At 68.9% G+C, this 56,542-nt stretch carries 53 protein-coding genes and 3 tRNA genes (2 of these 56 only partly in view); 30 read left to right on the top strand and 26 right to left on the bottom strand.

Going from position 1 to position 56,542, the window contains the following annotated elements; all coding sequences use genetic code 11:
• A protein-coding gene (locus ACQPYM_RS03855; RefSeq protein ID WP_433014848.1) for a MerR family transcriptional regulator crosses the window boundary here: on the top strand, positions 1–802 show its 3' portion. The gene continues 53 nt to the left of window position 1, outside the view; 802 of the gene's 855 nt are visible here — the last part of the coding sequence; the start codon falls outside the window, past its left edge; it ends in the stop codon at positions 800–802.
• The gene (locus tag ACQPYM_RS03850) at positions 799–3,294 is read left to right on the top strand and encodes a VIT domain-containing protein (RefSeq protein WP_433014845.1); all 2,496 of its coding nucleotides are present in this window, start codon (positions 799–801) and stop codon (positions 3,292–3,294) included. The genes ACQPYM_RS03855 and ACQPYM_RS03850 overlap by 4 nt, the downstream gene beginning before the upstream one ends.
• Positions 3,295–3,330: 36 nt before the next feature.
• On the opposite strand, the gene aceB is transcribed toward ACQPYM_RS03850, so the two are convergent.
• Genes aceB through ACQPYM_RS03835 form a run of 3 tightly spaced genes read right to left on the bottom strand, consistent with a single transcriptional unit; the run spans position 3,331 to position 6,363 of the window.
• Positions 3,331–4,899, bottom strand: a complete 1,569-nt coding sequence (aceB, locus tag ACQPYM_RS03845; RefSeq protein WP_433014842.1) for a malate synthase A — start codon at positions 4,897–4,899, stop codon at positions 3,331–3,333.
• Positions 4,900–4,909: 10 nt separating this feature from the next.
• Entirely contained in the window at positions 4,910–5,776 is an 867-nt protein-coding gene (locus ACQPYM_RS03840) for an LLM class F420-dependent oxidoreductase (protein ID WP_433014839.1), read from the bottom strand.
• Complete coding sequence (locus tag ACQPYM_RS03835; protein WP_433014836.1) at positions 5,773–6,363, bottom strand: TetR/AcrR family transcriptional regulator; 591 nt, start codon at positions 6,361–6,363, stop codon at positions 5,773–5,775. The genes ACQPYM_RS03840 and ACQPYM_RS03835 overlap by 4 nt, the downstream gene beginning before the upstream one ends.
• Positions 6,364–6,487: 124 nt before the next feature.
• Here ACQPYM_RS03835 and ACQPYM_RS03830 point away from each other — a divergent pair, with 124 nt between their 5' ends.
• Together ACQPYM_RS03830 and ACQPYM_RS03825 are read left to right on the top strand one after the other, a co-directional pair.
• The gene (locus ACQPYM_RS03830; protein WP_433014833.1) at positions 6,488–7,537 is read left to right on the top strand and encodes a glycosyltransferase; all 1,050 of its coding nucleotides are present in this window, start codon (positions 6,488–6,490) and stop codon (positions 7,535–7,537) included.
• Positions 7,425–8,702 (top strand): hypothetical protein, encoded by a 1,278-nt coding sequence (locus ACQPYM_RS03825; protein ID WP_433014830.1) that lies wholly within the window; start codon positions 7,425–7,427, stop codon positions 8,700–8,702. Before ACQPYM_RS03830 ends, ACQPYM_RS03825 begins: the two co-directional genes overlap by 113 nt.
• Here ACQPYM_RS03825 and ACQPYM_RS03820 read toward each other — a convergent pair.
• Entirely contained in the window at positions 8,693–9,262 is a 570-nt protein-coding gene (locus ACQPYM_RS03820) for a TIGR03086 family metal-binding protein (protein ID WP_433014827.1), read from the bottom strand. The genes ACQPYM_RS03825 and ACQPYM_RS03820 overlap by 10 nt on opposite strands.
• Positions 9,263–9,520: 258 nt before the next feature.
• On the opposite strand from ACQPYM_RS03820, the gene ACQPYM_RS03815 reads away from it, so the two are divergent.
• Together ACQPYM_RS03815 and ACQPYM_RS03810 are read left to right on the top strand one after the other, a co-directional pair.
• On the top strand, positions 9,521–10,474 hold the full coding sequence (locus ACQPYM_RS03815; RefSeq protein WP_433014824.1) for an aldo/keto reductase: 954 nt from the start codon (positions 9,521–9,523) through the stop codon (positions 10,472–10,474).
• Between the two features lie 73 nt (positions 10,475–10,547).
• Positions 10,548–10,883, top strand: coding sequence for a YciI family protein (locus ACQPYM_RS03810; protein WP_433023179.1), 336 nt, complete (start codon positions 10,548–10,550; stop codon positions 10,881–10,883).
• A gap of 373 nt (positions 10,884–11,256) precedes the next feature.
• Here ACQPYM_RS03810 and ACQPYM_RS03805 read toward each other — a convergent pair whose 3' ends face one another.
• From ACQPYM_RS03805 to ACQPYM_RS03775, 7 genes are all read right to left on the bottom strand, one after another.
• A complete protein-coding gene (locus tag ACQPYM_RS03805; protein ID WP_433014821.1) occupies positions 11,257–11,544 on the bottom strand; it encodes an antibiotic biosynthesis monooxygenase family protein in 288 nt (95 codons plus the stop codon).
• A gap of 79 nt (positions 11,545–11,623) precedes the next feature.
• Positions 11,624–12,469 (bottom strand): methionyl-tRNA formyltransferase, encoded by an 846-nt coding sequence (locus tag ACQPYM_RS03800; RefSeq protein WP_433014818.1) that lies wholly within the window; start codon positions 12,467–12,469, stop codon positions 11,624–11,626.
• Between the two features lie 199 nt (positions 12,470–12,668).
• A complete protein-coding gene (locus ACQPYM_RS03795; protein WP_433014815.1) occupies positions 12,669–13,823 on the bottom strand; it encodes a VWA domain-containing protein in 1,155 nt (384 codons plus the stop codon).
• A 2-nt stretch (positions 13,824–13,825) separates the two neighbouring features.
• Complete coding sequence (locus ACQPYM_RS03790; RefSeq protein WP_433014812.1) at positions 13,826–16,033, bottom strand: DUF5682 family protein; 2,208 nt, start codon at positions 16,031–16,033, stop codon at positions 13,826–13,828.
• Complete coding sequence (locus tag ACQPYM_RS03785; RefSeq protein ID WP_433014809.1) at positions 16,030–17,118, bottom strand: ATP-binding protein; 1,089 nt, start codon at positions 17,116–17,118, stop codon at positions 16,030–16,032. The genes ACQPYM_RS03790 and ACQPYM_RS03785 overlap by 4 nt, the downstream gene beginning before the upstream one ends.
• Positions 17,119–17,384: 266 nt before the next feature.
• Positions 17,385–18,779, bottom strand: coding sequence for a DUF5691 domain-containing protein (locus ACQPYM_RS03780; RefSeq protein ID WP_433014806.1), 1,395 nt, complete (start codon positions 18,777–18,779; stop codon positions 17,385–17,387).
• The gene (locus tag ACQPYM_RS03775) at positions 18,776–20,068 is read right to left on the bottom strand and encodes an SWIM zinc finger family protein (RefSeq protein ID WP_433023177.1); all 1,293 of its coding nucleotides are present in this window, start codon (positions 20,066–20,068) and stop codon (positions 18,776–18,778) included. Before ACQPYM_RS03775 ends, ACQPYM_RS03780 begins: the two co-directional genes overlap by 4 nt.
• A 196-nt stretch (positions 20,069–20,264) precedes the next feature.
• On the opposite strand from ACQPYM_RS03775, the gene ACQPYM_RS03770 reads away from it, so the two are divergent.
• Positions 20,265–21,275 carry a hypothetical protein gene (locus ACQPYM_RS03770; protein WP_433014803.1) on the top strand — a complete coding sequence of 337 codons (1,011 nt, stop codon included), beginning with the start codon at positions 20,265–20,267 and terminating at the stop codon, positions 21,273–21,275.
• A gap of 45 nt (positions 21,276–21,320) precedes the next feature.
• Here the strand turns inward: ACQPYM_RS03770 and ACQPYM_RS03765 are convergent, their stop codons facing one another.
• Both ACQPYM_RS03765 and ACQPYM_RS03760 read right to left on the bottom strand, forming a co-directional pair.
• Positions 21,321–22,829, bottom strand: a complete 1,509-nt coding sequence (locus ACQPYM_RS03765; protein ID WP_433014800.1) for a carboxylesterase/lipase family protein — start codon at positions 22,827–22,829, stop codon at positions 21,321–21,323.
• A 93-nt stretch (positions 22,830–22,922) separates the two neighbouring features.
• Positions 22,923–23,804 carry an alpha/beta fold hydrolase gene (locus ACQPYM_RS03760; RefSeq protein ID WP_433014797.1) on the bottom strand — a complete coding sequence of 294 codons (882 nt, stop codon included), beginning with the start codon at positions 23,802–23,804 and terminating at the stop codon, positions 22,923–22,925.
• Between the two features lie 77 nt (positions 23,805–23,881).
• On the opposite strand from ACQPYM_RS03760, the gene ACQPYM_RS03755 reads away from it, so the two are divergent.
• Together ACQPYM_RS03755 and ACQPYM_RS03750 are read left to right on the top strand one after the other, a co-directional pair.
• Complete coding sequence (locus tag ACQPYM_RS03755) at positions 23,882–25,702, top strand: BTAD domain-containing putative transcriptional regulator (protein ID WP_433014794.1); 1,821 nt, start codon at positions 23,882–23,884, stop codon at positions 25,700–25,702.
• 8 nt (positions 25,703–25,710) lie between these two features.
• The gene (locus tag ACQPYM_RS03750) at positions 25,711–26,814 is read left to right on the top strand and encodes a serine hydrolase domain-containing protein (RefSeq protein ID WP_433014791.1); all 1,104 of its coding nucleotides are present in this window, start codon (positions 25,711–25,713) and stop codon (positions 26,812–26,814) included.
• Positions 26,815–26,850: 36 nt separating this feature from the next.
• On the opposite strand, the gene ACQPYM_RS03745 is transcribed toward ACQPYM_RS03750, so the two are convergent.
• Positions 26,851–27,024: a hypothetical protein gene (locus ACQPYM_RS03745; RefSeq protein ID WP_433014788.1), complete on the bottom strand. Its 174-nt coding sequence runs from the start codon at positions 27,022–27,024 to the stop codon at positions 26,851–26,853.
• 293 nt (positions 27,025–27,317) lie between these two features.
• Positions 27,318–27,689, bottom strand: a complete 372-nt coding sequence (locus ACQPYM_RS03740) for a glyoxalase superfamily protein (RefSeq protein WP_433014785.1) — start codon at positions 27,687–27,689, stop codon at positions 27,318–27,320.
• An 83-nt stretch (positions 27,690–27,772) separates the two neighbouring features.
• On the opposite strand from ACQPYM_RS03740, the gene ACQPYM_RS03735 reads away from it, so the two are divergent.
• The 7 genes from ACQPYM_RS03735 (at position 27,773) to ACQPYM_RS03705 (ending at position 34,963) form a co-directional block, all read left to right on the top strand.
• The gene (locus ACQPYM_RS03735; RefSeq protein WP_433014782.1) at positions 27,773–28,234 is read left to right on the top strand and encodes a phage holin family protein; all 462 of its coding nucleotides are present in this window, start codon (positions 27,773–27,775) and stop codon (positions 28,232–28,234) included.
• Entirely contained in the window at positions 28,231–28,692 is a 462-nt protein-coding gene (locus tag ACQPYM_RS03730; RefSeq protein WP_433014779.1) for a DUF3618 domain-containing protein, read from the top strand. Before ACQPYM_RS03735 ends, ACQPYM_RS03730 begins: the two co-directional genes overlap by 4 nt.
• Positions 28,689–28,961, top strand: a complete 273-nt coding sequence (locus ACQPYM_RS03725; RefSeq protein ID WP_360274945.1) for a DUF4235 domain-containing protein — start codon at positions 28,689–28,691, stop codon at positions 28,959–28,961. Before ACQPYM_RS03730 ends, ACQPYM_RS03725 begins: the two co-directional genes overlap by 4 nt.
• A gap of 285 nt (positions 28,962–29,246) precedes the next feature.
• Positions 29,247–30,110 (top strand): LysR family transcriptional regulator, encoded by an 864-nt coding sequence (locus ACQPYM_RS03720; RefSeq protein WP_433014775.1) that lies wholly within the window; start codon positions 29,247–29,249, stop codon positions 30,108–30,110.
• Positions 30,111–30,270: 160 nt separating this feature from the next.
• On the top strand, positions 30,271–31,101 hold the full coding sequence (locus tag ACQPYM_RS03715) for a SigB/SigF/SigG family RNA polymerase sigma factor (RefSeq protein ID WP_360274950.1): 831 nt from the start codon (positions 30,271–30,273) through the stop codon (positions 31,099–31,101).
• 90 nt (positions 31,102–31,191) lie between these two features.
• Positions 31,192–31,698, top strand: coding sequence for a DNA polymerase ligase N-terminal domain-containing protein (locus ACQPYM_RS03710; RefSeq protein WP_433014772.1), 507 nt, complete (start codon positions 31,192–31,194; stop codon positions 31,696–31,698).
• 103 nt (positions 31,699–31,801) lie between these two features.
• Positions 31,802–34,963, top strand: a complete 3,162-nt coding sequence (locus ACQPYM_RS03705; protein WP_433014769.1) for a glycoside hydrolase domain-containing protein — start codon at positions 31,802–31,804, stop codon at positions 34,961–34,963.
• Position 34,964: 1 nt separating this feature from the next.
• Here ACQPYM_RS03705 and ACQPYM_RS03700 read toward each other — a convergent pair whose 3' ends face one another.
• Both ACQPYM_RS03700 and ACQPYM_RS03695 read right to left on the bottom strand, forming a co-directional pair.
• Entirely contained in the window at positions 34,965–35,609 is a 645-nt protein-coding gene (locus ACQPYM_RS03700; RefSeq protein WP_433014766.1) for a nitroreductase family protein, read from the bottom strand.
• Between the two features lie 12 nt (positions 35,610–35,621).
• Positions 35,622–36,593, bottom strand: a complete 972-nt coding sequence (locus ACQPYM_RS03695) for a penicillin-insensitive murein endopeptidase (RefSeq protein WP_433014763.1) — start codon at positions 36,591–36,593, stop codon at positions 35,622–35,624.
• A 184-nt stretch (positions 36,594–36,777) separates the two neighbouring features.
• Between ACQPYM_RS03695 and ACQPYM_RS03690 the strand changes: the two genes are divergently transcribed.
• Entirely contained in the window at positions 36,778–37,266 is a 489-nt protein-coding gene (locus ACQPYM_RS03690) for a nuclear transport factor 2 family protein (protein WP_433014760.1), read from the top strand.
• 19 nt (positions 37,267–37,285) lie between these two features.
• Positions 37,286–39,484, top strand: a complete 2,199-nt coding sequence (locus ACQPYM_RS03685; protein ID WP_433014757.1) for a LuxR C-terminal-related transcriptional regulator — start codon at positions 37,286–37,288, stop codon at positions 39,482–39,484.
• Between the two features lies 1 nt (position 39,485).
• Here the strand turns inward: ACQPYM_RS03685 and ACQPYM_RS03680 are convergent, their stop codons facing one another.
• The 4 genes from ACQPYM_RS03680 to ACQPYM_RS03665 form a co-directional block, all read right to left on the bottom strand.
• Complete coding sequence (locus ACQPYM_RS03680) at positions 39,486–40,106, bottom strand: L-threonylcarbamoyladenylate synthase (RefSeq protein WP_433014754.1); 621 nt, start codon at positions 40,104–40,106, stop codon at positions 39,486–39,488.
• A gap of 209 nt (positions 40,107–40,315) precedes the next feature.
• Positions 40,316–41,701 (bottom strand): S41 family peptidase, encoded by a 1,386-nt coding sequence (locus ACQPYM_RS03675; protein ID WP_433014751.1) that lies wholly within the window; start codon positions 41,699–41,701, stop codon positions 40,316–40,318.
• Between the two features lie 73 nt (positions 41,702–41,774).
• Complete coding sequence (locus tag ACQPYM_RS03670) at positions 41,775–42,404, bottom strand: class F sortase (RefSeq protein WP_433014748.1); 630 nt, start codon at positions 42,402–42,404, stop codon at positions 41,775–41,777.
• A gap of 8 nt (positions 42,405–42,412) precedes the next feature.
• Entirely contained in the window at positions 42,413–43,240 is an 828-nt protein-coding gene (locus ACQPYM_RS03665) for a DUF4397 domain-containing protein (RefSeq protein ID WP_433014745.1), read from the bottom strand.
• Between the two features lie 199 nt (positions 43,241–43,439).
• On the opposite strand from ACQPYM_RS03665, the gene ACQPYM_RS03660 reads away from it, so the two are divergent.
• Both ACQPYM_RS03660 and ACQPYM_RS03655 read left to right on the top strand, forming a co-directional pair.
• Positions 43,440–44,156 carry a hypothetical protein gene (locus ACQPYM_RS03660; protein WP_433014742.1) on the top strand — a complete coding sequence of 239 codons (717 nt, stop codon included), beginning with the start codon at positions 43,440–43,442 and terminating at the stop codon, positions 44,154–44,156.
• A gap of 31 nt (positions 44,157–44,187) precedes the next feature.
• The gene (locus tag ACQPYM_RS03655; protein WP_433014739.1) at positions 44,188–45,678 is read left to right on the top strand and encodes a DHA2 family efflux MFS transporter permease subunit; all 1,491 of its coding nucleotides are present in this window, start codon (positions 44,188–44,190) and stop codon (positions 45,676–45,678) included.
• Here ACQPYM_RS03655 and ACQPYM_RS03650 read toward each other — a convergent pair.
• Complete coding sequence (locus ACQPYM_RS03650; RefSeq protein WP_433014736.1) at positions 45,665–47,674, bottom strand: neutral/alkaline ceramidase; 2,010 nt, start codon at positions 47,672–47,674, stop codon at positions 45,665–45,667. The genes ACQPYM_RS03655 and ACQPYM_RS03650 overlap by 14 nt on opposite strands.
• Before the next feature lie 126 nt (positions 47,675–47,800).
• On the opposite strand from ACQPYM_RS03650, the gene ACQPYM_RS03645 reads away from it, so the two are divergent.
• Together ACQPYM_RS03645 and ACQPYM_RS03640 are read left to right on the top strand one after the other, a co-directional pair.
• Positions 47,801–48,283: a hypothetical protein gene (locus ACQPYM_RS03645; RefSeq protein WP_433014733.1), complete on the top strand. Its 483-nt coding sequence runs from the start codon at positions 47,801–47,803 to the stop codon at positions 48,281–48,283.
• Positions 48,262–48,645 carry a hypothetical protein gene (locus tag ACQPYM_RS03640; RefSeq protein WP_433014730.1) on the top strand — a complete coding sequence of 128 codons (384 nt, stop codon included), beginning with the start codon at positions 48,262–48,264 and terminating at the stop codon, positions 48,643–48,645. The genes ACQPYM_RS03645 and ACQPYM_RS03640 overlap by 22 nt, the downstream gene beginning before the upstream one ends.
• On the opposite strand, the gene ACQPYM_RS03635 is transcribed toward ACQPYM_RS03640, so the two are convergent.
• Positions 48,575–49,351 carry a DNA alkylation repair protein gene (locus tag ACQPYM_RS03635; protein WP_433014727.1) on the bottom strand — a complete coding sequence of 259 codons (777 nt, stop codon included), beginning with the start codon at positions 49,349–49,351 and terminating at the stop codon, positions 48,575–48,577. The genes ACQPYM_RS03640 and ACQPYM_RS03635 overlap by 71 nt on opposite strands.
• Positions 49,303–50,046, bottom strand: a complete 744-nt coding sequence (locus ACQPYM_RS03630; RefSeq protein ID WP_433014724.1) for an SDR family oxidoreductase — start codon at positions 50,044–50,046, stop codon at positions 49,303–49,305. Before ACQPYM_RS03630 ends, ACQPYM_RS03635 begins: the two co-directional genes overlap by 49 nt.
• A gap of 258 nt (positions 50,047–50,304) precedes the next feature.
• Between ACQPYM_RS03630 and ACQPYM_RS03625 the strand changes: the two genes are divergently transcribed.
• The 5 genes from ACQPYM_RS03625 (at position 50,305) to ACQPYM_RS03605 (ending at position 54,247) form a co-directional block, all read left to right on the top strand.
• Positions 50,305–50,697, top strand: coding sequence for an STAS domain-containing protein (locus tag ACQPYM_RS03625; RefSeq protein WP_433014721.1), 393 nt, complete (start codon positions 50,305–50,307; stop codon positions 50,695–50,697).
• 91 nt (positions 50,698–50,788) lie between these two features.
• Complete coding sequence (locus ACQPYM_RS03620) at positions 50,789–51,580, top strand: ATP-binding protein (RefSeq protein ID WP_433014718.1); 792 nt, start codon at positions 50,789–50,791, stop codon at positions 51,578–51,580.
• A gap of 91 nt (positions 51,581–51,671) precedes the next feature.
• Positions 51,672–52,700, top strand: coding sequence for a LacI family DNA-binding transcriptional regulator (locus ACQPYM_RS03615; protein WP_433014715.1), 1,029 nt, complete (start codon positions 51,672–51,674; stop codon positions 52,698–52,700).
• Between the two features lie 22 nt (positions 52,701–52,722).
• Entirely contained in the window at positions 52,723–53,307 is a 585-nt protein-coding gene (locus ACQPYM_RS03610) for a D-sedoheptulose-7-phosphate isomerase (RefSeq protein ID WP_433014712.1), read from the top strand.
• 211 nt (positions 53,308–53,518) lie between these two features.
• Entirely contained in the window at positions 53,519–54,247 is a 729-nt protein-coding gene (locus ACQPYM_RS03605) for a polyprenol monophosphomannose synthase (RefSeq protein ID WP_433014709.1), read from the top strand.
• A 737-nt stretch (positions 54,248–54,984) separates the two neighbouring features.
• Here the strand turns inward: ACQPYM_RS03605 and ACQPYM_RS03600 are convergent.
• Positions 54,985–55,335, bottom strand: a complete 351-nt coding sequence (locus ACQPYM_RS03600; RefSeq protein WP_433014706.1) for a metallopeptidase family protein — start codon at positions 55,333–55,335, stop codon at positions 54,985–54,987.
• Positions 55,336–55,596: 261 nt separating this feature from the next.
• Between ACQPYM_RS03600 and ACQPYM_RS03595 the strand changes: the two genes are divergently transcribed.
• From ACQPYM_RS03595 to ACQPYM_RS03585, 3 genes are all read left to right on the top strand, one after another.
• Positions 55,597–55,669, top strand: a tRNA-Glu gene (locus ACQPYM_RS03595).
• Between the two features lie 59 nt (positions 55,670–55,728).
• Positions 55,729–55,805: transfer RNA gene (locus tag ACQPYM_RS03590), tRNA-Asp, on the top strand.
• Positions 55,806–55,851: 46 nt separating this feature from the next.
• A tRNA-Phe gene (locus tag ACQPYM_RS03585) sits at positions 55,852–55,924 on the top strand.
• A 256-nt stretch (positions 55,925–56,180) separates the two neighbouring features.
• Here the strand turns inward: ACQPYM_RS03585 and ACQPYM_RS03580 are convergent.
• Positions 56,181–56,542, bottom strand: partial view of a methyltransferase domain-containing protein gene (locus ACQPYM_RS03580; protein WP_433014703.1) — the 3' portion only. The gene runs 739 nt beyond the window's last position; only the last 362 of its 1,101 coding nucleotides appear in the window; its start codon lies beyond the right edge, outside the window — the gene reads right to left on this strand; its stop codon occupies positions 56,181–56,183.

Below are 56,542 nucleotides of genomic sequence, written 5' to 3'. Positions count from 1 at the left end.
CGACTCTCCAGGCCCGGTCAACGGTCGGGTGCGCGCGGTTCCCGACCAGCGGGCGATTCGCTGGTACACCACGACCGGTCTGATCGACCGGCCCGCCCAGATGCGCGGCCGGACAGCTCTCTACAGCCGCCGCCACCTCCTCCAACTGGTAGCCATCAAACGCCGCCAGTCCGAGGGCCAAACCCTCGCCCAAATCCAATCCGAACTAACCGGCGCTCCCGACGAGGCCCTCGAGCCCATCGCTGCCCTTCCACCCGAGCCGCCGGCCAGCCCCTCCAGCAACCCGACGCCGGCACCCGCCGGCGCATCCACACCAGAGCGCACCCGCTTCTGGACGGACCGCCCGCCTGGAGGGTCGGCAGACGGTGACCCAGCGGACACGCGCCAGGCCTCCAGCCCTCGAGCGCCGGCGCAGCCGGCTGCCGCGGATGCCGGCGGCGACAAGCGACACCGCGCCGTCAGCGCTACCGCGGACGAGTCCGCTCGCGGCGACGAGTTGGTGGCGCATAGCGCCGCCACTCCAGCTGCGGCGGTGCAAACGGCGGCTTCGCCGGGGGCGGCCTCTGCGCCTGCGGCCGGTGATCAACCAGCTGCGCTTCGCGCGGCTGGCTCGGCGGCACCTGGCGCGGCGGTGGGGGTGGGGTTTGTTGTTCGGTTGGGGGATGGGGTTCGGGTTGTGGTTGATGGGGGTGTGGACGGTCGGGTGGTTGATGTGGAGCGGTTGGTGGGGGCTGCTTCGGGGTTGGTGGCGGAGTTGGTTCGGCAGCGGTTGTTGCCTCAAGTGTCAGGAGACGAGTTATGACTGTTCTGCCCACTCTCGAACCCGGTGAGCTGCAGGAAGCGGTGGACGACAGCGGGCTGGCTGCGTTGCACACCGAGCGGGGGAACCTGCCGTTGGAGCGGATCGACGTTCGGGCCGGCATCACCGGGCTGGTGGCGCGGACCGTCATCACGCAGGACTTTCACAACCCGCACGACGTCCCGCTCGAGGCGACATACATCTTCCCGTTGCCCGCCCGCGCCGCGGTGACCGGGCTGCGGATGACCGCCGACGGCCGGACCGTCGAGGCCGAACTGAAGGAACGCGCCGAAGCCCGCGCGGCGTACGACGATGCGCTGGCCGCCGGGCAGCGCGCGTCGATCGCCGAGGAGGAGCGCCCGGACGTCTTCACCCTGCGGGTCGGCAACATCGTCGCCGGTGAGCGAGTGACCGTGCAGCTGACACTGGTCGCGCCCCTCCCCTACGAGGACGGCGAAGCGACGTACCGGCTGCCGCTGGTGGTGGCGCCGCGCTACATCCCCGGTACGCCGATCCCAGGATCCAGCGTCGGCGACGGCGTCGTACCGGACACGGACGCCGTACCGGACGCCTCGCGCATCACTCCCCCGATCCTGCTGCCCGGGTTCCCGAATCCGGTTCAGCTGAGCATCCAGGCGGACATCGACCCGGCTGGGCTTCCCCTGGGCGGGATCCGGTCGAGCCTGCACGCGATCGGTACGGAGCAGGGCGACCGGCTCACCTCCGTCGCGATCAACCCAGGTGAACGAGTGGACCGCGACTTCATCCTCAGACTCGCGTACGGCGACGCCGAAGCGACGGCAACCGCCTTCACCCTCGAGCCCGACGCCGACCACGCCAGCACCACCGACGGCACCGGCAACGCCGAGCAGGCCGACGGTGAGGGGACGTTCGAGTTGACCGTGCTGCCCCCGCTCGAGGCTGTTGCGCCGCGGCCTCGGGACGTCGTACTGGTACTCGATCGATCCGGCAGCATGCAGGGCTGGAAGATGATCGCGGCCCGGCGGGCGGCCGCGCGGATCGTGGACACGCTGACCGCCAAGGATCGCTTCGCGGTCCTCAGTTTCGACACTGTCATCGAGCGTCCCGCCGGGCTGCCGACGGATGCACTTGCCGACGGCACCGACCGCAATCGCTTCCGCGCCGTCGAGCACCTGGCCGGCCTGGAAGCCCGCGGTGGCACCGAGATGCTGCAGCCGATGCGTGAAGCGGCGCGGATGCTCGACGCCGACCAGGCCGGCGCGCGTGATCGCGTCGTCGTACTGGTGACCGACGGACAGATCGGCAACGAAGACCAGTTGCTGTCCGAGCTGGCCACACCGCTGACCGGCGTACGGATTCACACCGTCGGCATCGACCGAGCCGTCAACGCAGGCTTCCTCGGCAGACTGGCCGGTCTCGGCGGCGGCCGCTGCGAACTCGTCGAGAGCGAGGACCGTCTGGACGAGGCACTCGACCGGATCCACCTCCGCATCGGTACTCCGTTGCTCACCGACCTCACCCTGTCGGCCGACGGGCTGACCCTGATCGAAGACACGATCAGCCCGGCTCGGATGCCGAACGCCTTCGCCGGCGTTCCGCTGGTACTCCGGGGCCGGTACCGCGGATCACCCGAGAAGGCTGTCGCTCACCTGCGCGGCATCACCGCGTCGGGTGAGGAATGGCAAGCGCCCGTACCGGCCGTCCGGACTGAGAGTGGCGCAGTCGCGCCGATGTGGGCGCGCGGGCATCTGCGCGAGCTCGAGGACCGCTACACGATCGGCGCCGGCGACTCGCAAGAGCTGGAGCAGCGGATCGTCGCGGTGTCGTTGAAGCATCGCGTGCTCTGCCGGTTCACCGCTCTCGTGGCCGTGGACTCGCGCGTCGTCGCGGAAGGCGGTCCGAAGCACCGCGTCACCCAACCGGTCGAACTCCCCTCCGGCTGGGACGCCCGCCAACTCGGCATGCCGACGGCTGTCTCCGCGTTCGCCGCCGCACCCCCTGGGATGCCCGCTGCACCTGCTGGTTTCGCGGCAGCCGGTGATTTCGACGCCGGTCCGCGCGGCGCCGGTCCGCGCGGTGGAGCTGCCCGGGGCTTCGGCGCCTCGCCATCCTTCGCGGGATCGATGCAACGCCGTGCGCGGGTGGGCGGTCTCCAGGAGTCCGCAGCGATCGAGCGGGACCCGCTCGCCGAGGCCCGGCTCCAAGCCGCGTCCGAAGCACACCTGCTCCGCAACGCCGGTACGCCGAACCCGGCCGAGCAGCGCACCATCCTGGCCGACCTGGCCAGCCGCCTCCGCGCCCTACTCCAGAACGCAGGCACCCAGGCAGACCCCCTCCGCGACCTGCTCACGGCTTTGGCAGCGGTCGAAGGCCGAGGCATTCCCACCACCACCCAGCTGACGGCTCTGTGGGACCTGGCCCTGCAAACCCTGGAAGCCTTTGCCGGCACCACCACAACCGAGCCGGCCGACCCGGAGCCGAAGCGCAAGCGCGACTTCTGGAAGCGAACCTGACCCCAGTGGACGCGAAACGAAGCTGAACCGAAGCGATTACTCGAAGCGTTCGTACGCCGGCAGCGTGAGGAAGTCGATGTAGTCGTCGGCAAGCGCTACAGCGAGGAAGGTTTCGCGGGCGGCTGCGTAGGTCGAGGGGTCGCCGTCGAGTTTGGCAATCTCCTCGTCGGCGAGGGTGGTGACCAGTTCCGTGGTCACCACCGCGCCGGTGTCGAGGACGACCTGGTTGTGGCGCCACTGCCAGATCTGCGAGCGGGAGATCTCGGCCGTGGCGGCGTCCTCCATCAGATTGAAGATGCCGACGGCACCGGTCCCTTCGAGCCACGCGGCCAGATACTGGATCGCGACACTGATGTTGTTGCGCAACCCGGCCTCGGTCACCGAGCCAGGGGTCGACGCGACATCGAGAAGATCCGCGGCCGTGACGCGCACGTCGGAGCGCAGTACGTCGAGCTGGTTCGGCCGGTCACCCAGTACGGCGCTGAAGACCGCCTTGCACGTCTCGACCATGCCGGGATGCGCGACCCACGAACCGTCGAACCCGTCGCCGGCCTCGCGGGCCTTGTCCGCCTCGACCTTCGCGAACGCCTGCTCGTTGACCGCCGGATCCTTGCTCGGGATGAACGCCGCCATCCCACCGATCGCGTGGGCCCCGCGCTTGTGACACGTGCTGACCAGCAGTTCGGTGTAGGCGCGCATGAACGGCACCGTCATCGTCACCGAGTTCCGGTCCGGCAACTGGAAGTCCGTACCGCGGGTCCGATACGTCTTGATCACGCTGAACATGAAGTCCCAGCGACCCGCGTTCAGCCCGGCCGAGTGCTCGCGCAGCTCGTAGAGGATCTCCTCCATTTCGAAGGCCGCCGGGTACGTCTCGATCAGCACGGTCGCCCGGATCGTGCCACGTGGCATCCCGAGGAAGTCCTGCGCCAGCACGAACGCGTCGTTCCACAGCCGCGCTTCCAGATGCGACTCCATCTTGGGCAGGTAGAAGTACGGCCCCTGACCGCGATCGAGCTGCAGCTGACCGCACGCCACGAGGTACAGCGCGAAGTCGACCAGCGATCCGGACACCGGTGAGCCGTCCACCTGGAGATGCTTCTCCGGCAGGTGCCAGCCGCGCGGCCGGACCACGATGGTGGCCAGCTCCTCGTCGGGCTTCAGCGCATAGGATTTGCTGCCGGTGCTGAAGTCGATCTTGCGGGTGACGGCGTCGAGCAGGTTGAGCTGCCCGCCGACCACGTTCTCCCAGGTCGGCGTGTTCGCGTCCTCCTGGTCGGCCAGCCAGACCTTCGCGCCGGAGTTCAGCGCGTTGATCGTCATCTTCCGGTCCGTCGGCCCGGTGATCTCGACCCGCCGGTCGACCAGCCCCGGCGCCGGGTCCGCGACCCGCCACGACAGGTCTTCGCGGACCGCCCGAGTCTCCTCCAAGAAGCCGAGGGACCCGCCGGCGGCGATCTCCGCCACCCGGGCCTTCCGCCGCTCCAGCAACTCCAGCCGACGCGGGTTGAGCTCCCGGTGCAACAGCCCGATCAGCTCCAGGGCCCGCTCGCTCAGGATCTCGTCGTACCGATCGTTCATCGGTCCGGTGAGGTCGACTGACACAGGTGTCTCCTCAGCTGTCCCGCAAGAGCGGCAGGACGTCTCGCAGTACGGCGGCGTGGTCTTCGGGCTTGTCCAGTCCGAAGCCCATCGTATTCACGCCCAGATGTGTCGCGCCCAGCTCCCGCCAGCCGGCCACGAAGCCGGGCCACTCCTTCTCCGGTACCGCGCCCAGCGTGAGCCGCGCCTCGATCCCGACCTCCGCCGGATCGCGGCCGGCCTCCACCGCGGCGGCGCGGACCAGCTCGACCTGCGCACGAGCCCGGTCGTTCGGCGCGCTCTGCGGCATCCACCCGTCGCCGATCCGGCCGGTACGCCGAAGGACGGCGTCTGCGTTGCCACCGAACCAGATCGGGATGCTCGGCCGCGGTGGCAACGGGTTGAGCCCGGCCTCGACCACCTCGTGGAAGCGGCCCTTCGTGGAGATGACCGGCTCGGCCCACAACTTGCGGAGCAACTCGACCTGTTCGGTCAGCCGAGCTCCACGCTGGCTGAAGGGGACTCCCAGCGCCTGGTACTCGACCTCGTTCCAGCCGATGCCGACGCCCAGACGCAGCCGACCGCCACTCAGTACGTCGACCTCGGCGGCCTGCTTGGCGACCAGCGCGGTCTGGCGTTGCGGCAGCACCAGGACGCCGGTGACCAGCTCCAGCGAGGTGGTGATGGCGGCCATGTACCCGAAGAGCACGAAGACTTCGTGGAACAGCGACTGGTCGGTGTACCCCTTCCAGCCGGGCCGGTTGGCGGGATCGGCGCCGAGCACGTGGTCGTAGGCAACAACATGCGTGTAACCGGCCGCTTCGACGGTCTCGGTCCAGTCGCGCACGACCCTCGGGTCGGCCCCGATCTCGAGCTGCGGGAAGACGGCACCGATCCTCATTTGGCGACTCCTTCGAGCGGCAGATCCGTGGTCACATTTTCGAGCAGGTCGACGAGGCCGGTGATGGCGAGGTCGAAGGGTTCGGTCGATCCGTCGGCGCGGGCCAGCACGTAGCCGCCCTGCAGGACGGCCGCGATCGTCGCCGCCGTCCGCTCCGGGTCCAGCGAGTCCGGGTACTCGCCCGACTCTTTGCCTTCGGCAATGATCTCGGCGAGCCGGCCGCGCAGCCAGCCGAACGTCTCGGCGACCGGCGCGCGCAGTACCGGGTCGGCCATCACGTCCGGGTCGGCGGTGAGCCGGCCCATCCGGCAGCCCTTGAGCGCGTCGCGGTCGCGCCGCAGGTAGGCGGCGATGCGATCGGTGGCCGGACCAGGGCCGGCGAACTGCTCCTCGGCGGCCGTCCGCAGCTCGTCGGCGGACCGCTCGATGGCGGCTTTGGCCAGCTCGGCCTTGCCGCTGAAGTGGTGGTACATGCTGCCCTGGCCGGCGTCCGCCGCGCGCTGGATCGCCTTCGGGCTGGTCCCTACGTAACCGCGTTCCCAGAGCAGTTCCTGGGTACTGCGGATCAACCGTTCCGCTGTCTCCACCTCGGCACTGTACCCAGCCGTAGGTACAGGAATCTCCGGCGCGGCGTTAACAGCACATTTCCCCGGTGTTCGACCCACGGGCGAACTGACGGCCGACTACCGTGAACAGATATTGTCGGTCGGCATGAGCACCAGGGTCGCGATCGCCGTCATCACCTTTCGGCGACCCGCTCTCCTGGCCGCCCTGCTGGACAGCCTGCAGGCGCAAGAACTTCCGGCCGAGGACGATTTCGCCGTCCGGATCATTGTCGTCGACAACGATGATGAGGGCAGCGCCCGCGAAGTGATCCAGCGCGCGGCCAAGGAGGCCCGCTACCCGATCGAGGCGGCCACCGAACCGGAGCCCGGAATCCCCTTCGCCCGGGAGAAATCGGTGCTGCTCGCCTGGCACGACGACGCGCTGATCTTCGTCGACGACGACGAGGTCGCACCGCCCGGCTGGCTGGCCACGATGCTGCGCGCTTGGCGCTCGACCGGCGCAGACGTGGTCACCGGCCCGGTCCGGGGCCTCCTCCCGCCCGGCGCCCCGGCCTGGAACCGGCACAGCGACGTCCACGACTCCACCGGGCGGCACGAGACCGGCGATCTCCGGAACAAGGCGTACACGAACAACACCCTGGTCGCCCAGCACGTCTACCACTCGCTGACGCCGAGCTTCCATCCCGCCTTCCGGTACACCGGCTCCAGCGACCTGCACTTCTTCCTCCGCGTCCACCGGGCCGGCTACCGGATCGTCTGGTGCGAGGAAGCCCAGATCCACGAACACGTCCCGGCCTCCCGGACGACAATGTCCTGGCTGGTCCGCCGCGCCTTCCGCTCCGGCAGCGGCGACTCGATCAGCCGGTTGCTGATCCGGCCCGGCCTGCGCGGCTACCTCCTGGTACTGGCCTATTCTTTGGCCCGGATCGTGTCGGCCGTGTTCTTCGGCCTCGGCGGTCTGGTGCTGGCTCGCAAGGCGTTCGTGCTGAAGGCTGTCCGCCGGTTCTTCTCGGGCATCGGCAGCCTCGCGGGGATAGTAGGGATCAACCACGACGAGTACCGGGAGCGGCACCATCCTGACGGTGACGACGCTGTGCCAGGCGGTTTGGGCGGTGGAGCGGGAGCTGGACCTGCTGAGCTGGCAGATCGACGGCGTGCACCCGTGGCCGATCATCCGGATGCGCATCTTCCATGAACTGACCCGCCGCAGCGGCCTCCACGGCGACCCCCACCCGGTACGCCGTACCCGCGCCGACCAGGCTCGTCTGGTCGCCAAGCACGTGGCCGGCACAGTCACCCGAAACCCGTTTCTGGCCCGCGGCCCGTATGACGCGCTGGTGGTACCGCATCCGCGGAAACCGGGCGGTGTCGAGATCTACACCGACTCGCTGCGCGCCGAGCTCGGCAAGTCGGCGCTGATCCTGGACTCCGGTATCAACGGCATCCCGCTGCCGGGCAGCCACAACCTCGACTTCTTCACCTCGGCCGCCGGTGCTGTCCGCAGCAGCAAGGTGCATGCCCGGTGCGCCGAGATCGCCGCAGCCCTGGAGGCCGAGACCGGGGTCAAGGTGCCGGTCGCGTCGCTCGTCGCCCGCGAGGTCCCCAAGCACACCCGGCTCCGCGCGCTCTACCGCTCGCTGCTCAAGCGCCGGCGGATCAAGACGGTGTACGTGGTGGTCGCGTACTTCCACCAGCACATCGTCGGGGCCGCCCGCGATCTCGGGATCCGCGTGGTGGAGCTGCAGCACGGCGCGATCAGCCCGTACCACCTTGGCTACAGCTATCCCGGCCGCCCCGACGTGGCCGACCAGCCCGACGAGCTGTGGTGCTTCGGCTCGTACTGGACCGACGTCGCCGACCTGCCCGCCGGGATGAAGGCCGAGGTGGCCGGCGCCTCCTTCATCGCCCCGCTGTCCCCCGCGGAGTTGGCCGCCAAGGACCCGCGCCTGGTGGTCTTCCTGTCCCAGGGCACGATCGGCCCAGCCCTTCTCGAGTACGCCGGTGCGCTGGCGTCCGCCCGGCCCGACCTCGACGTGACCTTCCACCTGCACCCGAGCGAGCGCAGTACGGACTATGCGTTGCCGACGGGAGTCCGGATGTCGACCGGCAACACACTGGCGCTGTTGACCTCCGCGACGTACCAGGTCGGCGTCTCGACCACCGCCCTCTTCGAAGGCATGGTCCTGGGCTGCCGAACCGCCGTCGCGGAACTCCCCGGCCACGAGTACCTGTCGCCGACCGTTGCCCGAGGCGACTCAGTCCTGATCCCTGGCCCCGACGCCCTGGCTCCCGCGCTCGAAAGCCTCCCCAGAGCATCCGCTCCGACCACGTACTACGCGCCGCCGTCGCGTCAGGGCTGACGGCCGATATAACCGAGCAGCCGGTCCTGCAACGGAGCATCCTCCGGGACAGCGACCTCGGCGCCGAAGACCTCGATGCCGGGGCCGAAGGCGTCCGGAGTGCGGTACTTCTCCATGACGTCGGGTGGGACCTTCGTGGTGCTGGCCCACAACCGCTCCACGTCCACCGGGTCCATCGTCTCGTCCTGGCCGGTCGCCCGGGCGAGATCCCAGCCGTGCAGGACCAGATCATCACTCACGACCTGGTCGATGTGGTCCTCCACCGTCATCTGCCCGGTCGGTGTCTCAACCAGCTGGGCTGACAAAGCCGGATCAGCCAGCACCGCCTCCACCGCAGTCCTCGCCTGCTGAAACGCCGTCAACGGATCATCCGCCGCCTCCAGCGTCCGCTCCACCGGCATGAGCATGACGCCATGCATCATCACCACGTGGTCGACGACATCCCGGGCCGACCACTTCTCACAGGGCGACTGGTTCCCCCACTGGTCGGGCCCGACGGCCGCGACCTTCTGCTCGAACAGCTCCGCCCGCCGCCGATACCGCTCCGCGATCTCGCTCATCTCGTACCTCCCCCTCGACTGGCCGAATGATCGATTATGAACCCCGGCCGCTACTTCCGCAGCCGAGCTACGAGCGTCCCTCTCGCGTACTACGAGACGCCGCCCCGCGAGTGCATTCATCAAGCGGGCGAAGCACGCGCACACCTGGGGTTGGCGGGAGCGGTCTGCGGAGCGGGCGACGGAGGAGCTCGCGTAGCCAGGCTGCGTGGGGGCCTTCGGATCCGGAGACTGTCGGTGGTGGCTTTTAGGGTGCTTTGGGTGGAGAGCGTGGAGCTGGGGCGGACCGGGTTGCGGATCAGTCGGCTGGGGCTTGGGCTTGCCTCGCTGGGCGGGATGTTCAAGGCGGTGCCCGAGGCGCAGGCTGTCGCCACGATCGATCGCGCCTGGGACCTCGGAGTGCGGCTCTTCGACACGGCCCCCGTCTACGGCTACGGCCTCTCGGAGCAACGCGCGGGGCTGGCTCTCCGCGGCCGGCCCCGGGACGAGTTGGTGCTCTGCAGCAAGGTCGGCCGGTTGATCGAGCCCGGCGGCCCGGACATCCAGCCGATCTGGGCCGAGCCGCCGCCGGGGATCGGCCCGCGCCTCGACTACTCCTACCGTGCGGTCATCCGCTCGCTGGAGGACAGTCTCGGCCGGATGGGGATCGACCGGATCGACATCCTGCACATCCACGACCCCGACCTCGACTTCGCCAGCGCGTCCACCGAGGCGCTCCGGGCGCTGCAGGAGCTTCGCGGCCGCGGCACGATCAGGGCGATCTCGCTCGGCGTCAACCACGCCGACGTCGCCGCCCGCTTCCTGCGCGAGACACTGCCCGGCAGTCTCGACTGCATCCTGCTGGCTGGGCGCTACACGCTGCTCGACCAGTCCGCCGCCGACGACCTGCTCCCCCTCTGCCGGTCGCTCGGAGTCGCGGTTCTCGGCGCGGGCGTGTTCCAGGGCGGCGTACTGGCTGATGCCTCCGACGGCGCGCCCCACGGCTACGCCCAGGTGCCACGCCCCCTCGCGGAACGCATTTCCGCACTACGCCGACTCACCGACCAGTACGGCGTACCGCTGCTGGCCGCCGCTCTCCAGTTCCCGCTCCGCGACCCCGCAGTACCGGCTGTGGTGGTCGGTGCCCGGAGTGCGGCTGAGGTGTCGGAGTTGGTGGCGTTGCTGGACTACGAGATTCCCGAGAGCTTCTGGGCGGCCGTCGGAGCGCATTCGTAGCCCACCAGGGCTCTGCCCCGCTACCGTCAGAACCCTCAGTCGATGGCGACGAAGGGTGGAGCCGGTGCGCTACATGCTGCTGCACAAGAGCAACGAGAAACTCGAGGCGGGACAGGCTCCGGATCCGGAGATGCTGGCGCGCGCCGACGAAGTCCTCGAGGAGATGCGCCAGGCCGGCGTCCTGTGCACCGCCGAAGGACTGATGCCGAGCTCGCGCGGCGCCCGGGTGACGTTCCCCGGTGGCGGCGCGCCCCGCGTGCTGGACGGCCCGTTCACCGAGACCAAGGAACTGATCGCGGGAGTGTCGATCATCCGGGTCGACTCCAAGGAAGATGCCGTCCGCTGGGCCCTCCGCTTCGCGGACGCCGACCCCGGCACCGAGATCGACATCCTGGAACTGGCTGGCTGACTCTGCCCTCACCACCTCACCCTCACGCCCCACCCACCCTCACCACCTCACCCTCACGGCGCACCCCAAGCCCGCCACCCCCGCCGCCGCAACTCCCCTCCCCATTTCGGCGGTCAACCCCCGAGCATGTGGGTTGCCACCCCAGCTGCCGGGGTGGCAACCCACCAATCCGGGGGTTGACCACCGAAATGGGGAAGGCGCGGGGCGTAGATAGCGGGGGGCTGAGGGCTCGACTTTGGTGGGGTGGGGCGGACCGCTGCCACTCACCAAGTTGGTTTGAGCTGGTCGGGGCGTGGTCAGCACGCAAGGGTGGGGGCGCCGTGAGGTTGGGCGGGTGGGTTTGTGAGTGGGGGCGGTCCGCGACGTTGCGGGGCTAGCCGGCGAGGGTGCCTTCTTCGGCGGTGATCAGGCTGTCGATGGCGGCGAAGAAGCGGGCGATGCCGGGGAGGTTGCCGCCCTTTTCGCGGGAGGCGGCGAAGTCTTCGGGGGTTTCCCACTCGACGATGTCCAGCCACTCGCCGCCGGGCAGGCGGACGAGCTGGGCGCCGACGAAGCCCTTCCGGTCGGCCGCGAAGTCCGCGAGCATCCCGGGCCGGGCGGCCACCAACTCGTCGGCCTTGTCCTCGGACACCTTGAACCGGGTCAGCTCGATCGTGCTCATTGCGGGTCAGCTCCACTCATCGGACCGTCATCAACAACTTGCCAGAACCACCACTCGGCCCGCGCCATTCCCGGCGCCGTCAGGAGGTGTAGAGGCGGACGACCCCGTCAGCGGAGCGGACTGTCCAGCCGTCGGTGTGGTATGTGATGATTTCGCCGGGCTGCGACGACTGCTCGCCCGCGGAGATGAGTTCGATCCGGCGTATGGACTGCTTCGTGCCGGCGACGAGCACCCTGGTCTTGGGTTCGAGGACGTTCAGAGCCGCGGACTTCCGGACCAGTACGGCGCCCGGCTCGGTCAGCCGGAGTACCTGCTCCTCCGGGGTGAACATCGGCGCGTCGGAGGCCAGTGCCGGGTCCTGCGGCGTGCCAGGATCCCCCTCGAACGCCCGCGCCGCTCCCTCTTCCAGTACTTCGCGGAGCATCTCGCGCCACGCCTGGAAGATCGCCGGGCCGGTCAGTTCCTCGGGCAGCGGCCGCTCGCGTTGGCTGAGGATCGCGCCGGTGTCGAACTCCGCCTCGGTCCGGTGCAGCGTCGCCCCGACGGTGGTGGCGCCTTCGTACACCAGCCGCACCGGGTTGGGGCCGCGCCCGGCCGGCAGCACCGACGGGTGCAGGTTGACCGCGCCGTACGTCGGGATCTTCAGGATCTCCGCCGGGATCAACCGCGGGAAGGCGGCCGAGATGACCAGGTCCGGTTCCAGCGCCGCGATCGCGGGTGCCGCGACGGTACGCAGCTTGCCGGTGACGAGAACGTCGGCCGTCCGCGGCAGTTCGACCACGAACGGCTTCGCGGCCGGGTCGTAGCGGTCGCTCGCACCGGCCGGCGGGGTGACCACCAGCACGATCTCGTGGCCGTGTTCCTCGGCCCAGCCCGCGATGTTGGTGTAGCCGGGCAAGAACGCGTTCATCGTCACGATCCGCATGGGGCCAGTGTCCCGTAAGCGGTGGAGCTCGAACGATAGCGGTGTCCAGGTGCGTGCATCGCGGTGCTTGAGCAGTGGCCTCGATGCGGAGCATCGTGGGCGCTGGGCAAGTGCCGCGAGGTGCGTGCCTGGGCGCCGATAGCGTCGAGGGCCACCGCTTACGGGACACTTGGTCAACCACCCGCTTGGGCCCAGCAGCTCAGTCCGCGAGGTTGGTGGCCGCCCAGGCGGAGATGTCGTCGCGGCGGATCGCGGCCGCCATCAGATCGGGGAAGAGTTCCGGCGTACAGGCGAAGGTCGGGACGCCGAGATCGGCCAGTGCGGCCGCGTTCTCCGCGTCGTACGACGGTGTGCCCGAGTCGGACAACGCCAGCAGCGCGATCAGCTGGACGCCGGACTCGACCAGGTTGCGGGCCCGCCGCAACAGTTCCTCGCGGATGCCGCCTTCGTAGAGATCGCTGATCAGCACCATCACAGTTTCGCCCGGCCGAGTGATGAGTTGTTCGCAGTACGCGACGGCGCGGTTGATGTCGGTGCCACCGCCGAGCTGGGTGCCGAACAGGACGTCCACCGGATCGTCCAGCTCGTCGGTGAGGTCGACCACGGCGGTGTCGAAGACGACGAGGCTGGTCCGCAACGCGCGCATCGAGCCCAGTACCGCGCCGAACAGGCTCGCGTAGACGACCGACTCGGCCATCGATCCCGACTGGTCGATCGCCAGTACTACGTCCCGCTGGACACTGTGGTTGCGCCGGGCATAGCCGACCAGCCGGTCCGGGACGATCGTGCCGAGGGGCGGTGAGAAGTGCTTGAGGTTCGCGCGGATCGTGCGATCCCAGTCGATGTCCGAGTGCCGCGGCCGACCGGTGCGGCCCGCCCGGTCGAGGGCGCCCGACACCGCTGCCCGCGTTCGCTCGGCCAGCCGCGCTTCCAGCTCGGCGACCACACGACCGACCACCTCACGGGCGGTCTGCTTGGTCTCCTCGGGCATCACCTCGTTCAGCGCGAGCAGCGTGCTGACCAGGTGGACGTCGGGCTCGACCGCGTTGAGCAGCTCCGGTTCCATCAGCATCCGGGTGATGCCGAGGCGCTCGAGCGCGTCGCGCTGCATCACCTGGACGACCGTGCTGGGGAAGTACTGCCGGATGTCACCGAGCCAACGCGCGACGCGAGGCGCCGAGGAGCCCAACCCGGCTGACCGTTTCGTACCGGGCTCGCCGCGCTCGGCGTCGTACAGGGCCGCGAGGGCGGCGTCGACTGCGCGATCGGGGCCGGACAGTGTCGTGCCGGACTCTGGGTCGGCCTCGCTGCCGAGCACCATCCGCCAGCGCCGCATGCGTTCGTCGTCCGGCATCGTCACACCCCCAGCAATCGCTTGACCACCGGCAGAACAGATGCCGCGAGCAACGAATCGAGTTCGTTGTCATCGGCAAAGACTGTGGCCGTCGTGTCGCCGAGCGCCCGGGCCCGGTCGCCGATCGAGCGACGCTCCGGCGAGGCGAACGTCCCGAAGGTACGCCGGAGCAGCGGCAACGCCTCCAGGAAGGCGTCATCGGGAATCGCGGCCAGCCAGGTGTCGACCAGAGCGAGCAACCGTTCGTCGTGGACCAGCAGGAGCCCGCCGCCGGCCAGGAAGCCCTCGACATAGCCGGCCGCGTCGCCCGTCGGAGTACCGGGAGACAACGCGCGGCCGAGCCGTAGCGCGACTTCACCTGCATCCAACCGCGAGGTGTCGAGCATCAGCCGGGTCAGCCGACCGGCGATCAACGGCGGCACGGACGGCCGGTCGCTCAGGCCCTCGAGCGTCGTCAGCCACTCCAGCCGCACTGCCTCGTCCAGCAAGGCCGTCGCGTCCTGCACCCCGTCGATGAGTTCGAGCACCGAAGCGGCCGCGTCCGGATCGAGACCGTGCACCGTCCGCCCCAGACCTGCGCACACCCGCGAGACCATCCGCCCGGCGACCAGTCCGAGCCCTTCAGCCGAAGATCCCCGTACGTCGCCGTAGCGGGCGGATCGCGCGAGGGCGGGAAGCGCCGCCATCAAGTGCCCGACGTCGGCATCCTTCGCAGCCCGGGTGTCGACGCCTTGCAGCAACGTCGGCAACGCATCGGCCAGGTCGGCCAGCAGCGATCGTTCCAGCGCAGCCGTGACCTCGGCCAGCGTGGCCGAGTCCTCCGCGGCCTTGAGCATCGTCGCCGTGGCCGCGCCCAGCACGGTCGTGCCATGGGCGCCTGCGGCAACCAGTTCGACCTCGAGGCCCGGATCCCAGGCGAGGGTCCACATCTCCCGGAAGGTCCCTTGGTTCCGCCGTTCGTCGGCTGCCGGTACACCCCAGTCGACACCGAGGATCCGCAGCCGATGCAGCAGCCGCGACTTCTCCAGATCGTTCGGCTTGCGCAGATCCAGGTCCACCACCCGCTCGGCAGCGTCCCGCTTCATGCGCAACCGCCTCGCCTGCGCCGCGAGGTCAGCCGCCACCGGAGCTTGCGGAGTCTCAGCCGGTACTTCGCCCAGCAACTCGCCGACGACAGCTTCGCGAGTCACCAGGTCGAGCAGCACGTCGTTGCCGTTGCACATCACCGCTCGCGTGGCCTCGGTGACTTCGCTCAACCCGGCCAGCGGGCGCTCCCGCAATGCGGCCAGCGTGTCGGCCAACCGGACTGCCTCGATGACGTGAGCACTCGACACGGGGAGGTCTTCGGCGCGTAGTACCTGGGCAACTTTCGTGAGCCAGCGTGTGGTGATCTGGTCGGGCGCGGTGAACAGGTGGTGATACCAGCCGGGTGAGGTGACGCCGGCGCCGTACCCGCTGGAGCTTGCCAGCCGGCCGTGCGTCCAGGGCACCCAGGTGCAGGCAACCTTGCGCTTCGGCAGGCCTTTCAGGATCCGTTGGTCGTGCGTTGCCGGCGGCAACGGAAGTTGCAGCGCCGGGACATGCCAGGCGCCACAGACGACCGCGATGCGTTCGAAACCTTCCTTGATTGCCTTGCGCAACGTTGTGCGCATGTAGGCCTCGCGTTGCGCTTCACGCCCGGTCGCCTCCTCACCGCGCCGCAGCTCCGTCATCGCCTCGGCGATCACCGTGAACGGCTCGGCGCCGTCGCGCCGGTGTTCGATCACGTCGTCCCACCAGCGCTCGGGATCGTCGTACCCACCCGCCGCGGCGAGCGTTGCCAGCGGGTCGGCCGACAACCCCCGGCGATCGCCACGCTCCGAGCTGCCGAACTGGTACGCCGCCGGCAGATCGCAGAACCGCACCGGTACGCCGGCCGCCAGCGCGTGCCTGATCGCCTGCCACTCGGGACTGAACACCGCGAACGGCCAGAACGCGGCCCTCGTCGAGTCATCAGCCGCATAGGCCAGCAGCGCGACCGGCGGAACCATCTCCTCGGACGCGGCCAGCTCGACCACCTTGTCGGCCTCCGGCGGTCCCTCGATCAGCACGATGTCGGGGCGCAGCTCCGCCAGGGCAGCCGCGAGCGCCCGGGCCGACCCCGGACCGTGGTGCCTGATGCCGAAGAGATGGATCGGGGCGGTGGGGCGGGGAAGGTATTGAGCAGTCATCCCGAGATGTCCCGGCACGCCCGATAGAAGTCAGCCCAACCGTCCCGCTCACGGACGACGGTCTCCAGGTACTCCGACCACACCACCCGATCCGCCGACGGGTCCTTCACCACCGCGCCGAGGATGCCGCCGGCCACGTCGTTCGAGCGCAGTACGCCGTCGCCGAAGTGCGCCGCCAGCGCGAGTCCACCGGTCACCACGCTGATCGCCTCGGCCGTCGACAGCGTGCCCGAGGGCGACTTGACCGCGGTCCGGCCGTCCTCGGTCCGCCCGGAGCGCAGCTCTCGGAACACCGTCACCACGCGGCGGATCTCGTCCAGCGCGTCGTCCTGCTGCGGCAGCTCGAGGGACGAGCCGAGCTGCGCGACCCGCCGGGAGACGATCCCGACCTCGTCCTCGGCGTCGTCCGGCAACGGCAGCACGACCGTGTTGAACCGGCGCCGCAGCGCGCTCGACAGCTCGTTCACGCCCTTGTCGCGATCGTTGGCGGTGGCAATGACGTTGAATCCCTTGCGGGCCTGGACCTCGGTGCCCAGCTCGGAGATCGGCAGCGCCTTCTCGGACAGGATCGTGATCAGCGCGTCCTGGACGTCGGACGGCATCCGGGTCAGCTCCTCGATCCGGGCGATCTTCGCGTCGGCCATCGCCCGGAACACCGGACTCGGCACCAACGCGGCCTCACTGGGGCCCTGGGCAATCAACTGCGCGTAGTTCCAGCCGTACCGGATCGACTCCTCGGCCGTGCCCGCGGTGCCCTGGACGAGCAGCGTCGAGTCACCGGAGATCGCCGCGGCCAGGTGCTCACTGACCCACGTCTTCGCCGTCCCCGGTACGCCGAGCAGCAGCAACGCGCGATCCGTCGCGAGGGTGGCGACCGCAACCTCGACGAGCCGGCGCGGACCGACGTACTTGGGCGTGATCTCCACGTCGCCCGCCTTGCCACCGAGCAAGTAGGTCACCACCGCGGCCGGCGAGAGCTTCCACGCGGGCGGGCGAGGCCGGTCGTCGGTCGCCGCCAGCGCGGCCAGCTCCCCGGCGTACTCGTCCTCGGCGTGCGGGCGCAGTACTTCAGGGGTGACGGTCATGGGGCCTCCCGGCCTGGACTGAGGAATGGAGGGAGCCCGGTCATGGGGCCTCCTGGTCAAGACTGACAAACGTGGTCATGGGGCCTCCCGGCCTGGACTGAGGAGTGGAGGGAGCGAAGCGACCGGAGCGACGAGGGAAGGCCGGGAGTTCCAGCCCCATGACCCGCCGCGCCGGAGGCGCGGCAGACAACACAGCGACCGGAGAGACGAGGGAAGGCCGGGAGGCCCCACGACCCGCCGAGCCGGAGGCGAGGCCAAAAGCACAGTCATGACAACTCCTCGTACATTTCCCGACGGAAGATCAAGGTCTCGACAAGACGGCGCCGCCAGGTGTCTTCCTCACCGGTCGGCTCGCGGGTGATCGGATGGTCCAGTACTTCGGCCGGTACGGCGCGGGCCGCGATGCTGGCCAGTCTCGCCCAGCTCCTGGCGGTCCCGACCTTCGCCAGCTGGTCAAGGATGCTGGTGGCAAGCGTCGCGGGCCAGGGCACGGGCAGACCGCCGACCAGGTCGGTGAGGTCCACCCGGTTGCGCAGCATCTCGATCGCCGGCACCCATTCCTCGGGCGGCAGGACTCGCAGCAACTCGGCAACCCTGTTCCCGGTCTTCGCGCCCGCCTGCAGCAAAGCGCGAGCCCACTCAGCCGAGCCTTCCCGCACAGCAGCCTGTGCCCAGCCCACCTGGAGCACCTCGGGCGAACACCCCTCCACATCGAGCTGTAGATGGCTCAACTCGAAGGTCGACAAGGGCGCCGCGGCAACCAGCTGACGGAACCACCAAGCCCGCTTGCCGATTCCCTCCTGCGGATCGGGCTCGATGCCGTCCCGCTCCATCGCCTTGGTCAGCCTGGCCGGTAGGTCGACCGCGATGACGCCCTGGCTGACGGTCAGATGCGACCAGACCCGCTGCGCCATCCGCTGCCCGTACTGCGAGCCTGGGATCCGCGCGAGCAGCCCGGCCGCGGCCCGGCGGACATCCTTGGCGCGGTCGTCCAGGGCTTGCTCGAGGAACTCCTCGTCGCCGATCGACAGGTTGTCGGCGAGCAGATGCAGGAAGTCCAACCGGGCTGGGGCCGGCTCGGTCGGCCAGACCTCTCGCAAGGCCTCCAACGCTCCGGCAGGATCGTCGTGGCGTCGGGCTCGCAACCAGCTGCGCCGCTGGGTCGGGTTGCCGTGGGTCCAGTGCTCGTTGCCCTCGACAACTGCCGCGTGCAGGAACCGCCAGTCAGGGTTGAGATCAGCTAGCCAACTCGCCCGCCGCCCGGCCGCCTTCACAACCAGCGGCCGGTACTCCGCCCTGCCCCGCGCGTAGTCGGCCAAGGCGGGGAGGTGTTCCGGCGGGACGCCCCAGCCCTTGCTGTCCGCCACACGTAGCCACTCGCCGAGGGCCGCTGTCTGGAAGCCGGTGAGCATCGCGGCTAGCCGACGGATCGCGGCCGGTCTGGGGAGCGGCCTGTCGTCGCCTTGTGCCGCTGGGATCGGCGTCAGACCTTCCAGCGGCTTACGACCGGCTCGCTTGTAGAGGGTCGCCAGGGCGGCCGCGTCGAGCAGGCCGCCTTCGCCCAACTGTTCCTGGAGCTGTGGCGGCAGTTCTTCGAAGTGTGGTGGTCGCCGTTCGGTGCCGAGCAGCGCGGAGCTGACCAGGCCGTCCCAGCCCCTCATGACAGCACCACCGGGCGGTCGCTGTCCCAGCAGGTCATCGGCTTGAAGCCTGCACGGTTCCACTCGCCGGCCACGGTCACCGGATCGCCTGCGGAGACGGCTAGTAGCTTCCAGAGGTCCACACCGGGCAGGACCTCCAGGGCGTCGCCACTGTCGTCTACCAGCGCCCAGTTCTCGCCGTTGCGGGCTGGGCGGACGTCTGCGAGGACCAGTGGCCAGCGCTCGTTCCACGGGTCGGCGGCCAGCGATTCGACGTACGAGGTCAGGGCCTGCTTGGCGTTGAGGCCTGCAGGGCGTGGGGAGGGCAGGCGCGGGGCTGTCTGGGTCAGCAGGGCTCGCATGGGGAGGACGCCTGGGTAGTAGGAGAGCACTGCGGGGACGAGCTCGCCCGGGCGGGCTGGGAGTGGGTCCAGCTGGCGTCCGCCGGCCGCGAAGTTGAGGATCAGGGCCAGCCGTCCAGTGCTGGAGCCGCGCAACCAGAGGCGTCGTACGGTCAGGTAGTCGTCGGGCTCGATGACCCGGCCGAGGACCAGCCAGTCGTCCTCGACCTTCTCGCCTTCAGCCAGCACCCGGGCCGTCTCGACGGTCCAGCCGATCCTGGACTGGACGGTGTCGGCCAGGGACGGCGGGAGCTCGCTGAGCTGGCCGTGGGCGGACACGATGAGGTGGATGAGGGACAGCTCTTCCAGGAGCTCGCCCGGCCAGCCGTGACCGCGGCCGACGACAGCGGCGGCTCGGCGTACGGCGCCTGCTACTCCTGGAGCCTGGGCGTCCACCATGCGCGCGGCCAGCCGGCTCAGTTCGGAGTACCCGCGCTGCTCGAAGCCGCCGAGCCCTCGGCGTACCTGGTCGTCCAGCCAGCTCTCCAGCTCGGCCATCCCGGCCGAAACCCGGTCCGCCCGTCGCGCGACCCGCTGCTGCGCGGCGATCGGGTCGGCCACCTCACCCGGCTTCCGCTCGGGGCGCCCGGCTCTTGCTGCCCGCTCCTCCAGCCAGCTCGTTGCCCACTCGGGCTCTGGCGTCTCGGGCCCTGCAGTCTCAGATAGAGTACCGGTCGCTGCCAGCAGCATTAGCCCGAGTGCGTGCTTGCACGGGAACTTGCGGCTAGGGCAGGAGCACTTGAACGCAGGCCCTCCCCGGTCGACGACGGTCTGGTACGGCTTCTTCCCGCTGCCCTGGCACAAGCCCCAGAGGGCGCGCTCCGAGCCGCCGAGGCCCGACCACCTGTCCCCCCGCGCCAACCTCTGGGCAGCTTTGGCCGATGCGGGGTCCGGCGCCAACCCCAGCACCTGCTCCACATCCAAGGCCGCCACCACACCCCCTGCCGCTCAACCACCTACCCCGCAGAGCATGCCACCCGCACCCGGCACCCCCATCCACTGGTGCCGCCGGACCCTTCGAACTCCGTCGAAACGGATAACCCTCGGCCCGCTCCCGGCATCAAGCCAGATGTGGTTGTCCAGAACTTCTAGTCAAGGAGTATCGATGCGCACATCCGTTCACCGGCCGGCCGCGATGGTGATGGCCGCGGTCCTGGCCGGGGCCGTCGTCACCGGGGTCTCACCGGCTGCCGCTGAGTCGTCCACCTGTGTGGCGACCGAGCTCAAACTGCCTGCGGGCACTCCGTCCAACGTTCACAGCAACCTGGCCACCTCCGACGCAACCGGCCGGTACCAGGTCGGCAGCATCCAGCAACTGGACGGCAGCTTTACCGCGCTGCTCTGGACCGCGGGGGAGCCAAAGGTGCTCGACCCGGTGCCGGGCCGCGCGTCTTTCGTGGTCGACGTGAACAGCCGGGGCGTTGCGCTGGGGTTCACCGAGAGCGCCGACGGGCTGTCGCGGCAGCCCTGGCTCTACTCCAACGGCCGCTACCGGAAGCTCGCGACGCCGGCCGGCCTGGCCAACATCTCCGCTCAGGCACTCAACGACCGGGGCGACGTCGTCGGCTCCGGCCGGGACAAGGCCAGCGGCTTGTCGAGCGTCGTCGTCTGGCCCGCCGCCGGGAAGCCGCGGCGGCTGCCGGCGGACGGCTCCGCGACCGCCGCCGACATCAACGAGGCCGGTGTCGTCATCGGCAACGTCTCCACCGCGGCAGGCTCGTTCGGCTTGGTGTGGAAACGCTGGCACACCTTGGGTCAGCGGGTGTACGGCCAGGACGGAGCATCGGTCTGGCTGAGGAAGCTGCGGGGTAACTGGTTCGTCGGCGTTCAGACCTTCTACGAAGGCACCATCGGCGGGGGGCTCTTCACTACCCTGAACACACAGGTCGTCAGCTTCCCGAACGTCCTGGACGGGGTCAACGGCTCCGGCGACGTCGCCTACTCCGAGGGCGACAAGACGATCGTGGCCCGCGCGGACGGGACGCAGTACGCGATCGACGCCGTCGGCTACAACACGGTCTCCTACCTGTTCGAACGCGGGAGTGCCTACGACGCGGGCGGTGCCCGCGACTACGGCTTCGGCCGGGCGGTCCTCTGGTCCGGCTGCGCCAGCTGAACCAACTGGGTGTCCCGCAAGCGGGTTCGCTTGCGGGACATCAGGTCAGAGCGAGTCCCAGAAGTCGCAGCGGTGCTCGCTGCGGAGGTTGACCGGGCCGGGGTTTGTGGTGCTGATCGAGTTCACGACGTCCTTCCGGTACTGCGGCCAGCCGGGCCGGCCCGTCGCCGCGAAGGCGCTCCACTGGTCCAGGAGCCGCTCGGACAGCTTCGCCTGGTCGCCGGTGAGCGGCGGTGGCGTCCACGGCCCCGGATCCGTGCTGCCGAGGAAGTACTGCACGTCGACCCCGTGATGCGCGCCGTACGGGAACTCCCCCGGCTGCCCCTTCCGCGGTTCGGCGAACTCGTAGGCGTAGACCGGAGCCCGTCGCGCCATCAGGTCGTTCGCGGTCAACTGGGAACACGCGCCGACCAGCTTCCCCTCATCGGTCAGGACCTGCGCCAGCGCCAGACTCGGCGTCGGGAAGGACTCCACCGGGTACTCCGCCACGATCCGCCGCGTATCCCGTACGCCGTACAGGCTGGCCAGCACGCGTGGGTACTGCGCGACGGTGACCGGCTTTCCCTGCTGGTCGAAGCTCGCCGCGACGTGGGCGCGCGTCTCGTCCTTCGTGACACCCTGGAGAGTCGGTACGGCGATCGTCAGGCCCAGGCGTTGGGCGACGCTCGGCTGGAACGGCAGCATCGGCGTACCGGCGACCGGGAGCCAGGTCCGGTCGGCTACTCGTCGATCCGCGGTGAAGCCGCGTTCGCCGAGGCCGACAAACTCCTGGAAGGGCCTGTGGCGCAGGCATTCCAGATCCTTGCAGCCGATCAGCGCCGCGCTCTCGGCAGCGCGCTGGTACGCGGTCTTCCGCGACACGAAGTCGTTCACACACGGCCCGCTCTGCACGATCGCCTGATCGAACAGACCTCTGGCCGTCGGCGAGGCGAGCTGGGCGCAGATGCTGAACGCACCGGCGGACTCACCCCACACTGTCACTCGCCGGGCATCCCCGCCGAAGGCTGGCACATTCCGCTTCACCCAGCCGAGCGCAGCCTGCTGATCCGCGAGCCCGAAGTTCCCCACGGCCGGATCCCTCAGCTGGGGATGCGCCAGGAACCCCAGCGCTCCCAACCGGTAGTTGACCGTCACCACGATATTGCCCCGGGCAACCAGTTTGGCGGGATCGTAGAGTGATCCGGCGCCGTTCACCATGCCACCACCATGCAGAAAGACCAGCACCGGAAGGTTCTTGGCCGCCGCCCCAGGTCTCCAGACGTTGAGCGACAGACAGTCCTCGCTACCGTCCACTCCATCCATCCCGCGCTGCGGGCACTTCGGTCCCGGATTCGTCCCATCCCGGACGCCCTGCCACGGCTCAGCGCGTTCCGGCGCTCGCCATCTTCGCTCGCCCACCGGCGGAGCGGCGTACGGGATGCCCTGGAAGGCCTGCACCCCGCTCACCGTCGATCCGCGCACCTGCCCGGTCTCCGTGGAGATCACCGGATCCCCACCGGCCACCGAAACCGTCATCCCCGCCACCAACGCCAAAGCACTCAGAATCCCTGTCATACAAGGAATCCTGCCCGCCCGACCCGCTCATCGGCATCGTCCAGCGGGCGTATCCCGCAGTACCCCAGACGCGGTACAGCTGCGGTTGGAGTGTCAGTCGGCGAGGGTCCTGATCGTCTTGACGATTTCCTCGGGCGCCTCCTCGGCCATGAAGTGGCCTGCTGTGGTGGTGGCGTGGTGGAGGTCGGGAGCCCAGGCGGACCAGAGGGCCGCGGCGTCGAAGCCCAGGGCGGCGCCCCAGTCCTGCTGGAGGACGGCGACGGGCATCTGGAGTTTGTTGCCTGCAGCAAGGTCCTGCCGGTCGTGCTCGATGTCGACGCCCGCGCTGGCACGGTAGTCGGCGACGATCGACGCGACCGCCTCGCGGGAGGCCTTCAGGTAGGCGGCGCGGACGTCCGCCGGGATCGCACTCGGGTCCTTGACCCACAGGTCGAGGAAGTAGCCGAAGAAGGCGTCCGGGGCCGCGGCGATCATCTCCTCCGGCAGGCCGGGCGGCTGGGCCATCAGGTAGAGGTGGAAGGCGACGGCCGCATTGACACCGTGCATCGCGTCCCACATGTCCAGCGTCGGCAGGATGTCGAGGCAGACCAGGTGGGTGACCTTGTCCGGGTGGTCGAGCCCGGCCCGGAACGCGACCAGCGCGCCCCGATCGTGTCCCACCAGAGCAAACTGTTCGTGCCCGAGCGCAGCGGCCAGCGCGACGATGTCGGCGGCCATCGTGCGCTTCGAGTACGCCGTCCCGTCGGTCTCCGCCGGCTTGTCGCTGTCGCCGTAGCCACGGAGATCGGGGCAGATCACCGTGTGGTCGCGAGCCAGCTCGGCCGCGACGTGCCGCCAGATCAGGTGTGTCTGCGGGAAGCCGTGCAGCAGCACGATCGGGCTCCCCCCTCCATTAGCACCGCCCGCTACCGCGACGTTGAGGGAAACTCCGTCGGCCACCTGCACGCGTCGGTAGTCGAAACCAGGGATGGTCATCTCAGTCCTTTCGTTCACACCCAGGAGCCTGCCGCGTGCCGATGAGCATCCGATGAGCAGCGCTATACGGTGAGTGGGTGCAGGTGGTTTTCGGCGTACTCGGACCGGTCACGGCCTGGCGGGACGACGTGGAGCTCGCGCTGAGGGGACCTCGGCATCGCGCCGTACTGGCCCGCCTGATCGTCGCCCGCGGCCGGGTGGTTCCGGTGGACTCGCTCGTCGCCGACCTGTGGACGGTCCCGCCCGACGGCGCGACCAGCGCGGTCCGCACCTTCGTCGCCGCCCTCAGACGAGCCCTCGAGCCCGATCGCCCACCGCGCTCTCCGGCCCGGCTCCTGGTCACCGAGGGCCCCGGGTACGCCCTGAGGGCAACCGACGTCGACGCCTGGCGCTTCGAGCAAGCGGTCGCCGGTACTGCGACCCTGCAAGAGCTGGAGGAGGCACTGAGCTGGTGGCGCGGTCCGGCGTACGCCGAGTTCGCCGACGCGCCCTGGGCCCATGCAGAGCGGTCCCGGCTGACTGAGCTGCGGCTGACTGCCGTCGAGCGGCATGCTGAGGCACAGCTCGCACTTGGCCTCGCCGCGGACGCCGTACCGGCCCTGGATGCGCATGTGACCGAGCACCCGTGGCGGGAGGACGCCTGGCGTCTACTAGCCCTCGCGCTCTACCGCTCCGACCGCCAAGGCGACGCACTGGCCGTACTACGCAACGCGCGCACCCTCCTCGTCGAGCAACTCGGTGTCGACCCCAGCCCTGCCCTGCAGCGACTGGAGACGGACATCCTCAACCAGGCAGACCACCTGGACCCCACACCCGCCGGAAGCGTCTGGGCGCAAGCCACTGCCGCCTACGACCGGGCTGTGCCCTCCAGCGCACGCGCACGGCTGGAGTCGACGGTCGGACTGCTCCGCAACCTCGCCCTGACCGGCGGTAGCGGACTGGAGGCCACCCGCGACCACAGACTCGCTGCTATCACCGCAGCCGAGGAACTGGGCGACCCGGAGCTGACAGCTCGGGTGATCGGCCTGTACGACGTACCGGCGATCTGGACGCGGTCGGACGATCAGGAGCAAGCGGACGCGATCGTCGCGGCAGCTGAGCGCACCCTGCCTGCCATAGACCAGCCGGCGGCTCGGGCTCGGCTACTGGCGACGGTGGCGCTCGAGTCGCGCGGCTGCAACAGCACCCGCGGCCTGGAAGCCGCCCGGGAGGCAGTGGACATTGCCAGGCGGCTGGAAGACCCGGCGCTCCTGGCCTTCGCCCTGAACGGCCTGTTCATGCAGACCTTCTACCGGGCCGGCCTCGCTCCGCAGCGCGACGAGGTCGGCACGGAGCTGATCGCCCTGGCCAAGAGCCTCGATCCGGCCACCGCGGTACTCGGCCACCTCATCCGGCTGCAGGCCCGTAGCGCGCTCGGAGACTTCGAGGGCGCCGACGAGCACGCCCGAGCGGCTGACGAGTTGTCGAAGCGATTCGAGCTGCCACTCGTCGGGGTGTTCACCACCTGGTATCGGGCGATGCGAGCCGCCGACGAGTCGGCGTACCGGGAGGCCGCTGCACTGCTGGACGGCGCCGGCATGCCCGGCCTGGAGCAGGGTCTGCTGCCGCTGGCGCTGCACTCGGTCGGGCTGGCACCCGCGACCCCACCGGACGAGCCACGCCCCGACCTCCTCCTCGAGGCCCACTGGTGCATGATCGCCCGCCAGGCGATCGAGCAGCACGACCACGACTCCATGCAACGAGCCCTGGACGCCTTGACTCCCGCCGCAGCCGAGCACGCCGCCGGCAGCGGCCTGGTCAACTTCGGCCCCATCTCCCAGTACCTCGAAGAACTTCGTCAGGGCCTGATGTCAAGAACACCGGCACCGCGCCGACCTGTTCACGACATCGACCCGTAAGGACGAACATGAACCTCCAGAACCTGGTGCAGAAGCACATCGACGACCTGGTCGCCTCGGGCGCTGAGACCGGCCTCCAGGTGGCTGTCTACCGCCACGGCGAGCTGATCGTCGACGCGGTAGCCGGCTCCGCAGACCCTGCGACTGGCCGACCGGTCACCTCGGACACGCCGTTCTTCAGTGCCTCGACCGGCAAGGCCGCGACCGCGACAGTGGCCAACCTCCTGGTCGACCGCGGCCAGCTCGAGTACGACGCCCCGATCGCCGCGCTGTGGCCCGAGTTCGGAGCACACGGCAAGGAGAAGGCGACCTTGCGGCACGTGCTCACCCACTCTGTCGGTCTGCCCGCGATCCCGGCCTGGACGACCGTCGAGGACCTCACCAACTGGACCACGATGACCGAGGCACTGGCCGCCGCGGAGCCGTGGTGGGAGCCGGGCACCAAGGTGGCCTACCACGCGCAGTCCTTCGGCTTCCTGGTCGGCGAACTGGTCCGCCGTGCGACCGGCCAGACGATCTCCCAGGTACTACGGGAGCTGGTGACCGAGCCGCTCGGTATCGCCGACGAGCTGTACCTCGCAGTACCGGCGAGCGAGTTGCCCCGGGTGGCTCGGCTCGACCAGCCGGCCGGGATCGAGGAGGCCCTCGTGATGATCACGGAGATGTTCGCCGCGGTCTCCCCGCCGGCCGGGATCCCGTCCGCCGACTACGGCAACCGGGCGGACGTGCTCACGGCGGAACTGCCGTCGGGTGGCACGCTGACCGCTCGCGGCATCGCGAAGCTGTACGCCGCGCTGCTCGGTGAGGTGGACGGAGTACGGCTGTTCAGCCCGGAGCGGGCCGCAGAGATCGTCGCTCCGGCGCTGACCGCGCGGGACGAGGTGATGGGCCACGAGGAGACGTGGGGGCTGGGCCTCCCGGTTGGCCGGCTCGGTTCCTCGGCGGAGGAGTCGCCGACGACCTTCGGCATGCCGGGCCTGGGCGGCAGCGTCGGCTGGGCGGACACGGCGACCGGCGTGAGTTTCGGGCTGACCAAGAACCGCTTCGACCCGACCCAGGCCGAGGCGGCGGTGAGCATCGGCGGCCTGGTGGCGGACGCCGTGCAGGCGTGACCCGTCGGTGGGGCCGATTGACGGAACGCTGGGTGGTTACGGAGTACGGACGGCTTCCTGGTCGACCCAGACCAGGTGGCCGTGGTGGCTGACCAGCACCTCGCCGCTGCGCCGGGCCAGCGCCTGGCCGGCGACCCAGCGGCCGCCGAGCTTGACGTGGACGGACTCGGGGCGTGCGCTGCTGGGACGCGCGGGGGTGGCAACGGGCATGGCACCAGACTTCTGAACAGGGGCGGAGACGGATTGACGGCGTCGTACAGCAGGAACGGGGTGGTGGTGCAGATCGGTCATAGTCGTCCTCGGCAGCGACCGCAGTCGTCGGCGCATCCAACGCCGGCTGGCTGCTCAACCAAAGGCCACCTTACAACCGGTCACCGCTCCGAACCCAGCCGTATCTCGAACTGTCCGGTCACCGGTTGCCGTCCGTTCATTCGTCAACCAGGTAAGGACTTTTCGGAACTGTCCATCCGTAAATCGGCCGCGGATCCGCTCCGCCCGCTGGCCTACTTCCAGTCCGGGAGCTGCTGCAAGGCCCAGGAGTTGCCGTCGGGGTCCTCGAAGAAGGCAAACTTGCCCCAGGGGAAGTCCTGCAGCTCGCTGACCTCCACCCCGCGGCCGGCCAGCTCCTCCCGGGCCGCGGCGACGTCCGCGACGACCACCTGGAGACCGCGCACGGACCCCGGCTCGGCCTGCGGCATCCCGGTACCGATGGCGATCGAGCAGGCCGAGCCCGGCGGCGTCAGCTGGACGAACCGCAGCTCGTCGCTGACCTGGTGGTCGTGGTCGGCGTTGAAGCCGGCCTTCTCGGTGTAGAACTCCTTGGCCCGGTCGACGTCCGACACCGGCACCTGAACGAGCTCGAGCTTCCAGTCCATCGTTTGCCTCCCGATCGTGTGGTGTGCCGAACTTATCGCCAGCGGCGGTCATTTCCTGTCCTGTACCGCGCCGACTGCTTGGCGTGACCGGCCCTGGGTACCTGGCCACCATGACCACGCACTCCGAAAGAATCAGCGAGGACCATCAGGACCAGCAGGTCGGGGCCTTGGTGGCGCAGCTCAGCACCGACGTGAGCCGGCTGGTTCGCGACGAGCTGCAGCTGGCCAAGGCCGAACTCAAGGACAAGGGCAAAGAGGCCGGGATCGGCATCGGCTTGTTCGGTGGCGCCGGCACGGTCGCCGTGTACGGCGTCGGCGCACTGGTGGCAGCGGCCATCCTCGGTCTCGCGACCGCCGTACCGGCGTGGTTGTCGGCGCTGATCGTGGCGGTCGTGCTGTTCGCCATCGCGGCGGTGGCCGGACTGCTCGGCAAGCGGCACGTCAGTCACGCCTCACCACCGATGCCGCAACAGGCCGTCGAAGGCATGCACCAGGATCTCGAGGCTCTCAAGGGCCACAAGCCGGGAGGAAAGGTCAGCGCATGACCACTACCAAGACATCTGAGACCGAAGCTCTGCGGGCCGACCTGGAGCTGACCCGTCGACACCTGGCCGAGACCGTCCAGGAACTGAGTCGCCAACTGAACGTGCCCCGCCGGATGAAGGAGTCGGCCGCAAGCGCCGGCCACCGCGCGGTTCACGCTGCAGGAAGCATGGCGGGCACAGCGCGAGGGCGCGCGGCCCAGGCAGCGGGGACGGCCCGCGGGCGCGCAGTACAGGCAGCGGGGACGGCGCGTGGACGCGCAGTAGAGGTCGCGGGGACGGCGGGTGAGCGGGCGAAGGACGGCGCGCGGAACCTGCCGGCAGTGGCGAAGCAGGTGCCGACAGTTGTGAAGCAGGCGCCGGTGACAGTGCGGGAGCACCCTAAGGCCGCTGCCGCGGTCGGTGGGGCCGTCGCGCTCGGGGTCGGTGCGGCAGCGTGGATCGTGGGGCGAGGCAAGTGAGCAAAGCCGCCAAGGTCGCCTACCGCCCGTTCGGGCTGCTCTCGGGAATCGCGGGCGGTCTGGTCGCCAGTGCTGTCTTCAAGCAGATCTGGCGCCGGATCAGCGACGAGGACGATGCGCCCGACGCTCTCCAGTCCGAATACCCGTGGCGGGAAATCCTGCTGGCCGCCGCACTGCAGGGCGCCGTATATGCCGTGGTCAAGGCAGTGGTGGACCGCGGCGGCGCGAAAGCTTTCGAACGCTGGACCGGCGAATGGCCCGGCAATTGATGTGACCGAAACCTCCGGCCGGCCCGGCATGAATGCCAAGACAAAGGGCACTGGAGGAGTGGCAAGTACGAGAAATTCTGAGCCCCGGCGTTGAGCAGCCAGCGCCGGGGCCGCCTTCTGTCCACAGGGTTCCTTGTCGGTCAAATGCCTGACAAGGAACCGGACCGGTTCTCTTGCTGTGTAAGGGAAACGTGTTCTCCTCGGCCGAACTCTCGACGCGCGACCATGCGGCCCACTAACGTCGCAGGCTTCTAGCGGTCGAGGCTGGGGAAGGTCCCACAAGAAATGGATGTCGATTTACGGCTGGTGCGGTACTTCCTGGTGATGGCGGAGGAACTGCATTTCACCGCCGCGGCACGTCGGCTCTACGTGTCACAACCGGCCTTGAGCAACCAGATCCGCCGGCTCGAAGCGCAACTCGGCTCCCAGCTTTTCGACCGTTCACCCCGCGGTGTGACCCTGACCGCGGCGGGCGACGCTTTTCTCCCCCACGCCCGCGGCGCTCTCGAAGCGATCCGCTCGGGGGTCGCTGACGCGACGGCCGCCGCCCAGCGCGACCAGGTACTGCGGATCGACGTCCTGCAGACCAATCTGGCCACCCCTCGCGCGGTGCTCGCCCGGCTGCGCGACCGGCTCCCGTCGTTCCGGCTCGAGATCACCAGCCGCGGTACTCACGACCAGCAGCAACGCCTGCTGGCCGGCGAGCTCGACCTGGCGCTCTGCGGCTCCACCGCGCGCTGCCCCGACGGGGTCATGCAGCGCATCATCCGCCGGGAGGCACTCGGCGTCGCCCTCCCCGCGAGCCACCCACTCGCGTCGTCCGAGGCGGTCGCGGTACGGGAGCTGACCGACGAGTTGCACTACCTGCCGCCGGACGAGCTGGCACCGGAGTGGAACGAGTTCGTGATCGCCTGCTGCCGTACTGCGGGGTTCGCGCCGCGCCGGCATCCGGCGACCAGGAGTTCCGCGGCCGAGCTGGTCCGGGCGGGCGAGTGCGTCGCGCTCGGGCTGCTGTCGACGCCGTACCCACGCGGTGTGGTCGTCCGGCCACTCGCTGCGGGCGTTCCGCCGTACGGGTGGTCGCTGCGCTGGCGGGACTCGCCGCGGACCCCGGCGGCCGCGCTCGCCGTGTTGCGCGGTCTCGACTGATCCCGGCGGTGTTTCCACCGCGTTGCGACCCTGCGGGTTCATTTCGGTCGAACCTCGGATGCATAACTTCGGGATCCATAGGGTAGGAATAGCCATACAGATATTGACCGCGGTCCAGACATGTGCCGCGCCGTGACTCACAGTCGCGAGGTCAAGAATCATGGTTTCCGTACTTGCCGAACCGAAGCAGCACCGCGATCCGCAGCAGCACCGTGATCCGAAGCAGCAGCGAGATCTCACCACCCGGTCCCTTCTCGACCGGCGGGCCCGGTCGACGGACGAAGCAGAGCGGCAGCGGCTGCTCGACGAAGCGATCGAGCTCAACCTCGGGATCGCCCACAGCATCGCCGGCCGGTTCCGTGGCCGCGGTGTCGAGGCCGACGATCTCGACCAGGTCGCTTACCTGGGTCTGGTGAAGGCTGCCCGCAGCTACCGTCCCGACACCGAGACGCCGTTCCTGGCGTACGCCGTACCGACCATCCGCGGCGAGGTGAAACGCTACTTCCGCGACTGTTCGTGGACGGTGCGGATCCCGCGCCGGCTGCAGGAACTACAGGGCTCGATCGCCTCCGTGCGGCCGCAGCTGGTGCAGGACCTGCAGCGTGACCCCACCCTGGAGGAACTGGCCGAGCGACTCGGCACCACCGTTTCCGAGGTCGAGGCTGCCCTCGCTGCGGACGGCTGTTTCTCCGTCCTGTCGCTGGACCGGCCGCTGGACGGCGAGTCCACCGCCAGCCTGGCCGACACCATCGCGGACGAGGAGGACAGCGACTTCGAGCGGACCGAAGCGGTCGCCATGCTCGAGCCCGTCCTGAACGACCTCGCCCCGCGCGAACGCCGGATCCTCGAGCTGCGCTTCGTCGAGGGTCACACCCAGGCCGACATCGGCGCCGAGATCGGTGTCAGCCAGATGCAGGTCTCCCGCTTGCTGCGCGGCATTCTCGACCGGCTGCGCGACCAGATCGAGCCTCCTGCCGCTGCCGCGGCCTGACCCTCCGGTCACCCCGGTAGCGCCCTCCCCGCGGTGATCCGCCGTAGACTCAGTGTACGGCGGATCACCGGCGGAGGGCTGGGTACATCGATGCCGAAGGCACCGATCTTCGTGGTCCAGCTGCACGACGCGCGGCGGCTGCACTACGACGTACGGCTCGAGGTCGACGGCGTCCTGAAGTCATGGGCGGTGCCGCGCGGACCGTCACTCGATCCGGTGGTGAAGCGGTTGGCGGTGCCGACCGACGACCACTCGCTGGAGTACGCGACGTACGAGGGCGTCCACGTCGGCGCGCGGTACGGCAGTGGTGCCGTGATCGTCTGGGACGCGGGCGTCTATCGCAACGAGACGCGCGACAAGCAGCGCAAACTCGTCGACCCGGCCGACGCGATCGACCGTGGGCACTTCCGGTTCGCCTTGCAGGGCGTGAAGCTGACCGGCTCGTGGGCCTTCACCCGGACGGGTCGCGACGGTGACTGGCTGCTCGTCAAGGTCCGCGACGAGTCCGCTGATCCACTGCTCGACCTCACCGTCGACGACCCGCGCTCCATCCTGAGCGGCCTGACCATCGACGAGATGGCGGCCACCGCGAGCTGACCGATTCCGGACGCGCGGTTGACGGCTCGCGATCTTGACCGGCGGTCACCCCAGCAACACACTCGTGCACACTTCTGTTCCTTTCGCCGCCCGGAGGACATCAATGCGCACGCTTGCTGGTCTTATCGCCGGGGTTCTGCTCGCCACCCTCATCCCACTGCCCGCCGCGGCAGCTCCCCCACCTGTCTGGACTCACAGCGCGTCCGACCGATTGTTCCCCGGTACGCCGAGACCCGCCGGCGCGCCCGCCACGATCGACCTCTATGCCGCCCGCAACGAGACGGAAGCCGCCCAGATCGCGGTCCGCCCCACCGCCGCCGTCACGGGCGTGTCGGTCGTCCCCAGCACCCTGACCGGACCGGGTGGAGCCACCATCCCCAGCTCGGCGATCACCGTCCGGCGCGAGTACCTGCACCCGAACGTCGTCCTGCTGGGCGACGCCGATGTGGAGCCGGCGCCAGGCGGCGGTACGGCGTACTACGACGCGCTGGTCGAGAACACTCCACGCTCCCTCGCGGCCAACGTCACCCAGCCGTACCACTACAGCGTGCACGTCCCCACCGGGCAGGCGCCTGGCGTCTACACCGGCACCGCGACCGTGCAGAGCAGCGCGGGCAACGTCGTCGTACCGGTGCGGCTGACCGTCTATGCGACAACTCTGCCGCCCACCAACCAGTCCACCTTCAAGCTGAACAACTGGACGACGTCGGCAGGCTGGGACTACGACGGCACGATCAAGTCGATCCCGGTCCAGTACGGCGTACAGATGTACGACGCGAACTGGTGGAAGGTGATCGAGGCAATGGCCCGCAACCACGCGAAGCATCGCAACAACGTGGTGTTCGCCGACTTCCAGGCCCTGCTCATCCCGGACACCACCATTGATGCCGCGGGCAACTACACGTTCGGCTGGGCGACCTTCGACCGGTTCATCCAGACGTACGCCGATGCCGGCGCGCTGCAGTGGATCCACACACCGCATCTGCTGATCGGCGGTACGACGCCCCGGCTGGAGATGCTCAAGCGCGGAGCCGACGGCAAGACCCAGATGGTCCCCGTGGTCACCAACACAGCCGAGGCGAACGCGTACCTGGACAAGGTGTTCCCGGCCCTGAAGCAGCACCTCGACGCCAAGGGCTGGACCGACAAGTTCTACATGAGCGCCAACGACGAGTCGACCCGGCCGGAGGAGATCAGCGCGGCGAACTGGCTCTACACGAAGTACCGGCAGTACTTCCCGAACCCGAAGCTGAACGAGGCCGAGCTCGCCATCCTCAACCCGGCCGCGACCGTCACGTCCAACACACCGATCCTGGATCTCTACGAGAACAACGTCGGCCACTTCCAGTCCAAGCGGCTCGGCGGCAACGAGCTCTGGCTCTACAACTGCATCGGCCCGCGCGGTCCGTACCTCAACCGCTTCATCGGTTCGCACCTCAACAAGACCCGGCTGACTCCGCTGCTCGCCTGGAAGACGAACTCGGCCGGCTATCTGCACTGGGGCTGGAACTACTGGTTCCAGAACGTCGGCGGGCCCTACGTCCAGTTCGACACCTTCGACGGTCCGCAGAACGGTGACAACTTCCTGGTCCGGCCCAACCGCGCGGCGTACGACCTCTACGACAGCGTGCGCAGCGAGGCCCAGCTGGACGGCGCCGAAGACTACGAGCTCTTCGCCAAGCTGGCGGCGACCAAGCCCGTGCTCGCCAAGGCCCTTGCCAACTCGCTGCTCACCAACTCCTACACCTTCGACCACTCCGGTACTGCGGTCGACAACGTCCACCGCCAAGTCCTCGATGCCCTGGCCGGCGGCGGACCCGACCGGCGATACCCGTACGCCGACGACTTCACCGCCGGCGCAGCCTCCTGGCAACCCGGCAAGGGAACCTGGTCGGCCTCCGGTGAACTGCTGAGCCAGACCGACACCTCCCGCTGGGACTTCGTCAACAGCCTGAAGGGCCGCGCGTACGCCGATGTGGTGGCGAGCGTCGACCTGCGGATCACCGGGGTGAACAGCAACGACGGCAACAACAACTGGGCCGGGCTCGTCGTACGAAACCTCAATGGCACGGACTTCGAGAGCGGTTACTTGGTGGCCCAGCGCAACAACGGCGAAGTGTTCGTCTACCGCAGCGGGACCAACCTCGGTCGCGCGATCGCCATGGGCTATGCGCCTGGCCAGTTCAACCGCCTACGAGTGGTTGCGCGCGGCAACACGATCACGGTCTATGCGGGCTCAGGGCAAGCACCTGTGCTGACAGTGACCGACAGCGCCTTCAGTGCGGGCGGAATCGGATTGGCCAGCGGTGGCGTCAGCGTCCAGTTCGACAACGTCCGGCTCAACCCGGAGACCAACCCGGCCGAGGCCCGGCCGGTCACCGTCAGCTCGACGTACGACGGTGACGGGTGGAACCCGCGTGCCGCGGTCGACGGCCGGCGGACGTCGGTGACCGGGGCGATGGGATGGACGAGTGGCGCGGCGGCGAGCGCGACGGACGCGCAGTCGATCCAGCTCGACCTGGGGGCGGCGCGGCCGGTGAGCCGGGTGGATCTCTATCCGCGCAGCGACGGGGCCAATGCGGGGTCAGGGTTCCCGATCGACTTCAGCGTGCAGGTTTCGGCCGACGGAGTTGCCTGGTCGACGGTTGCCAGCCGGCAGAACTATCCGAAACCGTCCAGTGCGGCTGCGCAGACCTTCGGGTTTGCGTCCCAGAACGTCCGCTACGTGAAAGTTGCCGGGAGCAAACTCGGTCAGGACAACTTCGGCACCTACCGGATGCAGTTTGCCGAGGTAGAGGTTGCCGGGGGCAATCTTGCCGAGGGCCGACCGGTGAGTGCGTCGTCCTCGTCGGAGTTCACGGCCGAAGGCTGGTTGCGGTCCAACCTGACCGACGGCTCGCACCAGTCCCGGTTGTGGAACTCGATGGGCTGGACCAGCGCCTCCGTGCCGGCCGGCAGTCCGCAGTACGCGCGAGTGGATCTCGGCGGGCCGAGTCTGATCAGCAGGGCCGACCTGTACGCCCGGTCCGATGGCGGGAACACGGGCAACGGGTTCCCGATCGACTTCACCGTCGAGACCTCTCTCGACGGCACGACCTGGACCCCGGTGGCCACGGTCAATGACTTGCCGCGGCCCGGCGCCGGAGTACAGGCCTTCACTTTCCCGGCGACGACTGCGCGCTATCTGCAGGTCCGGGGCACGGAGCTGCGGCCGGACGGTGAAGGCGGCTATCGGATGCAGCTGGCGGAGCTGGAGGTCCGGTGATTCACCAGCCGTCGACGTGTAGCACCTCGTCGAGCGGCTGGCGTGGGGCCGGCTTGAAGGTGTCGCCGGTGTAATACGCGGTCGGAAGGAGCACGGACTGCCGGATGTCGTCCGGCAGTCCGAGCAACTCCGCGATCTCCTGCTCGTACGTGAGATGCAGCGTGGTCCACGCAGTACCGAGGCCGCGAGAGCGGGCAGCGAGGCAATAGCTCCACGCCGCCGGGAGGATCGAGCCCCACATGCCGGCCTGGTTGACCGCCTTCAGCGACTTCGCCTCCAGGCACGGGATGACGAGTGCCGGCACCTCGCCCATCCGCTCACCCAGGTAGGCGACGCTCGACCCCACCCGCTGCTGGACGGGCGCCCGCTCGGGATCATCGGCGTACAGTCGACCGGCCGCACCCGACGACTCCAGGTACGCCGCGACCGCGCGCCGGTAGTACTCGCCGATCGCCGCGCGCTTGTCCGCATCCGTGATCACCAACCAGTGCCAGGTCTGCCGATTGCTGCCGGACGGAGCCTGGAGCGCGACCTCGATGCACTCGCGGATCAGCTCCATCGGCACCGGCCGCTCGAGATCGAGCCGCTTGCGGACCGTCCGGGTGGTGGTGAGCAGTTCGTCGGGGGTCAGGTCGAGTGTGGTCACCTGGCCAGTTTGTCAGCAGGTGTACATGGAAGTGGGGTGGACCTTCTCGCAGTAGCGGATGTGCAGGTGGTTGTCGTGGGCCGGCCACTCGGCGGTCAGGCCCTCCCTGATCAGGGTCGGGTCGTTGAACCAGATGAACTTCACGTGGCCCGGTGCGGCCGCGCGGATCGCCTGGACCAGTTGACGGGTCGCGGCCCGGTCGTACGTCGTCGACTGCCAGGTGATCCGGCCGGCCGTGCACTGGCCGTTGTCCGTGCGGATCGGCCAGATGTCGATGTCCAGCCCTTGTTCGTGGCTGCCGTGGCCGGGGATGTCGCCGCCGTGCTCGAACCCGGCGTCGCCGTACGGGACCTTGCCCTGCGCGGTCCCGGCGAAGTTGCGCGCGGCCGCTTCGAGTTGCGCCACCGCGGCCGCGTGAGCCCAGTTGGCCGCGGTGCCGTTGCCGTCGGGGTTCTGGTCGCAGAGGTTGGCGTTGAAGTCGGGATAGTCGTAGTGCCAGGCGAGGTTGCGCCAGGTGACCGGGCCGACGATGCCGTCCGCGCCGATGCCCGCGTGCGACTGGAACGCGACGACGGCGTCGCGGACCGCAGTACTGAACACTCCGTCGACCGGCAGGCTGAGGCGGCGCTTGGCGTTCAGCTCGACCTGCAGCGCCTTCACCGCCGCGTTGTTGTCACCGGACCGAATCGTCGGCACGAGCGCACCCCACGTCTGCGGCCCGACGATCCCGTCGGCACCGAGACCCTTGGCGGTTTGGAACGCCTTCGCGGCCGTCACCGTGCCGGCGCCGAAGACGCCATCCGCGGAGACGGACTGTCCGTGGTGCTGCAGCAGGTACTGGATCGCCAGTACGTCGGCGCCGCGGTTGCCGCTGCTCTGAGTCGGGAAGAAGGCGTTCGCGTACGCCTGCGCGGTGCCGGGGACGCCGCCGATCAGGAGGACGGCAGCAAGCAACGCAAGACCTGTTCGTTTGAGGGAGGGCACGGTGGGCTCCATTCGGGGCGGGCGAGTTCCGTGAACCAGTAACTACTGCTGGCCACTTTCGGCCACAATTTTCCGTACCGCAAGCTTTCACCCTCCCGCTCGGAGAATTCACCCGCTCCCGCGCTCCCGCTCACCCCGCGGCGGCTGGCTGACTGGTTCAGGAAGCAACCAGTTGGAGGGATGGATGTACGTCACCAGAGATCAGGCATTCGGTGCGCGCGAGTTGAATCAACTGCTCGACCGCGAGGAGGTGATCGACGCGCTGTACCGGTTCGGGCTGGGACAGGATCTGCGGGACCCGGAGCTGTTCGCGTCGGCGTTCGCCGCGGACGCGGTGCTGGACTTCCGGGCGGCGGCGACGAAGTGCGGGCTCGACATCCCGCTGATGGAGGGCCGCGACACGATCGTCGGAACCATCCTCGACCCGAAGGTCCGGATCGACACCACCCACGTGGTCAGCAACGCCCGGGTCGAGCTCGACGGCGACACCGCGCGGCTGACCGCGATCGTCGAGGCGCAGCACCTGCCGAAGGACGACCACAGCCGGCACGCCCTGCTCAAGAACCTGTACGCCGTCGAGGCGGTCCGGGACGGCTCGCGCTGGGTGATGCGGCACGTGCACATCGACAACGTCTGGTTCACCGGCGACCCGTGGGTGATCGCCGGCCAGTGACCGGTCGTACCGTGGTGGGGTGGACTCTGCGGATCTGGTGGCAGCCAAGCTGCGGCCGCCCGTCTCCCTGGCTCCTCTTCTCCTCCGGCCGCGGATCGACGCCCTACTGAACAAAGCGGCCGCCGGGTCATCGGTCGTGCTGCTGATCGGACCCAGCGGATCAGGGAAGACGGCGGCGCTGTCGTCCTGGTCGCTCGGCGGCACGTCGCCGTCGCCACGGCCGTCTTCCCCTGATCCGCCTTCAGCTGATCCGGGTTCAGCTGATCCGGGTTCAGCTGGCCCGCGTGCAGCTGGTCCGGGTTCAGCTGCCTGGATCACGATCGATGCTCAGGACAACGATCCGGTGCTGTTCTGGCGCTATGTCGCACAGGCGGTCGGAGCCCTCGGCGACAGCCCGGTCGGCGGCGGCAGCGGCGGCAGCGGCAGGTCTGTGCTGGGCGCCGGTGCGGTTGGCAGTGATGCCTTCGTGGCGGGGATTGCCGCGGCCATCCCCGCCGACACAGTGCTGGTGCTCGACGAGTTCGAGCATTTGGTTGCTGCTGGCATCCACCGTCAGCTGGATCTGCTGCTCGCTGTTGCAGGCGGCAACTTGACGCTGGTGATCGCGAGCCGGGTTCGTCCTGGACTGCGGCTGGATCGACTGCAGCTGGCCGGACGGTTGACGATCCTGAGCTGGCGCGACCTGCGCTTCTCGGCTGAGGAGTCGGCGCTGTTCGGCCGGCGAGTGCTCGACTCCGAAGGCTGGCCGGGTTCGGTGGTGCTGGAGTCGGTGGGCGAGTTCCTGGTCGAGCATGTCTGGGAACGGCTCGCTCCTGACCCTCGCGAGTTCCTGCTGGACTGCGCAGTACCGGCGCGGTTCGACGTACCGCTGATGAATGCTGTCCGGGGCCGGTCGGACTCGGCCGCGTTGCTCGATCGGTTGCGGCGGGACGAGGTGTTCCTGATCGCGGATGACGGCGACGGGCGGTGGTACCGGCTGCAGCGCTCGTTCCGCGAGGCTCTGCTGCATCGGCTCGAGACCACCGATCCCGACCAGCTGACCACCGTACGCCGGGCCGCGGCGCGCTGGCACGCGGTCTCCGGCGACCGGGAGGAGGCAATCGGATTTGCCCTGGCGTCGGGTGATCATCCGTTGGCCGTCCGGCTCCTGGACGAGCAGCTCGACAGTCTGTACCGCGCTGGGCGGCTGGTGTCTCTGGACCAGTGGCTCGGTGCGCTGCCGGATTCCGCGCTGGCCGGCAGCGGCCTCGGCCGTCGCGCCCTCAACCTGTGGTGCGAACTCGGCCGCTTCGGCGAACGCGATCGCTGGATCCGCGAAACCACGGACCCACCCGCCGCCGACGAGGTCTGGCGCCTCTGCCTCCCCCGCGAACGCGGCGACCTAGCCCAAGCCCTCCGCCAAGGCCGCCGAACCCTGGCCAAACCCGCCAGCACTCCCCAAGCAGCTACCCAGGCAAGAATCAGCCTCGCCCGAACCCTCCTCCTGGCTGGGCACCCGGACGAAGCCCAGAAGCTGACAGCCGAGATCCCACCGCTCTGGAAGGACGCGCCACCACCACCCGTCCAGGTGGCCATGCACGGCCTCCACGCCCTCGCCGCCCACCTACTCACCTCTGAGGGGTTAACCCTCCAGAATGCGGGTTGCCCAGCCGGATTCCCGGGAGGCAACCCCACCTCTCAGGGGTTGGCCCCTGAGAGGGCATTGGTAGCGGGGGCGGGGTTGGTGCGGGAGGGGCTGCGTGGGTGTCAGGTGCGGCCGTCGGCGCGGATGATGCCGGAGGCGATGATCGTGTTGGCGTTGGCTGCCGATGACCCGGCTGCTGAGCTGGCGGAGCTGATCGACGGGGCCGGGTATGGCTCGGATCTGACGATGGGCGCCTTCGTCAATCTGTTGCTCGCGCAGTACCTGGGTGCGGGTTCTGAAGGGCAAGCTCGGCTGGCTGCGGCTGATGGGTTGTTGGCGCGGTGCCCGAGTGCCCTCGGGCTGGTCGACTTCAGGAATCGCGTCGCCGAGGAGGTGGGAGAGCCGGCAAATGCGCCGGCGGTCGACGTCGGGTTGCTCAGCGAGCGGGAACTGTCGGTCCTGCAGTACCTGCGCTCCGAACTGACCTTGCGGGAGATCGCGGAGGATCTCTTCCTATCCGTCAACACGGTGAAGACGCATGCCGGGTCCGTCTACCGCAAGCTCGGGGTGTCCGGCCGGCACGAGCTCGGCTGAGCTACTCGAACGGCTTGGGATCTCCCGCGCCGACCCGGACGATTTCGGGGAAGTCCTCGGAGAAGTCGATCACCGTGGTGGGTTCGGTGCCGCAGTCGCCGGAGTCGATGACGGCGTCGATCTGGTGGTCGAGCAGCTCCTTGATCTCCCACCCCTGGGTCATCGGCTCTTCCTCGTCTGGCAGCAGCAGGGTGCTCGACAGGAGTGGCTCGCCGAGTTCCGCGAGCAGGGTCTGGGTGACCACGTGGTCGGGGATGCGGACGCCGACCGTCTTCTTCTTCGGGTGCAGCAGCCGGCGCGGCACCTCTTTGGTGGCGGGCAGGATGAACGTGTAGCTGCCCGGGGTGGCCGCCTTGATCGAGCGGAACACCGCGTTGCTGATGTGCACGAACTGCCCGAGCTGGGCGAAGTCCTGGCAGATCAGGGTGAAGTGGTGCCGGTCGTCGAGCTGCCGGATGGTCCGGATCCGGTCCAGGCCGTCCTTGTTGCCGAGCTGGCAGCCGAGCGCGAAACAGGAGTCCGTCGGGTAGGCGATCAGGCCGTCGGCCCGGATCAGGTCGACCACCTGGCCGATCGCTCGCTTCTGCGGGTTCTCCGGATGCACGTCGAAATACCTGGCCATCCCCAGACCCTAGCGCTCCGGCTGCACCGACGGGGAGCGCTAGAAGAGGAACGACACCGCGAGAGTGGTCAGCGCCAGCGTGGCGGTGAGCACCCAGCGGGCGGTACGGCCGGACGAAATGATCATGGCACTGATTCTCCAAGCCGCCCCAGCGTCTGGGAACGGCTTGGAGCGTAGATCAGGGACGGATCCGGGGGCGGCTCAGTGGACTACCTGACCAGCAGCTTCAGCGCAGTACTGAAAGCGGTGTCCCGCCCCTCCCGCATCTCGGCGGCCGTGAAGACCGGAGTACGGAGGTCCGGCGGGATACCCGGGCCGTCGAAGGTCTCCCAGTCGCGGGTGCGGAACTCCTCGTTCGGCACGATGAACCGCCAGCCGTTCGGCAGGGTCCGGACCAGGACGTCGGAGAAGACGCCCTGGGTGTTCTGCCCGATCCGGACCGGCCGCGGGCTGCGGTTCATCATCGCCTGGGTGAAAGTCTCGCCGGCACTCATCTGCGACCCACCGGTCAGCATCGCGATCGGTCCCGTGTACTTCGTCCGCTCCGACGGCTGCACGAAGATCGGCTGCGCCGCGGTGAACGCGGACGGGTCGGCCGGGTCGTTGCGGGCCCGCTTGGCATAGGCGAAGAACGGCCGGCCGGTGAGTCGCGAGGCCAGATCCAGCCCGAGCTGGTCGGAGCCGCCACCGTTGATCCGCAGGTCGATGATCAGCCCGCGCAGCTTGTTCCGCCCGGTCGTCCGGTCCTTGATGAGGATCTGGTCGATCGTGTCGTTCAGGATCTTCCGCTCGTTGGTGTAGTCGGGGACATCGCCGTACCCGAGAAAGGCGACCACCCGGAGATAGCCGATCCGCCCGGGCAGGTCGGCGTACCCGATCAGGCCGTTCGCGTACGTCGTCATGCGGGTGCCCTTGAGCGTCGTCTGCTCGATGTAGGGCCGCAGCTCCGCCTCGAGCTCCGGCGACGGCAGGGTGGTGCCGGGTCGCACCCCGGCGAACGCCTTGGTCCCGGTGCGAATCGCGGTGTGCGCATCGCCGAGCGGCTTGATCATCTCGCTCAGCAGGTCGAACAGCACATCCTCCGAGATGTCCGGCGTCACCCTCGGACGGTAGGTGTCGCGGACCTTGCCCCAGGCGATGCCCTTGGCCGCGAAGAACGGATAGTTCTCGGCGTACGTCGTCCAGAACTGGTCGAAGACGGCCAGCGGACCCGTTGCCCCCGGCACCGTGCAGTTGGTGGGGAGTTTCGCCAACCTGCGCAGGTGTTTGTCGCCAACGTTGCCTTCGACGTGCAACACCGCGCGGTCGCGGCGCGCCCGCACGGTGAAAGCCTGCTCCTCCTCGGCGGTGAACCGGTTGCCGGATTGCGTGTAGACAGCGGCCGGCGTACAGCTGATCGAGGTGGTCGAGAACAGCTCGGCCTTTCCGTCGTCGATGGCAACGATGGTGCCGTAACCGTCCATCTGCCAGACCCCGTCGACGGAGTTCGCGGCATTGGCTGCCAGCGGAGCGGACAGCGGCGCGGCCACCAGTCCGGCGGCGATCCCGACAGCCAGCACCAGTCGGCGGGCGGGGCGGAACGAAGTGAAGTCCATGCGGACACTCTTGTCGCCCGGGCCGAGCCGAGACAGGGAGCGATCACCCCAGCCGGGGGTAGACCTAGGCCCCCTACTTCGCCAACCCCAACGGCGTCGCGCTGACCACCAGGTTCTTCTCGTACCCACCCCGTGCCCGGTCGTAGGCGCCAGTACAGGTGATCAGCACCAGCCGATGATCACCCGTTTGCTCGAACGCCCCACTCTCGGTCGCCAGCGCACCCTTCGACACCGACGTCACCGAGTCCACCCGGTACGACGCGCTGTGGCCGGCGCCGCGCAGTACGACAACCTCGCCCGCCCTGACCTTCAGCAACCGGACGAACAAGCCGATGCCTTCCTTGGCCGAATCGACGTGTCCCGCGATCACCACCGACCCGAACGGGTCACCCGCCTCGGCGCCGCCGTCCCACCAGCCGACCTGCTGGACACGCTCCGGAACGGCCAGCTCGCCAGCTAGGGTCTTCGCGGGCAAGACGGCGGCCTTGGCTCCGCCGGGAAGCACGAGTTCGGTCGGTACGAACCTGATCCGCTGGCTGGCGGCCGGCGTACCGACTCGGCCGGGCAGCACGGAGGGCAACGGCTCCGGCTGTTGCGCAGCCGGAGTACCGCCGCCATCCGTGCCAGGGCTCGGGACTGCTTCGTTCGCCTGCGCGGCGCACCCCTCCAGGGCCACGCAGCAGAACAGGAACAATCCGAGCAAGAACCGCCTCAGCGACGAACCACCTTCCTGACTGTCAGAGCCAGCCCGCCGGCCAGCAGCAGAACCATCAGCGGCAACCCGGCGCCCGGCGACCCAGAGGTCAGGTCGGCTGCCTGCCCGCCGGTGCCGGTGTTGACCAGGCCTGGCTTCGCGCTGCCGGACCCGGGCAGCTTCAGCGTCGCGACCGCGACATTCATCGTCTTCGAGGCCGGCTCACCGACGGCGAACACCCGGGTCAGATAACCGGCCCGGACCGGCAAATTCAGCGGCCCGAGAACAACCGGTGTGGTCGCACCGGTCGGCACGATGTCGACCTTGTAGGTACCGGCCGGAACCACCACGTCGAGCGATTCACCGTTCGCCACGTTGGCGAACAGCACCTGGCCGTTCACCCGGATGTCGGCCGGCCCGACCGCCGCGGTGTGCGCCACCCGGACGGCGGCCTTGTCCCGCGGTACGGCGGTCAGCTTGTTGGCGTAGGTGGTGATCACCGGAGCCGCGGTCGGCGCCGCCGGGCGATGGATGACGACATCGAGGTTGCCGTTGGCACCCACTGTCACCTGCCGCTCGATCACCACCTTTCCGCCCTCTGTCGCGGTGATCTTGCGCGACCCGGCCGCCACCGTCAGCGGCCCGACAACCTCGGCCGCCTGCACCCCACCGGCCACCTGCTTGCCGTCGACGGCGATCGCGAGCGTTCGGCCGGGCAGTCCCTGAATGACGTGCAGGACGCCACTCGAGGCCGCCTGGGCCGGCACCGCGACCAGGCCACCGAGCCCGGCCACAACGATCGCCAGCAGCACGGAAAAGAGACCGCGAAATTGCGGACCTGACATTCTCGATAATTTCGCCGGGGTATTTCTCCATGTCGAGATAACTGTTGGAGATTGCCCGGACACCCTCTGTCCCCGCATTTTCCCCCGCCCTTCGGAAATGCATCGAGAATTGCCCGACAATGCCAATTGCGGCGTATCGTATGCGGAAGTCGACCTGGCCACCAGAGGAAGCGTCCGGGCCCGTTGGGGGCGATACCGCATGTCCGCACGCAGGTACGCCGGGGCCTTGGCGACGCTGATGTTCGGGCTCGGCTCGACCGTTGCCTGCTCACCCGACCGGGCCGTGACCCCGGTCGATCCCAGCCCTGGCCCGCTGACCACCGACGTCACCGGCACCCCGTCGATCCTGTCGCCGCCGCCGTCCGAGGGTCCGGGCCGGACCGCCCCCGGAATCCATCTCGCCGCGATCCCTCGCGCCGACGGCAGTTTCGACATCACCGAAGACGTCGTACTGCGCTCCGAGGTCGCCGTCATCCGTCTTCAACCGCCGCGATCGGGGGAGCATCTCCCGGGGATGATGCGATCGACCCAGCCCGTCGCGACGAACCTGTGGATCACCGCTGCCGGTCAGCGGGTGCCGGCAGCCGCTCAACTGGCCGTGAACCTCATCGTGCCGCTGACGGTGGCCACGACCAGATTGCGGCTGACCTACCGGCTGACCAACTCGACCTTGCGCAGCCAACCGTCGGAGTCCGGCCGGGCCGCGGCGGCGATCAGCCCACTCACCGCCGCCGTCGACGGGACCCTGCCGACGAACTACCAGATCTCCGGCGGCGGACTGCTCAACGCGGTCTGCCCCGAACTGACCGAAACCCGCTGCGCCGTCGGCGAGCCACCCGGGCTGGGTATCCAGCCAGGCATCCCGGCCGGCCAAGCGCTCGTAGTACTGCAACTCGATCTGCCGAAGCAGGCCTGACCGGCGGCTTTGAAGCGCTTAGGCTGGGGCCATGGTCGACACACAGCCTGAGGACCGGATCGCCTTCGGCACCGCCCGGGCCCGTTGGGTGTTGGCCGCCACGGCACTCGGCTCGGGGATGGCGTTCCTGGACGGCACGGTCGTCAACGTCGCGCTGCCCGCGATGGGTGAGGACCTGGGCGCCGACATCGCCGGGCTGCAGTGGATCGTGAACGGCTACATGCTGATGCTGGCCTCGCTGATCCTGCTGAGCGGATCGCTCGGTGACCGGCTCGGCCGCCGCCGGACCTTCGTGGCCGGCGTCATCTGGTTCGCGCTGGCGTCACTGGTCTGCGCGGTGGCGCCGAATCTCGAGGTGATGATCGCCGGCCGCATCCTGCAAGGGATCGGCGGCGCCCTGCTGACCCCGGGCAGTCTCGCGATCCTGCAGACGAGCTTCCGGCCGGCGGACCGCGCCAAGGCGGTCGGCCTGTGGTCGGGGCTCACCTCGGTCGCCGCGGCGGTCGGGCCCTTCGTCGGCGGGAGCCTGGTGGACAACGGCTCGTGGCGGCTGATCTTCGTGATCAACCTGCCGATTGCCGCGGTCACCGTCCTGGTCACCCTGCGGCACGTGCCGGAGACGCGCGACGAGACGACGTCCGGCAAGCTCGATGTGGCCGGCGCCGTTCTCGCGACCGTCGGACTGGCCGGGCTGACCTTCGGTCTGATCAGCGCCGGGGACCGCGGTTTCGGTGACGCCTTGGTGCTGGTCTCGCTGGCGATCGGCGTCCTGGGCCTGGCGGCCTTCGTGCAGGTCGAGCGACGCAGCTCGCATCCGATGCTGCCACCGGGAATCTTCAGTAGCCTCCGGTTCACCGGAGCCAACCTGGTCACCGTCGTCGTGTACGGCGCGCTGGGCACGGCCACGTTCCTCTTGGTCGTCTATCTCCAGACAGGGCTCGGCTACGAAGCACTGACCGCCGGTGCGGCGTTGTTGCCGATGACCGTGCTGATGCTGGGACTCTCGGGCTACGCGGGCGCCTTGTCGGAGAAGATCGGCGCTCGCATCCCGATGACCGTCGGCCCGCTCTTCATGGCCGGCGGCTTCCTGCTGATGATGAACGTCGAGCCCGGCGCGGAGTACCTCACGGACGTCCTGCCGTCCGTCGTCGTACTGGGGATAGGCCTGGTGTGCACGGTGGCTCCCCTGACTGCCACCGTGCTGTCCTCGGTCGAGGACCATCACGCCGGTGTCGCCTCCGGGGTCAACAACGCCGTCGCGCGGTCGGCCCAGTTGATGGCGGTCGCCGCGATTCCGCTGGCGGCAGGCATCACCGGTGACTCCTACCGTGATCCCGCTGCCTTCAGTGATGGCTTCCAGATGGCCATGTGGATCTCGGCCGGCCTGGCCGTTGCGGGCGCAGTACTGGCTTGGGTGACGCTTGGACCGGCTCCGCGTCGGCCCGCCGAGCCTCAGGCCCATCACCGGCACTGCGCTCTGGAGTCGCCGCCACTGTCGAACTGCCCGACTAGTTCACGGTGAAGGTGCGCGATGTCCCGGTGAACGGTGTGATGGTGCCGTTCAGCGCCTTCGCATCTCCGCGGTGGATGATCCGGTAGGTGCCGGGCTGGGTCGCCTTCCAGGTGATCGTCGCCTTCGAGTCGGCCAGGCCGGTCCGGGTCCAGCGATAGGTGGTGTCCCAGTCGCCGTCGTCGGCAACTCGTTGCCATTGGCCCCCAACTTGGCGCTGCACCTCGAGGTACGTGCCGTTGCGGTGCAGGTTGTTCTTGGGATGGCCGGTGACGAACTTGACCGAGACCGTCGCCCCTCGCACGTACTGCGGTGCCGCGTCCGTCAGCACCTGGCCGAACGACTTGAACGGTGGCGGACTGTCGACCACAACTCCGGTCTGCAGATTCAGCTCGGCGGTCGCGGGCTTCGGCGGATGCGTCCCGATCGGGACCGGCGTACCGGCCTTCAGCGCCTTCGCCAGTCCGGCGAACTCCTGCTGGTACGCCGGCAACGTGTACTTGCCGAACAACGTCGAGCCGCCCTCGTACTGCTGGAGCTGGTACTCCTCCGGCGTCGTCACGTACTGCGCGTAGGCGTTGGCATAGCCCTGGATCAACACGTTCTCGAGCGGAACCCCGAGTTCGGCCGCTACCGTACGCCGGAGTCGCAGGCCGGCCACGATCGTCACCTCACCAGGCACCGCGACCAGGTGGAACTGGCCGAGTTTCACCAACTGGATCGGCACGATGTCCGGCGTTGCCTGGAGCAACCCGGTCGGCACCGCGGCCAGCTTGGGTGACTGGCAGCTGATCAGCCACGGCGGCACGTCGACCTTGTACGGCTTCAGCAGCTCGAAGAACGGGTTCGTCACGCCCTCGGGGATCACCGCGATCCCCGGCCCGTCCTCGACGCTGCCGGCCAAGGTCGAGACGCCGACCACGCCGGGACAGGTGCGGTGCGGCTCACCGTCGGGCGTGTACCGCGGGGCGACCTGGACAGCCGACATGTCGACAAATCGCATCCGGGCGTCGATGCTGCCGGTGATCGGCGCGCGCGGCCCGTTGTAGGCCTGGACCGCGGCCCGGTGCTGCCGGTCGCCGAGGATCTGCTGGTTCAGCAGCGGGTTCTCGGTCGGACCGGAACCGGGCCGGAGATTGAGGTTCGGCGACATGTCGCCGGCATTGGTGTTGGGGAACGCGGCAACAAATCCCTGGCTCTCGTCGAGATAACGGACCCCCTTCTCGTCGTGCTCCCAGCGATACGCCGCATAACCCTTGTTGTCCGGGCTGATCAACGTGTTCTCGTTGGTGATCGAGGTCGCATGGGTGGCGAACCAGCTGATCGCGCCGACATCGGTGCCGCCCTGCTGGAAGCGCAGTACGGTCACGGCCGGGTCGATCCCCTGCGGGAAGGCGGCGCGGTCACTGGCCGGGTTCTGCTCGAAGGCGACTCGCGAGCGCTGAACGCTGGCGTTCGTCAACGTGGAGCGGCCGAGACTGATGGTGCCGGGGGCAAGGTTTCCGTGGGCCTCGGTGATCGCCTCGACGATCCCGTCGACGGTCGCGTCGAAGGCCTGCTTCTGGAACCCGAGGATGGACAGGTTGTAGGCCAGGTTGTGCGACTGGCCGCCGGGGCCGCTGTGCGTGTGAGTTGCCGAGAGCAACACGTTTCGCTCGGAGTACAGGTCGCCGTACTTCGCTCGCAGCTTGGCCAGGACGGCGTCCCGCTGGGCCTGGAAGATCATCCCGAGATCCGCGTTGACGTAGGCAACCCGCTGGCCACTCGCCTGATCGACGGTCACGAACGCCCGGGCCCGCAGCCGCTGGTGCAGCCCGGTCGTATTCTGCCCGAACTTGGAGTAGCCCATCATCCCGTTCTCCGCGGCCGGGCCGGTGACGTCGGAGATCCCACGCCCGACCAGGTACGGCGAGTCGGCGGCCTGCGCGGTGGTGCGGTGGCCGCTGACCGCGGTGGCGACCAGCGCGAGGGCGAGTACGGCGACGAGCGGGCGGGGGCGGCGGCGCATGACGTCTCCTGTCAGTCCTGTCAGGATGAAAGCTGAGCCAATTTCATCTTCATCGGAGCGTACTGACTCCCTCGCGTACTGTGAAGGCTTGACGTTTTAACACAGTCGTGCTGTACGATCGTATGCATGACCTGGTTGCGTGCCTGCTTCGGCGCCCTTGCGATGGCCATCGCCCTCGGCACGGCCTCCGCCGCCTCCGATGCCTTGTCCGGAATCCCTGCCTGGCTGGACCGCCTGCTGCCGGCACTGCTCTGCACGGCGATCGCGGTCCTGCTGATCCGGCCCTGGCGCCGTCGCCGGCAACTGGGCCTCGTCGGCGGCTGGCGGCCGTTCGCCCGCGGAGTCGCCGTCACTGGCGGCAGCGCGGCAGTGATGCTCGGCCTCGGTACTGCGGCAGGCTGGATCGACTGGGGCCCGTTCGATCTTGGCAGCGTGCTCCTCTTCCTCCTGACCAACGCAGTGATCGCCGTGCTCCTCGAAGCCTTCCCGGAGGAGCTGACGCTGCGCGCGGCCACACCTACAGCGCTCTCCGCGACGGCCACCGCCCATGGATCAGCGCTGTCGGAACGACCTTTCTCTTCCTGCTGGTGCCCGGCGCCGCGTCAGTGATCCAGGCGCTCCTGAGCGGACTCATCGGCGTCTCCGCTCCGACTCCGGGCCTCGCCCCGCCTGGCGAAGACGCCATCAGCTACCTGATTCTGTTGACCTTCTTCAGCTTCACCCTGGTCGCGGCCCGCACTTCCACCGGCTCCCTCTACGCGAGCATCGCAACCCATCTGACCTTCCTCACCGTCAACCGCCTGACCCTGCTGGGCGGCGATCGCGACTCGGGCTGGTCCGCCGAACTGACCGCACCCGACGCGATCCTGCTGATCCCCGGCTATTTGTTGCTAGCAGCAATCATTTACCGATGGTCAGGTAGTAGGCGCGAGTCTCGGCGGGCAGCCGCTCCAGCGAGTAGCGCAGCATAGTTCGCGGCATCCGGGCGGCATGCTTGTCCAGGAAGGCGAGCAGGTCGTCCGGAGCGCGCTTGGCGGCTTCCCGCAACATCCAGCCGGAGGCCTTGTGGATCAGATCCTCCCGGTCGCCGAGCACCAGCTCGGCCAGCGCGAAGGTGTCGGCGGTCTGGCCGGTCCGAATCAGCCCGTACGTCGCGACCAGCGCGATCCGCCGTTCCCAGAGGTTGCTAGAGGCAATCAATGTGTAGAGCGGATCGCGCGGCTTGTCGAGCAGGTAGCCGCCGACGACGTCCGGCGCACTGCAGTCGACGAGGTCCCAGTTGTCGATGTACCGGGTGTTGCGCAGGTAGAGGTCGAAGATCGCCGCCAGTTCCGCGGGGTTCGCAGTACGGGGCTTGAGGGCTCGGGAGGCGCGGTCCGCGAGAAGGCAGAGCATGGCCAGCCGGTGTTCGTGGACCGGGCTCGCCAGCGCCTTCTCGATCGCGGGTAGCGGCAGGCCGACGCGGAGATAGGGCTTCAGCAGCGCACGCACTGTGGAGAGCTTGACGCCGATCATCCGGTCGCCCTCGCCGTACCCACCCGGCTTGACCTGGAAGTAGCGCGCGAGCACCTCGGCGGTCGCCGGGTCGGCGGCCGCGTCGAGCTCCGCGAGCAGGTCGTCGATCGTGGTCAGAGCACCAGCCCTCCCGTCACCCGCAGGTTCTGGCCCGTGATCCACCGGCTGTCCGGTCCGGCCAGGAACGCGACCACATCGGCGATGTCGGCCGGTACGCCGAGCCGGCCGAGCGCGGTCAGGCCGATCACTCGCTCGAAGACCTCCGGTGGGTTCGAGCCGCGGAACATGTCGGTGTCCGTGGCGCCGGGCGAGACGCAGTTGACGGTGATGCCGCGCGACCCGAACTCCCGGGCGGCAACGGCGGAGAACTGCTCGAGTGCTGCCTTGCTCGCGGCGTACAGGGAGATGCTCGGGCCGGGCAGCACGGTGTTGAGTGTCGACAGGTTGATGATGCGACCGTCGTCCCGCAGTACCGAACCCGCCTTCTGCAGGGCGAAGTACGGCCCCTTCAGGTTGCCGGCCATCAACTCGTCGTACTCCGCTTCGGTGACGTCCGCGATCGGTTTGGGCATCACGGTCGCCGCGTTGCAGACGAAGATGTCGAGCCCGCCGGCCGGTTCGGCGGCGAGCGCGAAGACCTCGTCGATGGCGGTCAGATCGGCCTGGTCGGCCTGTATCGCGACCGCCTGGCCGCCGGCCGCCTTGACCTCGTCGACCACCTCACCCGCTGCCGCGGAGCTGGCCGCGTAGGTGAAGGTGACCGCCGCGCCGTCGGCCGCGAGCCGGCGGACGATGGCCGCTCCGATCCCGCGCGAACCACCGGTCACGAGTGCGCCTTTGCCGGTCAGTACTCCCATCGGAACTCCTTCCGCAGCTGTCTCGTCATCGCTGCCTGCCATGATCGCCGACCCTCGGGGCCACTGACGGTGAGCGACCGCGCTGGTTGCCGAGGGCGACGGTAGGACCGGTGCTCCGGTGGTTTGGTCACGCTCCGGGGTCGCTGCGCGGGGACCCGTTGTGGCGCTCGGTTGTTGGGGCATACGGTTACACCAGGGCTGTCTCCCACCACGCCAGGACCGACCGGCGTCCGCGGGGGCACCCGGGGGAGAATCACCGTGACGAGCCAGCCCGAGTCCCACGATGGGGAGATGATCCGGACCACCTTCGGTGCCGTCACCGAAGAGCTGGCGGCCGGCGTTCTGGTGGTCCGGCTGTCGGGTGAGATCGATATCGCCACCACCGAGTTCGCCGCCGAAGCCATCCGCGCCGCCATCGCCCCGCCGGCCCGGAAGGTGCTGATCGACGTGTCCGCGGTGACGTTCTGCAGCTCGGCCGGACTGGGCAACCTGGTCGAGGCCCGGCAATTGGCCGGGCAACGTGGCATCGATCTCGCATTGGTGGGTGTCGGACGTCCGGTGGACCGTCCACTGACCATCACCGGCCTCGGCCGTGAGTTCCGGATCTTCGCTTCGGTCGACGACGCCCTGGACCAGGGCGGATCCGCCTGACAGGTCGCGGAGCCTGGCCGGGCCGATCGGTTCGGCCTGTCCCGAATGGGGGAAGGCTGTCCTTACATCCGACCAGCCTGGGGGAATCGCGATGAGTTCAGCCGCCCGCCTGCGGATCGGCGTACGGTCTGTCGGCGAGGCCGTGGTGGTCACCCCGTCCGGCATCCTGGACGTCGCGACCGCACCGCAACTGCGAACGTTCCTCACCAAGCAACTGGCGGAGCAACCGGCCGCGGTCATCGTGATGCTGCACGACATCGTGCTGGCGAAGGCGTACACACTCGGCGTTTTCACCGCGGTGGCCCGGCAGACCGCGCAGTGGTCCGGGCTCCCGCTGATCCTGGTGACCAGCCGCCACCACGACCACCAGTTGCGGCTTCATTCGGCGGTGGTGGCCCGGTTCATCCCTGTCTTTGACAACCTCGCGTCGGCGCTCGCGTCGATGAACAGCTCACCGGTCCGCCAGCTGACCAGGCTCAGGCTCGGGCCCGAACCGGCCAGCCCGGGAGTGGCCCGGCGGTTTGTCGCGGCCACCTGCGAGCTGTGGCGCTGCGAGGACGTGGCCGAGGACGCGGTGGCCATCGTCTCCGAGCTGGTCGCGAACGTCGTCCGGCACGCCGGGACGGACGCCGTACTGCGCCTGGAGCTGCGCAGGCAGCTCCTGACCGTCGCGATCAGCGACGGCAACCCCAGTCTGCCGGTCCGGCCGTCGACCGAGGACTGGGCGGAGAACGGCCGCGGCCTGGGCATCGTCAGGGCGCTGTCCACCGGCTGGGGAGCGAACCGGACGATCAGCGGAGGCAAGATCGTCTGGGCGACCGTCCGGGTGACGACGCCGAGCGCCCGGCCGACGATCAACAACGGCTGGCGGAACGGCAGGTAGCGCGCCCGAGAGGGCTTCGTGTCCAGGATGAGGCCGATCGATTGGCCTCAAGTCCACGGTGTTGGGGGTTCTGGGCCCTACGATGACGCGTGTGAGCGTCGATTCCAGGAAGCAGCAGAGTCGGCCTACCGTGCAGGACGTCGCCCGGGAGGCCGGTGTCTCCCCGTCCACCGTGTCGCGCGCCCTGCACACCCGGGGCTACGCCTCACCGGAGGTCCGCGAACGCGTCCAGGCGGCCGCCCAGCGGCTCGGGTACGTGCCGAACCACATGGCCCGCAACCTGCGCAGCCGGACCTCGACCGCGATCGGGGTGCTGATCTCCGACCTGCGCAACCCGTTCTACGCCGACCTGGCCGCCGGGGTCGAGGAAGTACTCCGGTCCGAGGGCTACCAGATGATCCTGGTGAACGACAACGGCGACCCCGAAGAGGAGATGCACGCGGCGGAGACGCTGCTCGCGATGCAGGTCGCCGGGGTGATCGTGACTCCGGTCGCGGCCGCCTGCCCGAAGATGCTGCAGGACAACGGCATCAACGTGGTCTCCGCCGACCGGCAGCTCGGCCGCGGCGGCGACGCCGTACTGAGTGACAACAAGGCCGGTGCGCGGGAGCTGACCGAGCACCTGCTCGGGCTCGGCCACGAGCGGATCGGCCTGTTGATCGACGAGACGAAATGGTCCACCGGCGCGGGCCGGCTGGCCGGCTTCCGGGCGGCGTACGAGGATGCCGGGCTGGAGCTCGACGAGGACCTGATCGTCTACACCAGCTTCGACGCCGAGGCCGCCCGGGAGACCACCCGCGAGCTGCTGAACGAGCACGACGTCACCGCCATCCTGTCGGCCAACAACGTGCTGGCCCAGGGCGCATTGGCCGAGTTGAAGCACCGCAGACTCCGGATACCGAACAAAATCAGCCTCGCCGCGTACGACGATGTGCCGTGGATGTCACTGGTCCAACCGGGCATAACCACCGTGGATCAGCACACAGTGGATCTGGGTCGTAGCGCTGCGCAGTTGTTGCTGGCCAGAATCCGGGACGAATTGCCCGCACGGCGGCGAATTGTCCGGGTGACGCCCCGCCTCGTCATCCGCGGATCGACCGGTCCCGCTCCCAGAAACTGAATTTCTGGCGTACGACCGGCACATGACACAACTTCATGTAGACCGGGTCATCGCCAGGCAGCTCGAGCGTCACACCGAGGTCGCCTACGCGATGCACAGCCAGCTGGAGGCGATTCAAGCAGTCGCCGACGAGCTCATCCGCCGACTCGACTCGGGCGGGGTGCTCTACACCTACGGCAACGGCGGATCCGCTGCCGACGCACAACACCTGGTCGGTGAACTCATCGGCCGTTACCTGAGGGAACGGCGGCCGCTGCCCGCCGTCGCCCTGGTCGGCGACGCGGCCGTCACGAGCTGCATCGCCAACGACTACTCCTATGACGAAGTGTTCTCCCGGCAGGTCCAGGCCCTGGTCCGGCCGGCCGACATGGTGGTCGGCTTCAGCACCTCGGGGACGTCACCGACGGTGGTGAAGGGACTGGAGGCGGCCCGCTCGGCGGGCGCGTGCTCGGTGGCCTTCACCTCCCGGCGCGGCGTCGGCCTGGCCGCGGCCGCCGACCTGGCGATCGTCGTACCGGCCGAGGAGACGGCCAGGATCCAGGAGATGCACCTGCTGGCCCTGCACATGGTCAGCGAGATCGTCGACCAGTGGGCCGCGGCCTACTGATCGGCCTGAATGAACCGGTTGTGGGAGCCGGTTTTTGAGTGAGGTGACGCCGGGTGGAACGCCCCACCCGGCTCGCCCGTTGCCGTTGTACGCCGTACTGCAACCTTCCGATCGCGTCACCTCGACGGCCGCCGGACAGTTGATGCGGTAGCGTCCTGTGTCCCGTGCGCGGGGCACTGTGACCCGTGAAGGCTTTGACGAAGGAATGAGAATGGCTGAGAGCGCCAAGATCATCGTGGTGGTGCCGACCTACAACGAGCGGGAGAACCTGCCCGTCCTGGCGGCGCTGCTGTCCGACCTGAAGCTGCCCGGGCTGCAGATGCTGGTGGTCGACGACAACTCCCCCGACGGCACCGGCGACGTCGCCGACGAACTGGCCAAGGCCGCGCCGGAGCAGGTCTCGGTCCTGCACAGGACCGAGAAGGACGGGCTGGGGCGCGCGTACATCGCCGGCATCAGCCGCGCGCTGGACGAGAACGCCGACATCATCATCCAGATGGACGCCGACCTGTCGCACCCGTCGTCGGTGATCCCGCTGATGGTCGAGACCCTGCAGACCACCGACGCCGCCGTGGTGATCGGCTCACGCTACGTAGAGGGCGGCTCGGCCGCGGCCGAGTGGGCCTGGCACCGGCGGCTGCTGTCGGCGTTCGCGAACATCTACGTCAACACGATCCTGCGCCTACACGTGAAGGACGCCACCGCCGGCTTCAAGGCCTGGAAGGCCGAGACCCTGCGCGCCATCGACGTCTCCACGATCCGCAGCAACGGCTACTCGTTCCAGGTCGAAATGAACTACCGAGCAGTCCGCCAGGGCAAACGCATAGCCGAAGTCCCCATCCGCTTCGAAGAACGCACAGTAGGCGCCTCCAAAATGAGCCTCAAGGTCCAACTGGAGTCAGCCCTAATGCCCTGGAAACTCCTCTTCAAACGCTCCTAACCCGGGCACCGTCGGCACCCCGCGCGGCGCCAACGGCCTGCTCAGCGTTGCGACCGTGCCTACCCCACCCCCGCAATGCCCAGCACCGCGAGCGCGCCTCCCAGCCCCACACGAATCGCGACGCAATGCCAGCACCGCGTGCGGGCCCTCCCTGCCACCCACGGCTCGCCCCGCGATGCCAGGACCGTGTGCGGGCCTCCCTGCCCGACATGCCTCGTCCCGCGATGCCAGGACGCCGTGTCCGGCCGGCCCCTTGGTGCCCGCCGCCGCCAGGCGCCAGCCAGCGAAATGCCCCACCCTGCGGAGTGCCACCACTCCCCCTCCTCCGCATTGCGACCGCGCGCACCCCACCCCCGCAACGCCCAGCATGCTGGACGGGCCTCCCTGCCCCACACTGCTCGCCCCGCGATGCCAGCACGCCATGTCCGGCCAGCACCTGGGGTCCCCAACCACCGGCCGCTAGCCAGCGACATGCCACACCCCAGCCTCAGCACTGCGACCGTGGCCTACCCGACCCTCGCAGTGCCAGCACCCCAGGTCCTGCTTCCCGCCCCACAGCTCGCACCCCACACGGCTGCACTGGCGCAGCCACACACCACGTAGCGGCGTGCGGCGTGCCCTCTCCGCCCCACAACCGGCCGCGCCGCCGCTTGCCGGCGCCTCCACCACCCCGCCCGTCGCCGCGTAGCGGCACACCCCGCGTAGCGGCACCTGGCGGCGCAGCCGCGCGTACCGGCTCAGCCGTAGCCGAGCTCGTGCAGCCGAGCATCATCAATCCCGAAGTGATGTGCGATCTCATGCACCACCGTGATGTTGACCTCGTCCACAACATCCTCGACCGACTCGCAGATCTCCAGCGTCGGATTCCGATAGATCGTGATCCGATCCGGCAGCACACCACCGTAGTAATGCCCGCGCTCGGTCAGCGGAATCCCCTCATAGATCCCCAGCAGATGCGGATCACTGGCCGGCGCATCGTCCTCCACGAAGACCGCCACGTTGTCGATCAACGCCGCCAACTCCGTCGGCACCTGATCCAGCGCTTCGGACACCAGTACTTCGAAATCTGCCCGGCTCATCTCGATCACCACACCACCCTAGTGACCCGCCCCACACCCCCGGATTCCTCACCGCCCGCCACACGCGACGACCACCCGACACGACCCCAGTGCACCCCTCCACCACGATCTCCCCGCAGATCGCCAACCACGCCCGCACAGCCCCAACCCACGCCCCCACCCCCTCCTCCAACAGCCCTCACCACCGCCCTGAAGAACTCGTTTTGGACCTACGCCCGGTCTCCTCTATGCTTACGGCTGTCCCAAGGAGCTTCGGCTCCCGCGGTCCGAGTCCCCATCGTCTAGTGGCCTAGGACGCTGCCCTTTCAAGGCGGTAACGCGGGTTCGAATCCCGTTGGGGATACGGTCGAAAGACCGATGTCAGCAAGGCTCGAAAGATGGTGTAGCATCGTCGAGCAATCTGGCCCAGTAGCGCAGTTGGTTAGCGTGCCGCCCTGTCACGGCGGAGGTCGCGGGTTCGAGTCCCGTCTGGGTCGCCAGGAGAGTGGCGGCGGGTGTCCATCACCGCCGCCATCTGTCTCTCCCGGTCAGGTAGCTCAGCTGGTAGAGCGTCCGCCTGAAAAGCGGAAGGTCGGCGGTTCGAGACCGCCCCTGACCACACGTCTCATATCAACCCTCTCCGTTCGTCGGAGAGGGTTTTTTCTTCCCCACGCGCGCTCCGCAGCCGACCTCCGGCGCTCCGCTCCTCCGGCCGCCAGCTACGCCCACTCCCGCCCACCCTCCGGCTACCGCCGGCGGAGGTTTCCGGCTGACTCCGGGTCTATCGGCTGACGCCGCATTTGCGCTACGCCGCGCGCTGCGCGCTCTGGGCACACCGCTCACCTCTGTCGACGCCCCCGTGATTTCTGGCCAACTCAGTCGGGCAAAGGCTTCAATCGGTGGATCGGGCTGGATCGACCGACCAGAAACACGTCCTGACCGGCGTCGCTAATCACCAACCGGTGTTCCTCACGCGGCGGTCGACCAGCCGCGAGCCAATCTCCATGCGCGGCCTCGACGTCGCTCCAGACCGTACCGGCGCCGCCTTGGGTCACCAGACCATCCGCGAGACGCGCCCAAGACCCATCTGGGCGGATCGCCACCGACACACCGTCCACGGTCATCACCCGGACGTCGGGGCTCGTCAGGTCGAGCCAGAATCGCGCCTCGTTGTCGCGATAGATCGAGGCATCGAAGCGGTACGCCCGGCTGACACCGACTCCGTTCAGAGCAACCT

The sequence above is a fragment of the Kribbella sp. CA-294648 genome (assembly GCF_050943845.1).
Classification (GTDB): domain Bacteria; phylum Actinomycetota; class Actinomycetes; order Propionibacteriales; family Kribbellaceae; genus Kribbella.
Note: the sequence above shows the minus strand (reverse complement) of the source record. Positions and strands in the feature narration are given on the sequence as shown.

Coding starts and splice junctions, on each gene's coding strand:
- ACQPYM_RS03850 (WP_433014845.1), top strand. CDS start 799: ATGACTGTTCTGCCCACTCTCGAACCCGGTGAGCTGCAGGAAGCGGTG.
- ACQPYM_RS03730 (WP_433014779.1), top strand. CDS start 28,231: ATGACCACTACCAAGACATCTGAGACCGAAGCTCTGCGGGCCGACCTG.
- ACQPYM_RS03690 (WP_433014760.1), top strand. CDS start 36,778: ATGTACGTCACCAGAGATCAGGCATTCGGTGCGCGCGAGTTGAATCAA.
- ACQPYM_RS03830 (WP_433014833.1), top strand. CDS start 6,488: ATGAGCACCAGGGTCGCGATCGCCGTCATCACCTTTCGGCGACCCGCT.
- ACQPYM_RS03645 (WP_433014733.1), top strand. CDS start 47,801: ATGACCTGGTTGCGTGCCTGCTTCGGCGCCCTTGCGATGGCCATCGCC.
- ACQPYM_RS03660 (WP_433014742.1), top strand. CDS start 43,440: ATGTCCGCACGCAGGTACGCCGGGGCCTTGGCGACGCTGATGTTCGGG.
- ACQPYM_RS03655 (WP_433014739.1), top strand. CDS start 44,188: ATGGTCGACACACAGCCTGAGGACCGGATCGCCTTCGGCACCGCCCGG.
- ACQPYM_RS03810 (WP_433023179.1), top strand. CDS start 10,548: ATGCTGCTGCACAAGAGCAACGAGAAACTCGAGGCGGGACAGGCTCCG.
- ACQPYM_RS03740 (WP_433014785.1), bottom strand. CDS start 27,689: ATGGACTGGAAGCTCGAGCTCGTTCAGGTGCCGGTGTCGGACGTCGAC.
- ACQPYM_RS03800 (WP_433014818.1), bottom strand. CDS start 12,469: ATGCGGATCGTGACGATGAACGCGTTCTTGCCCGGCTACACCAACATC.
- ACQPYM_RS03680 (WP_433014754.1), bottom strand. CDS start 40,106: ATGGCCAGGTATTTCGACGTGCATCCGGAGAACCCGCAGAAGCGAGCG.
- ACQPYM_RS03620 (WP_433014718.1), top strand. CDS start 50,789: ATGAGTTCAGCCGCCCGCCTGCGGATCGGCGTACGGTCTGTCGGCGAG.
- ACQPYM_RS03750 (WP_433014791.1), top strand. CDS start 25,711: ATGAACCTCCAGAACCTGGTGCAGAAGCACATCGACGACCTGGTCGCC.
- ACQPYM_RS03770 (WP_433014803.1), top strand. CDS start 20,265: ATGCGCACATCCGTTCACCGGCCGGCCGCGATGGTGATGGCCGCGGTC.
- ACQPYM_RS03630 (WP_433014724.1), bottom strand. CDS start 50,046: ATGGGAGTACTGACCGGCAAAGGCGCACTCGTGACCGGTGGTTCGCGC.
- ACQPYM_RS03720 (WP_433014775.1), top strand. CDS start 29,247: ATGGATGTCGATTTACGGCTGGTGCGGTACTTCCTGGTGATGGCGGAG.
- ACQPYM_RS03790 (WP_433014812.1), bottom strand. CDS start 16,033: ATGACTGCTCAATACCTTCCCCGCCCCACCGCCCCGATCCATCTCTTC.
- ACQPYM_RS03820 (WP_433014827.1), bottom strand. CDS start 9,262: ATGAGCGAGATCGCGGAGCGGTATCGGCGGCGGGCGGAGCTGTTCGAG.
- ACQPYM_RS03675 (WP_433014751.1), bottom strand. CDS start 41,701: ATGGACTTCACTTCGTTCCGCCCCGCCCGCCGACTGGTGCTGGCTGTC.
- ACQPYM_RS03705 (WP_433014769.1), top strand. CDS start 31,802: ATGCGCACGCTTGCTGGTCTTATCGCCGGGGTTCTGCTCGCCACCCTC.
- ACQPYM_RS03805 (WP_433014821.1), bottom strand. CDS start 11,544: ATGAGCACGATCGAGCTGACCCGGTTCAAGGTGTCCGAGGACAAGGCC.
- ACQPYM_RS03605 (WP_433014709.1), top strand. CDS start 53,519: ATGGCTGAGAGCGCCAAGATCATCGTGGTGGTGCCGACCTACAACGAG.
- ACQPYM_RS03715 (WP_360274950.1), top strand. CDS start 30,271: ATGGTTTCCGTACTTGCCGAACCGAAGCAGCACCGCGATCCGCAGCAG.
- ACQPYM_RS03650 (WP_433014736.1), bottom strand. CDS start 47,674: ATGCGCCGCCGCCCCCGCCCGCTCGTCGCCGTACTCGCCCTCGCGCTG.
- ACQPYM_RS03795 (WP_433014815.1), bottom strand. CDS start 13,823: ATGCCGGACGACGAACGCATGCGGCGCTGGCGGATGGTGCTCGGCAGC.
- ACQPYM_RS03710 (WP_433014772.1), top strand. CDS start 31,192: ATGCCGAAGGCACCGATCTTCGTGGTCCAGCTGCACGACGCGCGGCGG.
- ACQPYM_RS03610 (WP_433014712.1), top strand. CDS start 52,723: ATGACACAACTTCATGTAGACCGGGTCATCGCCAGGCAGCTCGAGCGT.
- ACQPYM_RS03780 (WP_433014806.1), bottom strand. CDS start 18,779: ATGAGGGGCTGGGACGGCCTGGTCAGCTCCGCGCTGCTCGGCACCGAA.
- ACQPYM_RS03665 (WP_433014745.1), bottom strand. CDS start 43,240: ATGTCAGGTCCGCAATTTCGCGGTCTCTTTTCCGTGCTGCTGGCGATC.
- ACQPYM_RS03840 (WP_433014839.1), bottom strand. CDS start 5,776: ATGAGGATCGGTGCCGTCTTCCCGCAGCTCGAGATCGGGGCCGACCCG.
- ACQPYM_RS03745 (WP_433014788.1), bottom strand. CDS start 27,024: ATGCCCGTTGCCACCCCCGCGCGTCCCAGCAGCGCACGCCCCGAGTCC.
- ACQPYM_RS03785 (WP_433014809.1), bottom strand. CDS start 17,118: ATGACCGTCACCCCTGAAGTACTGCGCCCGCACGCCGAGGACGAGTAC.
- ACQPYM_RS03760 (WP_433014797.1), bottom strand. CDS start 23,804: ATGACCATCCCTGGTTTCGACTACCGACGCGTGCAGGTGGCCGACGGA.
- ACQPYM_RS03765 (WP_433014800.1), bottom strand. CDS start 22,829: ATGACAGGGATTCTGAGTGCTTTGGCGTTGGTGGCGGGGATGACGGTT.